Genomic DNA, 48,954 nt, shown 5'->3' with positions numbered 1-48,954 from the left:
AGCCCCCCCCCCCTCCCCCCCACCGCGCCCGCCGGGCCCCCGGCCTCCGCCCGGCGGGGTCGCTGGCGGGGTGCCCTGTCCCTCCCCATGGGGAGGGACAGGGCACCGCTCGCTACGGGTGGTACACGACCTCCGGGAAGGCCCTGGACGGGCCGTCGAGCAGGTCGCCGTGGTGGCGGCCCCGCAGGTGGAGGTCGAAGAAGGCGAGCGGGTAGGCCTGTTGGATGCGCGTGCCGCGGTCGGGGTCGAGGGTGCCGACCTGGGACTGGATCTGCTGCTCGGTCATGCCGAGCAGCCGGCCCGCCTGGGGGATCAGGGTCATGTTGTCGCCGTAGGAGGAGTGGACGGCGCCGGTGGCCTGGACGTCGAGGCGCCAGCCGCGCAGGTGGTTCCAGAAGGTCTCGGCGGCCGGGTTGGTGGCCCGGGCGAAGGCGGCGGTCATCATCATGAACGGCCGGTCGATGTCGGTGGTGATGGCGGGGTTCGACTGCATCGGCCCGTCCAAGGAGATCCCGGCGCGGATGCGGCGGTCGGCGACCATGGCGAGGGCGGTGCCGGTGCCGCCCTTGGACCAGCCGAAGGCGCCGATGTTCCGCGCGTCCAGGCCGCCGAGCAGGCCGGCGGGCAGGGGGCGGCCGTCGACGTCGGGGTTGCGGCCGTCGGCGAGGTCGACGACGCGGTCGAGCAGGAAGAGCAGGTCGGCGGCGTAGTCCCTCGGGTACAGGCCGGGGGCGGCGCCGTCCCGGGTGACGACGGTGCCGTCCGGGAACTCGGTGAAGCCGTCGTGGGTGTGGTCGACGGTGACGACGGCGAAGCCGTGGCTGGCCAACTCCTGGACCGCGATGGTGTGGTCGCCGCGGTGGCTGCCCGCGCCGTGCGAGTAGAGGACGACGGGCAGCGGTCGGCCGCCGCGGTGGACGGGCGCGCCCTGGTGGCCCGCGGTGAGCGGGGTGAGGGAGAGGGGGAGCGGGAAGCCGACGTCGTCGAGGAAGGCGCGCATCGCACCCTCGGTCATCCAGGGGGCGAGCGGGTACGAGGCGGCGTCCGCGGTCCGGGCCGGGTACCAGACGGTGGCCATCAGCTCGCGGTACCGCCCGGGCCGGGCGTTCGGGTCCGGTCGGGACTCGTCGCGCAGGTGCAGCGGAACCATGCCCACCGGGAACGGGCCGGTGGGCGCGGTCAGGGTCAGCCGGGCGGGGGCGTCCGTGGCGGCGCCGGCGGAGGCGGGGGGCGTGGAAGCGGGAGCGGCCGAGGCGGCGCCGGCGAGGCCCAGCGGCGCGGCGGCACCCATCGCGAGGGCGGCGCCCAGCAGGAGTCGGCGGGTCGGCCCGGCGCGGTGCGCGAGGGGCGCGGTGTCCATCGGCGTGGCGGTGTCCATCGGCGTGGTGTCCATGCGCCGAACGCTGTCACACGGTGCGGATCGAAGGCGTCAGCCCGTGGATTGATCCAACGTCAGCGGCCTGTGGCCCACGGGTGTACATCCCGGGGCCGATGCGGAGGCGGGGGCCGATGGGATTCACTCGCGAGGCCCCTTGGACAGGACCTAGGCTGGGGCGGTCCGGGAGGGGGCGCGATGGGCGAGGGGCAGGGGTACAGCGCGGACGAGGCGCTGCGGAGGTCGGGTCCGGTGGCCCGGGGCGGGCGGCTGCTGGGCGGTTTCCTGTTCGCGGCCTTCGCGCTGGTGGTGGGGGTGGTGGTGGTCGGCGCGGACGTGGTCATCGTCTGGTGGTCCTTCGAGACCGCCACCTGGCTCGGCCTGCTGGTGCTGGTCGGCTCGGCGGTGGCGGGCGTCTACGCCCGGGCGCGCGTGCTCGCCCCGGGGCCGCCCGGCACGGAGGCGCGACCGCCCAGGTAGCCCGCGGCGGAGGGCCTCAGGAGGAGGCCTTTCCCGGCAGTCGGATCACCGCCGAGCCGCGGGCCAGGTCCACCCCGGTGCGGTTGGGCGGGGCGCCGTCCTCGTCGTCGTCGCGCAGCATCAGTGACGACTGCCGCTCCTTGAGTTCGTGCTGCTTGCCCGCCGAGAAGGTGGCGTGCAGCTGCTCGAACCCGGTCGCGGAGACCTGCCCCTGCCGGGCGCCGGTCCGCCAGGGCAGCAGCCCGGCCCGGCCGGCCCGCAGCAGCACCTGGTCGACCACCGCCAGCGCGGTGAGCAGCAGCACGAGCCCCGGCAGTGTCAGGAAGACGAGGAACCCCATGCGGCCAGTATCGCCGCCCGGCGCGCCGTCGGAAAGGGGCGGCCCCGGGCCGGGTGTGCTCGGCGCGGCCGGTCGGTGACGGCCGGGTCGGTGTCGGTGGTGTGGAAGGCCGAGGTGGGGCGCGGGTCGGTCATGGCGCCCACCCTCGGTGAGGTCCGGCGCGTCGGCCGGACGGCGCGGGCGTGCCCCTCGGCGCTCCTGGGCCCGAGGGGCGGGACGCCCGCGCGCGTTCGTAACCGTTCGTGTCCTTGGGTCGGTTGGGGATTTCCGGTCGGGCGCCGGCGAGTCAGACGCCGACCGCGGTGCCGGCGTGGGCGGAAGCCGCCTGGTACTCGTCGTCGCCCTCGAACCGGGCTTCACACCCGGTGGCCAGGGTGCTGGCGACGATGACCGGGTCGAGGAGTTTGGAGCCGGAGTTCAGCTTGGCGATCCCGCTCTGGTCGGTGGTCGCCGAGCCGACCCGCTGGCCGCTGGCGGTGCTGTAGAAGGTGATCTGCCGCCCCACGATCGGCTTGCCGTTCGCGTCGGTCAGCGTGGCCTCGAAGTCGCCGCTGATCGGTGCGTTGAGGACCACGTGGCCGCTCACCGTGCGGGCTGTGAGATGGACGGGCTTCTTCTCGGAAGTCATGGCGTAACCTCCCGGATGCGCTGGGCTACTACTTCCACCGTAGGCACTCGCGCGGCGGTCCGCATCCGGGCGCGTGGCGGGGCGCTGGGCCGGGTGCGGGATCGCCCCAACTCGGCTGCAACTGTGCGCAATCGGCTCGGTGGCGGGGCCGGCGCACGGCTACGCTGCCGGGGCGGGAGCCGCACGGCGGCGCGCAGGCCACTCGACATTCCCCGGAAGGCGGACCATGCCCTCGACCACGTCGTTCAGCAGTGCGGAAGCGGTCCGCAGGGAAGTCGCCGTCCGTCTCCGGGAGATCTGCCGCGACGCCGGGTTCAACGGGCGCGAACTGGCGCTCCGGGCCGGCTGGCACCCCTCGAAGTCGTCCAGGATCATCAACGCGCTGACCGCCCCCTCCGACGAGGACATCCGCACCTGGTGCCGGCTGTGCGGGGCGGAGGAGCAGACGGCCGACCTCATCGCCGCCACCCGGTCCGCCGACTCGATGTACGTGGAGTGGCGGCGCCTCCAGCGCGGCGGGCTCACGCGGTTGCAGAACTCCTACCTGCCGCTGTTCGAACGCACCGAGGTGTTCCGGGTCTACAGCTCCTCCCTCGTCCCCGGCTTCCTGCAGAGCCGGGACTACGCCACGGCGCTGCTGTCCGCCATCACCCGCTTCCACGGCACGCCCGACGACGTCGAGCGGGCCGTCGAGGCCCGGCTGGCCCGCTCGCGCATCGTCCGGGAGGGCGGGCGGCGGTTCGCGCTGCTGATGGAGGAGTCGGTCCTGCGCCACCGGATCGGCGACGCCGACGCGATGCGCGGGCAGTTGGCCGAACTGTCGGCCGCGACCGAGCTGCCCGCGGTGGCGCTGGGGATCATTCCGGCCGGTGCGGCGCGGGAGGTGTGGCCGCTGGAGACCTTCAGCGTGTACGACGGCGAGCGGGTCGAGGTGGAGACCCTCACGGCGAGCCTGACCGTGACCCGGCCCCGCGAGATCGCCCACTACCTGGACGCCTTCGAGAAGTTGTCCGCCACGGCCGTGTACGGCGACCGCGCCCGGGCGCTGATCGCCTCGGCCCGCGACGCGCTCGGCTGACGGCGCGAGTAGCACGGGGCCGGTGATCGACACGGGGGGACGCCCATGGACCACCTATCCGAGCTAATCTGACGGTCAATCAGTTAGTGTCCGGTCGCTCCGGACCATGATGCGGTCAGTATCCGTAACGGAAAGGGCGGTTCGCATGGCCAGCATCAGTGGGCAACCGATCCCCGCGATCACCGAGGCGACGCTCGACGAGATCGCCGCAACCGGCCTCCGCGGCCCGGGCAACACCGTCAACCAGGCCGTCGTCGACCTCGGCAACGCCCTGGTGGCGGCCGTCCAGGGCGACGAGTCGGTCCAGCTCCCCCCGGAGCTGGCCGAGTTGGTGGCCAGGGTGCGGCAGATCTCCGACGTCGAGGTCACCAGGATCCCGGTGGAGGAGAACGGCGGGAGCATCGACCTGTCGGCGTTCACCATCAAGCTGAAGGGCGACGAGCGGCGCCCGGTCGTGATCCTGCCCGCCGGCTGGAACCCGCTCGGCTGGCTGCCCTTCGTCTACGCCTACTTCAAGCTGGCACTGCGCGGCTACCACGTGCTGACCTACACCCCGCGCGGCCTCGGCTTCCCGAACTGGATCTCCACCTCCGAGGGGCGTGTCGACGTCGCCGGGCCCAAGGACTGGGCCGACGGCTCGGAGGTGATCACCTACGCGAAGGCGCACTTCAACCCGAACAAGGTCGGCTTCCTCGGCCTGTCCTACGGCTCCGGGATCAGCCAGCTGGTCGCCGCGCACGACGAGGACAACCGGGTGGCCGCCGTGGTCGCACTGAGCACCTGGGGCAACCTGGCCACCAGCCTCTACGCCAACGACACCCGGCACCTGATGGCCGTCGACCTGCTGGTCGGCTTCACCGGCGGGGAGCGGGACGACAAGTTCGACGAGGAGGCGCTGGACATCCTCGACAAGTTCGCGGAGAACCGCGACCTCGACGACGTGATCGCCTGGGGCACCGAGCGCTCGCCGGAGACGTACCTGGACCGGACCAACGAGCGCCGCATCCCGACCTTCATCTCCAACACCTGGCACGAGACCCTCTTCCCGGTCGCCCCGGTGGTCGACGTCTTCGAGCGGCTCGACGTGCCGAAGCGCCTGAACATGTGGATCGGCGACCACGGCGCGCCCGAGGGCGCCGGCCTGTCCGGCCTGCCGGCCGGCCTGCCCTACCCCGGCCTGGGGGACCCGGTCCGGGAGGCCTATGAGTTCCTGGACCACCACCTGCTCGGCGCCCCGAACGACGTGCCGAACTGGAAGCCGGTGAAGAACCAGGTCATGTTCACCTACAAGACCAAGCCGTTGGTGGGCAACGTCCGCCGGATCACCCAGGCCGCCCGCCGGGAGGAGTACGGCTCCTGGGCGGATGTCACCACCGGTCACGAGCAGTGGTACCTCACGGGCACCAACGGCGACGGCGACGGCGCGCTGGCCGACAAGCAGAACGACGGCTGGTCGCGGAGCTTCACCGCCGGCCTGGAGACCAAGGCCACCGCGGTGGACGAGGTGATGGACACCGGCCAGAAGGAGTGGACGGGCAACCCCAGGAAGTACGTGCTGGGCGAGTTCGAGCGGGAGAACCTGCTGGTCTGGTCGACCGACCCGCTGACCGGCAGCGACGGGGTGGCCCGCCGCATCCGGGGCGCCGCCGACGTCCGGCTGACGGTGCGCAGCACCGAGGAGGCCGCCACCCTGGTGGCGTACCTGTTCGACGTCGCCCCGGACGGCAACGCGCGGATCATCACCCACGAGCCGTACACCGTGCTCGGCCTGACCCCGGGCGAGGACGTCACCGTCGGCTGGAAGCTCCAGCCCGCCGCGTACGACGTGGCGGAGGGCCACCGGCTGGCCCTGGTCGTCAACAGCCGTGACCAGCTGTACTCCTACGCCGCCACGAAGGGCACCGTCACCATCGGCTCGCCGAGCGGCGACGAGTCCCGGCTGGAGCTGCCGCTCGGCTGATCCCGAACGGGCGCCGGACGGCACCGAGCCGCCCGCCGCCTCGGGCCGGGCCCCAAGCGGAGGTCAAGGAGCCTTGACCTCCGCTTGGGCGCGTTCCGTGCTGACGTCGTGTCAGACTGTGCGCCCCGCAGGCCGATGAGGAGGATTCGGTGGATCTGGCGCGCCCCCTGATCGAGGACTTCCCCGCCCATCCGGACGGTGACCCGGCCGAGGTCCTGGCCCGCGCCGTCCGGGCCCGCCGCACCGCCCTCGGCCTCACCCTCCCGGACCTCGCCGCCCGCGCCGACCTGCCGGAGGCCGACGTCCGGTCCGTCGAGGCGGGGCTCGCGATGCCGACGCTGGCGCTGCTCACCCTGCTGTCGCGCGCCCTGCGCGAGGAGTAGCGCGAGAAGTGGCGCGAGGAGTGGCCGGCGGAGTGCGCGCGGCGGCGTTCAGGCCGGTTCGTACGTTCAGGCCGGTTCGTAGGAGGTCCGGCGGACCAGGGCCCGGGCCTGGAGGGAGTCCATCGGGCGGGCGAAGAGGTACCCCTGGCCGAGCGGACAGCCCATGGCGGCGAGCAGGTCGCGCTGGTCGGCGTGCTCGATGCCCTCGGCGATGACCTGGACGCCGAGGGTGTCGGCGATCCGGGTGATGCCCTCGACCAGGGCGTACTGCTGGGGCGAGTGGCCGAGGCCGTCGATGAAGGACTTGTCGATCTTGAGCAGGGTGATCGGGAACTCCCGCAGGTAGGACAGCGAGGAGTAGCCGGTGCCGAAGTCGTCGATGGCGATCCCGACGCCGAGGCCGGACAGGGTGGCCATGTCGGCGTGGACGCGGTCGTCGCGGCGCATCAGCACGGACTCGGTGAGCTCCAGGACGAGGGTGTGGGGGTCGATGCCGGAGCCGGACAGGGCACGGCGGACCACGTCCACGAAGCCGGCGTCGCGGAACTGCCGGGCCGAGACGTTGACGTTGACCCGCAGCGGGGGCCGGCCGGCCGCCGTGCGGGCCCGGGAGCTTGCGGCCTGCCAGGCGGCGACCTCCTGGGCGGCCCGCTCCAGCACCCAGGCGCCGAGCGGGACGATCTGGCCGCTCTCCTCGGCGAGGGCGATGAACTCGTCCGGCGGCACCATGCCGCGCCGGTCGTGCGGCCAGCGGACCAGGGCCTCGAAGGAGACCAGATCGCCCGAGCGCAGATCGACGATCGGCTGGTAGTACAGCTGGAAGGCCGATTCGGCGATCGCCGAGTCCAGGTGCTCGTTCAGCTCGTGCCGCTCCACCATCCCGGTCTGGAGGGCCGGCCGGTAGTGGCGCCACTGGCGGCGGCCGGCCGCCTTGGCGGAGTAGAGCGCGAGGTCGGCGTGGGCGAGCAGCTCGGTGGCGTCCACGCTGTCCTCGGTGGTGGCCACGCCGACGCTGGCCGTCACCCGGACCGCGCCCGAGGTGAGCGCGAACGGCTCGGCGAACACCGCCAGCACCCCGGCCGCGATGGTGTCCACGTCGGCGGGCCGCCTCGCGTCCTCCACCAGCACCGCGAACTCGTCGCCGCCGAGCCGGGCGGCGGTGTCCGAGGCGCGCAGCGCGGCGGAGATCCGCAGCGAGACGGCGACCAGCAGCTCGTCGCCGACCGCGTGGCCCCGGGTGTCGTTGACCACCTTGAAGTCGTCCAGGTCGATGAAGAGCACCCCGGTCACCGCCCCGCTGCGCCGACCCCGGGACAGCGCGTGCCCGACCCGGTCCAGGAACAGCACCCGGTTGGCCAGGCCGGTCAGCGCGTCGTGGAAGGCCCGGTGGGTCAGCTCGCGCTCCATCCGCCGCTGCTCGGTCACGTCGCGCAGGGTGAGCACCAGGGCGCCGACGGTCGGGTCGGCGCGCAGGTCGTCGGAGCGGACCTCGGCCTCGATCGTGGTGCCGTCCCGGCGCAGCAGCCGCCAGTGCTCGCGGGGCTGCTCGCCGCGCGGCGGGCCGCTCCCCCCGCGCATCCGGGCCAGCGCCCCGGCGACCTCCCCGCTCTCCTCGGGCGGGACGAGGTCGGTCAGCGGGGTGCCCGCGAGGTCCGGGTGGCCGAGCACCGCCTCGGCGGAGGGCGAGGCGTAGCGCACCCCGTCGTCCGGGTCGAGGATCAGGATGACGTCGCTGGCGTTCTGCACCAGGGTGCGGAAGTACAGCTCGCTGTTGCGGCGGGTGACCTCCCGGCTCAGCACCACCCGCTCGACGGCCAGGGCCGCCTGCGCGGCGAGGATCTCCAGCGAGCCCCAGAGGCTGGTCAGCTCCTGCTCGGTGCCGGTGACGACGAGCGCGCCGATCAGCGGGTCACCGGAGGGGCGCTCGGCGAGGGTCAGCGGGCAGACCAGGGCGAACGGCATGCGGCCGAACCGGGCGGGGAAGCCGGTGTCGGACGGGTCGGGGCCGCGCAGCCCGAGGGATCCCACGGGCAGCAGCAGGGTCCGGCGGGCGGCCGCGAGCGCGAGCACCCGGTCGGAGTCGGACCGCGTGGCCTCCCCGGGGGCGGGCCGGTCGGCGCCGCGCTCGGCGTGCCGGACGTGCAGCGTCCCGGCCTCGGCGACGGCGAGCAGGGCGACGTGCCCGGCCTCGGTCGGCATCAGGGTGGAGGCGGCGGACTGGACGGCGTCCGCGACCTGCTCCACGGTGACGGCGGCGGTCAGCCGGGCACCGGCCTCGCGCAGCGTCCGTTCGCGGGCGACGGCCTGCCGGCGGGCGGAGACCACCACCGCCAGCCGGGCCAGCACCAGCAGGTACAGCAGGGCGGAGAAGGCGCCGATCACGCCCGCGTTGCTGGTGTTGCCGGCCAGCGCCTCGATGATCAGGATCGCCGGGGCGATCAGCGAGGCGAGGGTGAGCAGCACCAGCCGGGAGGTGCTCAGGTCCGGCTGCTGGGTGGGCACCGGCCGGGTCAGCTCGACCATCGACGGGTGGAGCGCCGCCGCGCCCCAGGCGGTGTAGAAGGCGGCCCAGCCGAGTTCGACGGGCGTGCCGATGTGCCAGGTGCCGTGCAGCTGGATCAGCCCGTACAGGACGTCGGAGACCAGCAGGCCGAGCGCGCCGACGGCGAGCAGCCGCAGCGAGCGGGAGCTGCCGCCGCGCGAGGTCAGCAGCCGCAGCAGCAGGGCCAGGACGACGATGTCGCCGAGCGGGTAGGAGATCGACACGGCCTTCTGGAACCAGCCGAGGTCCGGGTTCCGCGCGTACGGGAGGATCAGGTAGATCCAGGAGAGCAGGGCCAGCCCGATGGTGGGGATGAGCGCGTCGAGCAGACCGGCGCGGTCCTGACGGGCCGTGCGCCAGCGGATGAAGCCCAGCAGGCCGACCGCGTACAGCACGTACTCGGCGAGGTAGAAGCCGTCCGCGGCGGAGGGGAACGGGTTGGGCAGGCGCAGGATGTCCAACTGGACGGCCTGCACCACCTCGCCCGCCGTGAAGCAGAGGTTGGCGAGCGCCAGTGCGTACCAGTACCGCGCGTGCGCGGGGCGGTTGAGGCGGACGCCGACCACGACGGCGGCGACGCCACCGAGGCCGACGCCCGTCCACCAGACGATCCGCTGGCCCGGGTTCGCGTAGTAGATGCCGGTGAACAGCACCATCCAGAGCAGGTAACAGGCCATCAGGCGTTGTCGCCGGCGAGTCAACGAGGCTACCTCCTCCGCGACACCACCCCGCCGGTCGGGCAGGGGAGTTCGGGCGAGGGCGGGACGGGCGAGGCCGGTGGGGCCGGCCCGGGTGGGGCGGGTGAACGCTTCCGCGCAGCGGCGAGGCGCCCGGTCGTCCCGCGACCGGACGTCCTCTCTGGGGCACGAGTGCGTATAGTCGGAAATGTCGCACTCCCCAGCATTCTGCCGCCACAGCACGAGGTCAAGCCGGTGGACGACGCAGCAGGCAGCGCACAGGGCGCACGAACGGATGCGGGTTCCGGCCGTCACGCCGTGGTCCGCAACGGCCACGGTCAGTACGCGATATGGCCGGGTGGCTTGACCGTCCCGACCGGCTGGCGGCAGGTGTACGGGCCGGCCGGGCGGGCCGACTGCCGGGCCTGGGTGGAGCGCGAGTGGCGCCCCGCCGGGCTGGGCATCACCGGCGGCACCCCCGTGCCGCGGGCGGCGGCCGGGTTCGCGGACACGGTGCACGGCCTGTTCCGCGCGCGGGCGGCGCACGACCCGCGGGCGCTCGCCGTCGTCGCCGCCGACGCCACCCTGGACTTCCACGAACTCGACCTGCGCAGCGACGGGTTGGCCGCCGAACTACGGGCCCGCGGCACCGGGCCGGAGCGCGTGGTGCCGGTCTGCCTGGAACGCGGGGCCGCTCTGGTGACCACCTGGCTGGCCGTGCTCAAGGCGGGCGGGGCCTTCCTGCCGCTGGACCCGGACCACCCGCCGCGACGGCTGGCCCGACTGGTCGAGGACTGCGGGGCGCGGGTGGTGGTCGCGGACGGCGAGCGGTTCCACGGGGCCCCGGGGGTGGAGGTGTTGAGGCCGGACGCCGCGTGGACGCCGGCACCGGACGTCCGGCCCGGCGGCTTCCGGCTCGACGACGGCGCCGCCCCCGACGACCTCGCGTACCTCATCTACACCTCCGGCACGACCGGCCGCCCCAAGGGCGTGCCGGTCACCCACCGCGCGCTGCTGTTCACCCTCGACCGGATCGTCCACGCCTACCGGCTGCGCCCGGGCGAACGCGTGCTGCAACTGGCCGCGCTGGGCTCCGACACCGCGCTGGAACAGGTCTTCGGCGCGCTGCTCGCCGGCGCGACCGTGGTGCTCGGCGGCGGCGGGAGCGCGGGCGGCACCTGGGCGCCCACCGAACTGGCCGGCCGGCTGCCCGGACTGGACCTGGCCGTCGCCGACCTCACCCCCGCCTACGCGCACCACCTGCTCGACCTGCTCCCGCCGGGCGGGCCCGGCCCGCGGGGGCTGCGGCTGGTGGTGGTCGGCGGGGACGCCGTGCACGCCGACGACTGCCGGCACTGCCTGGACCGGCTGCCCGGCGTGCTGCTGCTCAACGCGTACGGGGTCACCGAGGCGGCCGTCACCTCCACGCTCTGCGAGGTCACCGCAGACCTGCTCGGCGCGGGGCCGGGGGCTTCCGGTGCGGCGGGCGCCTCCGCCGCGCCCGGGGCTTCCGGTGCGGTGAGCGCCTCTGCCGCGCCGGTGCCGATCGGGCGGCCGCTGCCCGGGGTGCGGGTGCACGTGCTGGACGCGCGGCTGCGCCCCGTCCGGCCCGGGGAGAAGGGGCAGATCCACGTCGGTGGGCCCGGCCTCGCCCGGGGCTACTGGCGGCAGCCCGGCCTCACCGCCGAGTCCTTCCTGCCCGACCCGTACGCGACGCTGCCCGGCGAGCGGATGTACCGCACCGGCGACGCCGGGCGCTGGCGGGAGGACGGGCAGCTGGAGATCCTCGGCCGCTTCGACGACCAGGTGAAGGTGCGCGGCCACCGGGTGGACCCGGCCGAGGCCGAAGCCGTCCTGGCCGCGCACCCGGACGTCCGGCAGGCGCGGGTCTCGGCCGACGGGCGGGCGGCCGACGGCAGCCGGACGCTCACGGCGTACTACACGCTCGCCTCCGGGGCGGCCGGCGGGTCGGCGGGGATCCGGGCGTTCCTGGCCGAGCGGCTGCCGGAGTACCTGGTGCCGACCGAGTTCGTGCCGCTGGAGGCCATGCCGCTCACCGCGGCGGGGAAGATCGACCGGCGGCGGCTGCCGCACGCCCCGGTGCGGCCGGCGGCGCCGGTGCCGAGGAGCACCGGAGAGGGGGCGGTCGAGGCGCGGGCGGTCGGGGAGGAGGCGATCGGGGAGCAGGCGGCCGAGGCGCAGGCGGTCGAGGAGGCCGTCGGACAGCTGTGGGCCGAGCTGCTCGGGGTCGAACGGGTCGGCCCCGACGGCGACTTCTTCGCGCTCGGCGGCACCTCGCTGCTCGCGATGGAGATGCTCGCGCGGGCCCGGATCGTGTTCGGCGTCGACGTCGGACAGGTGCGGACGCTCACCCGCGCGCTGCTGCGCGACCCCGTGCTGCGGGCCTTCGCCCGGGCGCTGCGCGCCGCGCGCCCGGGGGCCGCCCCGGAGGCCCCCGGGGGCGGTGCGCGGGGCGGCGGGGACACCGCCGTCGACTGGCTCGCGGAGGCCCGGCTCACCGAGGACGTCCGGCAGTCCTGGAACCCGGCGCCCTCCCGCGCCGACCCCGCCGAGATCCTGCTCACCGGCGCCACCGGCTTCTGCGGCGCCCACCTGCTGCACGCGCTGCTCGCCACCACCCGGGCGCGGATCCACTGCCTGGTCCGCGCGCCGGACGAGGAACACGCGCTGGAACGGCTGCGGGCCGCGCAGCAGCGCTTCCTGCGGCACGACCTCGCCGACCCGCGGGTGGTGCCGCTGGTCGGCGACCTCACCCGGCCCCGACTCGGCATGACGGACCGTCAGTTCGACTGGATGGCGGGAAGGCTGGACGCGGTCTTCCACCTCGGTGGGCAGGTCAACTTCCTCTACCCGTACCACCAGCTGCGGGCGGCCAACGTCGGCGGCACCCGCGAGGTCGTCCGGCTCGCCGGGCACAGCCGGGGCATCCCGGTGCACTACCTCTCCACCCTCGCCGTACTGGCCGGATTCGGCGCGGCGGGCGTCCCGAAGGTCACCGAGCGGACCCCGCTCGCCCACCCGGAACGGCTCGGCGTCGGCTACGTCGAGAGCAAGTGGGTCGCCGAGCGGCTGCTGCGCGAAGCGGCCGCCGCCGGGCTGCCGGTCACCGTGCTGCGCACCAACGACGTCACCGGGGACCTGGCGGACGGGGTGATGAACACCGGCACCGAACTGTGCGCGCTGATCGCCTACCTGGCCGACAGCGGGACCAGCCCGGACGTCAGGCTGCCGCTGGACTTCGTCCCGGCCGACCGGTTCGCCCGCGCCCTCGCCCACATCGCCGCCCACGCGCCCGCCACCGGTGAGGCCTACCACCTCACCTCCCCGCGGCCGGGGGTGCTCGCCGACCTGGCCGGGAGGCTGCGGGCGCGCGGCCACCGGATCGCCGAACTGCCGTACCGGGACTGGGTGCGGGGGCTGGTCCGGTTCGCCGCCGGGCACCCGACGCACCCCGTCGCACCGTTCGTCCCGCTGTTCGTGGACCGGGCGCCGGGGTCGGAGCTGTCGATCAGCGAGATGTACTTCCGGCCGACGTTCCCGCTCTTCGACCGGGCGAACGCGGACGCGGCGCTGGCCGGAAGCGGCATCGAACTCCCCCCGGTGGGATCCGAGTTGATCGACCACTACCTGGCCGGGCTGGAGCGGGAGGGGTTCCTGCGGGCGGCGTCGCCGTGACCGCCCCCGACGCCGCCCCCGGTGCCGCCCTGGCCGCCGCCCTGGACGCGCTCGACCTCCGGCGCGCGCCCGCGGACGGTCCGGTGGCCTTCGGCGGGACCCTCGGGGCCGACGAACTGCTCGCGGCGTACCGGCGCGGACTGTTCCCCCTGCCCGCGGCGGACGTCTACGCGAGCGCGTACAACGAGGCCGTGTACGGCGGCGACGTCGAGGCGGGCGAGGTGGCCCTGCTGCCGGGCGGGGCGGACCCGTACGCGCTGGCCTGGTGGTCGCCCGACCCCAGGCCGGTGATCGCGCCCGGCGGCGTGCGGCTCGGGAGCCGGCCGGCGCGTCGGCTGCGCAACCGGGCCGGCTGGTGGACGAGCGCCGACCGGGCCTTCGGGCGGGTGCTGGCGGCCTGCGCGGAGGGCCGCCAACCCGTGTGGCTGACGCAGGAGTTGGCGGCGGCGCTGGTGCGACTGCACGACCTGGGGGCGGCGCACAGCGGGGAGGTGTGGGAGGGGGAGGAGCTGATCGGCGGGGTGTTCGGGGTCGCGGTCGGGCCGGTGCTGAGCCTGGACTCGATGTTCCACCGCCGCCCGGACGCCGCCCGGGTCGCCGTCGCCGACCTCGGGGCGCGGTTCGCCGCGGTGGGCGGGCGGCTGCTCGACGCGCAGTGGGACGGGCCGCACGTGCGGAGCCTCGGGGCGGTGCCGATGGCGCGCTCGCGCTACCTCGCGGAACTGTCCGACGGCGGCACGGCCGGCCCGCCGGACCGGGCGATGCTGCCGGCGGCGCGACTGGGCTGACCGGCCCCGGCGCCTGCCGCTCCGGTGCCGCACCGGAGGCCGCCACCGTCGCCGATCCGGCCGCGACCGCCGCCGGGGCCTACCCGGCCGTGCGCCGTCCCGGGCCCGGCGGGGCGCCGCGCCGGCCGCGGGCCGTGGCCGCGAGGGTCAGGGCGGTGGCCGCGGCGAGGGCGGCCCAGGCGACGGTGAAGCCGTGGGTGGCGTCGCGGAGCAGGCCGAGGGCGGGCGGCACGAGGATGACGGCCAGCTGGTTGACCGCCATGACCAGACCGAGGGCGAAGCCGGTCCGCCCCGGTGGGGCCGATTCCGCCAGGTGGGCCACCCAGGGGCCGTACCAGCCGATCCCGAAGAAGCCCAGCCAGGTGAACAGCAGGGCGGCCGCCACGGGTGACCGCCCCGCCGGGGTCGCCAGGGCGGCCAGCCCGGCCGTCACCGCGCCCAGGCTGACCAGGACGGGCAGGAAGCGCCCGGCGAGGCTCCGGTCGCTCCAGGCCGCCAGTCCGATCCGGCCGACCGCCCCCGCGACCTGGACGGCGACCAGGACGGCGGCGGTGGGGCCGGGGGCGAGGGCCGTCACGTCGTGGAGGTACAGCGCACCGAGCACCCCGATGCCGCTGTGCACGGAGACCAGGGCCAGGCCGGAGAACAGGATCCTCCGCATGGCCGGCTCGCGGAGCATCCGCAGCCGGGAACGGAGCGGGGACGCCGATGGCCGGTCCGGGGCGGCCGACGCCCGTTCCGGGGCCGCCGACAGCCGGTCCGGGGCGGCCTGTGACGCGCGGTCCGCGGCGGGGAGCGCGGCCGCGCCGGGAGGCCGCCGGTAGAGGGCCGTGAAGGCCCCGGCGCCCAGCAGCGCGACCAGCCCGCCGACCACCAGGGCCGACCGCCAGCCGTGCGCCACCGCGACCAGCGGCAGGACGGCGGCGGCGAGCGCCCCGCCCAGTGGCAGTCCGGCCTGGCGCACGCCCATGGCCAGCCCCCGCCGGGCGGGGTCGAACCAGGCCGCCACCGACTTGCTGCCGCCGGGCTGCACGGTGCTGTACCCGGCGCCGACCACCAGCAGGACGACCAGCAGGGACCCGTACCCCTGCGCCAGGCTGCCGAGCAGCAGCCCGGCCGCGACCACACCCGAGCCGAGGCCGACGACCCAGCGCTCGTTGTACCGGTCCAGCAGCTCACCGGCCACCAACAGGCCGATCAGCGGCACCAGTTGGGCAGCCGACAGGAGCAGGCCGAGCCGGCTCGTGCTGAGCTCCAACGCGCTCTGCAGGGGCACGGCCATCGCCCCGATGCCCTGCACGAAGAAGCCGGAGGCCGCCTGGGTGACGGTGGCGACGGCGAGGACCACCCAGCGGTACCGGGGGGCGTCCCCGAGGGCCGCGGGCGCGGTGAGCGTCCGGGCGTCAGTGTGCTGACTCATGTCCGACAGCCTGCTGTAATGGCCTTATGCACCTCAACCCTTACGGCGAGGGCGCCGTGCACCTCGCCGCCGACCTGGTCAACCACCGTCCGCAGAGCGCCGAGGAGCTGGCGGACCGGTGCCGCACGGCCGGGCTGGTGGTCGAGGGGCCGGTCGGAGCGGCCGACCTGGCACGCGTCCTGGCCCTGCTGGACGCCTGGGAGTCGGTGGTCGACGCGGCGGGCGAGCGCGAGCGGGCCGAGCGGCTCAACCGGATGCTGGCCGCCGACGCCGACCACCCCCGGCTGACCGACCACGCGGGCGGCTGGCACCTCCACTACCGCGATGACGACCGGTCCTTCGCCGCCGTGCTGTCCACCCTGATCGCCGTCGGCACCGCCTTCCACCTGGTGGGGCGCGGCATGCACCGGCTCGGCCGGTGCGCCGTCGCCGAGTGCGCCACGGTCTTCGCCGACACCACACGGACCGGCCGCCGCCGCTACTGCACCCAGCGCTGCGCCAACCGCGACGCCGTCCGCCGCCACCGGGCGGCGGGCCGGTAGCGCGGGTGACTGGATACGATCACCCGGGACCCCCTCCATCCGGCCGGCCGTCGGGCCGTGGGAGGGTCGAGGGGTGACTGTCCGTCCGTCCCCGGGGGAGAACGTGGCCGTGCCCGCCGCTCCGCTGCCGAGCCACCGCGAGATCGAGAACCTGATCGCGCGCTACGCCGAACTCGTGGACGACGGCGACTTCGCGGGGCTGGGCGCGCTGCTCGCCGACGCCGCCTTCGTCGGCAGCGGCACACCGGTGAGCGGCGCCGAGGCGATCGAGGCGATGTTCCGGGAGACGCTGGTCGTGTACGCCGACGGCACGCCGCGCACCCATCACGTCACGAGCAACGTGGCGGTCGAGGTCGACGAGCGGGCGGGGACGGCGGCGGCCCGCTCGTACGTCACCGTGTTCCAGGCGCTGCCCGAGCTGCCGCTGCGGGCCGTCGCGGCCGGCCGCTACCACGACCGCTTCGCACGCGGGGAGGACGGCCGGTGGCGGTTCGCGGAGCGGCGGGTGCGGATCACCCTGGTCGGTGATGTCAGCCGCCACCTGCGGCGGTAGCGTTCGCCGACCAGGGCGAGGAGAGGCGGGGCCGCGGTGCGGGAACGACTGGCGGGTGCGGCACGGGCCGCGCTGGGCGGTGGACGGCGGCTGGCGGCCGCCGAACGGCTGGCGGGCGGCAGCAAGAAGGGCGTGTACCGCCTGGTGATGGACGACGGGACGTCGGCGATCGCGTACCGGTGGGCCGCTGCCGAGAACTACTGGCCGGCGGCCGAGGGGGACGACGACCTCGCCGACCCGTTCTCGCCCGGGCTCGGGGCCGGCCTGTTCGAGGCCGCACACGCCCGGCTGGCGGCGCTCGGCGTCCCGGTCCCGGCGATCCGCTACATCGGGCGCGAGGTCGAGGGCGAGGTCGAGGGCGGGCACGGCGCCCCGGCCGACCTGGTGGTCGTCGAGGACGTGCCCGGCGAGAACCTGGAGGGGCTGCTCGCCCGTGACCCGCGCGCCGCCGCCCCGGTGCTGGCCCGGCTGGGGGAGGCGCTCGCGGCGATGCGGGGCCACCGGGCGCCCGGGTACGGGAAGGTGGCGGTGGTCGACGGCGGCGGGGCCTCGCACGGGACCTCCTGCGAGGGCGTCGTCCTGGACCGCGCGCTGCGCGACCTCGCGGAGGCGGCGGCGCGCGACGCCCGGATCGCGGACGCCCGGGAGCGGTTGGCGCGGCGGCTGCTGGACCTGGCGGCGGCGGTGCGCCCGCGCGCGGAGCACGCGCTGGTGCACGGTGAACTGGGGCCCGACCACGTGCTGGTGGACGCGGCCGGCCGCCCCGTGCTGATCGACCTCGAGGGCGCGATGTACTTCGACGTCGAGTGGGAGCACGTCTTCCTGCGGATCCGGCTGCGCGGGGCCGACTACCGGCCGCTGGCGGTGGACGGACTGGACGAGGACCGGCTCGCCCTCTACACCCTGGCGCAGCGGCTCTCGTTGACGGCCGGGCCGCTGCGGCTGCTGGACGGGGACTTCCCGGCGCGGGCGGCGATGGCGGGCATCGCCGAGTACAACCTGCGGCGGGCGCTGGAACTGGCCGCGGGCTGAGCACGGCCGGGCCCGGCGCGGCCGGGACCGGCGCGGCCGGGAACGACGCGGCCGGGGCGGTGTTCCGTACTTCCCGTACGGAACACCGCCCCGGCCTCGGCCCGTCAGGCCCGAACCGTCAGGCCCGGCCTGTCAGTGGTCAGTTCGACTCGTAGTAGGCCTGGAGGTCGACCAGGAGGTCGGCGTTCTGCCAGCCCTGGTTCCAGAAGTCGATGACGCTGCCCTTGCCGCTGGAGCTCTGCGTGAGGTTCGGGACGGTCTGGCCGGCCGTCCAGTTCAGCGTCGAGGAGACCGGACGGTCCGGGGTGACCGCCGTCCCGTTCAGGTAGGCGGACCAGAAGTTCGGGTCGGGGTTGACCGACAGGAAGCCCGGCCCGGCGGTGTTGGTGACGGTGGTGTTGAACACGTAGCCGTCGAACCTCGGGGTGGTCGTGTCGCCCTCCAGGCTGAGCGCGATGTAGTTGCGCGCCGTGATCGGGGTGGGCTTGCCGCTGCCGTCGGGCAGCCGGGTGTCGAGCAGCCGGAGCGGCTTGCCGATCGGCACCAGGGCGGAGCGGCTGGCGGGGGTGTAGTAGCCGACGATGTCGAGCACCACGTCGGTCGGCTTCCAGCTGCCGTTGCGGATGGTGATCTTGCCGTCCGCGCCGACCGGCACGATCGCCGCGTTGGCGACGGTCTGGCCGCCGGTGAAGTTCAGGTTGGAGGTGGTCGGCACCGCCTGCCCGGTCGGGTAGGCGATCAGGTGGCCGGCGTCCTGCGGGCCGGTGGCCGTCAGGTTGACCGCCACGGCGGTGACCCCGGCCGGGACGCCGTTGCGGCCGGTCATCTGGACGTCGAAGCTGCTCAGGCCGGGGACCTGGCCCAGCGGCGCCCCGATGGCCGAGCGGGTGTCGACGACGCGGGTCTGCGTCACGGACTTGTAGCCGCTGGCGGCCTTGGCGGCGAAGTAGCCGGTGACGTCGGCGAGCAGGTCGACCGACTGGAAGCTGGAGTTGAAGAGGTAGACGTAGCCGTCGTAGCCGACGGTGGCCACCACCAGGTTCGGGACGGTCTGGCCGGCGACGAAGTTCAGGTTCGACGTCTCGGCCGTCTCGGCCAGGGTCTTCGTGGGCTGCACGGAGACGTGGCCGTCCGCCGTGGCGTTGGTGACGGTGACGTTGAGCACCACCGCGTCGACCCCGGCGGGGATCTGGCCGGCGCCGTCGATCTTCAGGGCCACCGTGCCGCGGGCGGGGACCTTGGCCGCCGGGGCGCCGACGCCCCAGCGGGTGTCCAGCAGGCGGGCGGGGGCGACCGGGGTGAACTCGCTGCCGAGGGTCTCCAGCGAGAGGGTGTTCGTGGCCTCGACGGCGTTCGCGGTGTCCGTCGCCGTGACCTTGACGTCGTACCGGCCGGTCGAGGTGTACTTGTGCTTGGTGACGCGCTTGTCCAGCCCGCCGCCGGCGATGCCGGCGTTGAAGGTGTCCGACGTCCCGTCGCCCCAGGCGATGGTGACGGCGACGGTGCCGGTGGCGCTGGGGGTGAGCTGGGTCTCCAGGTCGACGCCGTGCGCGCTGGTGAGCGTGGCGCGCAGGCCGATCCCGATGGTCGCGGAGAGCGGCGCGGCGGCCGGCGCACCCTGGGCGGGCGCCGCGGCCCGGGCGCCGGGCTTCGCGGTGACGACCGTACGGTCGGCGGCGCTGTCGTAGGTCTTGGCGGGCAGCTGCTTGATCGCGTCCAGCCCGACCGCGTTGGCGGCGGGCGAGGCGGGCTTCGAGGACGGAGCGGCCGCCTGGGCCGTCCCGGACGTGGCGATACCGACACCGGCCGCCACGAAGGCGGCGAGGACCACAAGTCGGCGGTTGTGCACCGATTCCCCCACAGTTGTGTGAATAACTGAACACATTCGGCACAGTTCGAATGTGCTCAGAGAGTACAGCTCGCACGCACTTCGGGGGACCTGGTTTTTTCCGGACGACCGGCCCCCGGACGCTTTATGAATGGGCGTCGCATTTGCACGGTAAGGGGGCGAAGGTTCTGTTCGCGCGAGGGAATGGCGCCCTGGGGGCTTTTGCCACCCCTTGACCGCTCCCGCGGTGGTGCGGGCCCGGCCGGGCGGCGCCGGAAGGCGTTCGTGTCGTCCGCCGCAACGGCCGGGGTCCGGTCCCGCCCTCCCGTACCCTTCCCCCATGCTCTCCGTGGTGGTGGCCCCCTGGACGGGCGACTCGAAGCCGGTGTTCGCCCGCAACCCCGACGTACTGCACGACGCCGCGAGCACGATGAAGGTCGCGGTGCTCGCCGCGCTCTGCCGAAGCGGCGCCGACCTCGATGCCGAGGTGCCGGTGGTGAACCGCTTCGAGTCCGCCGTGGGCGGCGAGTTCGTCAACGACCCGGACTGGGACAGCGATCCGCTGCCCTGGGAACTGCTCGGCACCCACGTGCCGCTGCGCCTGCTCGCCGAGCGGATGATCACCCACTCGTCCAACCTCGCCACCAACCTCTGCCTGGCCCGCACCACCCGGCAGGCCGTCGCCGACGTGTGGCGCCGCGCGGGAGCCACCCGCAGCGCCACCCCGCGCGGGATCGAGGACCGGGCAGCGCGCGCCCGGGGCTTGCACAACCGGGTGAGCGCCCACGACCTGGTCCGGCTGCTGCGCTCGCTGGCCGGCGAGCCGGAACTGCTCGCCCTGCTCGAACAGAACGACTTCCGGGTGGACCTGGCCGCCGGCCTCCCGGCCGACACCCGGATCGCCTTCAAGAACGGCTGGGTCCCCGGCGCCCGGCACAGCGTCGGCCTGGTCCAGGCGGCGGACTGCCCGCCCTATCTGATCGCCGTCTGCTACACCGGCCCGCTCGCCGACGGCACGGACCGCACCGACCCGGCGGCCCGGCTGCTCGCCCGGATCTCCCGGGCGGTGTGGGACCGGCGCGACCAGATCACCGCGCGAGCGCCGGCGGCCCCGGCGGCGTCGCTGCGTCCGACGGGTTGAGCCGGACGGGACCCGGCGGGCCGGCGGGGCGCCACGACACCGCCCCGCCGGGCCCGTGTTCGAACCCGAAGGGCTCCCGGCGTCGTCAGTACGGCCGCACCAGGACGTGCGCGGCACCGGGGATGCCGACCTTCAGCAGCTCGTCCTCCTCCGGCGTGGTCGCCGCGCCCGTCTCCTGCTTGAGGATCGCCCGGGACAGGGCCTGGACCCACATCGCGCGCGGACGGCGGCGCTCCTCCCAGGCGGTGAGGGCGGCCGGGACGCTGTCGGCCGCGTCGAGGCTCCGGGCGAGCACCAGGGCGTCCTCGACGGCCATCGCGGCGCCCTGCGCCAGGTGCGGGGTGGAAGCGTGGGCGGCGTCGCCCGCGAGGACGATCCGGCCGACGTGCCAGGGCTCCTCGACGGTGACCTGGGAGATCCGCGAGTAGACCACCGCGGCCGGGTCGGTGACCTGGGCCAGCGCCTCGGCGATCGGGCCGCCGAAGCCGGCCAGCCGCTCGCGCAGCTGCTCGTGGGCGCGCTCCGGGTCCGGGCGGAAGTCCTCGGCCTCGGCGAAGACCGAGCCCAGGTACATCAGGTCCGCGCTGATCGGGGTGAGCAGCGCCTTCGCCCTGAGGTTGCCGGAGGACATCACCACGCCCCGCACCTCGGGCGAACGCGGCAGCGTGACGCGCCAGTTGGCGAAGCCGGTGTACTCGGGGGCGTACTTCTCGCCGTACAGCCGGCGGCGCAGCGGCGAGCCGATGCCGTCGAAGCCGACGACCAGGTCGTAGCGGCCGGTGTGTCCGTCGGTCAGGGCGGCCTCGACGCCGTCGGCGTCCTCACTCAGGGTGGCGATGGTGGTGCCGAACCGGACGGTGGCACCGGCCTTGACGGCGGCGTCGGCCAGGACCCGGGCGAGCGCCGGGCGCGGGATGCCGTTGTTGGAGGGGGCGTCGCCCATCCGGGGCTGGGGGATGGTGGCGAGGGTGGCGCCGGCCGGGTCGCAGATGGTCAGCACCTCCCACTCGAAGCCGACGGACAGGCAGTCGTCCAGGACGCCGATCTCGCGCATCACGTGCAGGGCGTTGGACGGCTGGATGATGCCGACACCGAGGGCCTCCAACTGCTCGCGCAGCTCGGCGACATCGACCTGGTGGCCGCGCTCGGCGAGGGCGGTGGCGAGGGTGAGGCCGCCGATGCCGCCGCCGTGGACGAGGACGCGCAGGGGACTGGTCATGTGGAGTGCTCCGGAAGGAAGTTCAGGCGGTTCGGGGTGAGCCGGGAGGGTTCAGACGACGGGAGCCGAGGCGAGGTCCATCAGGTGGTCGACCAGGGCGAGCAGCAGGTCCCGCCCGAAGGCGCGCTCGCGCACGTCCCCGAGCAGCATCGGCACCTGCGGGTCGAGGTCGAGCGCGGCCCGGATCTCCTCGGGGGTGCGGGTGTTGGTGTTGTGGAAGCAGTTGATCGCGACCACGAACGGGATGCCCCGGCTCTCGAAGAAGTCGATGGAGGCGAAACTGGTGTCCAGCCGCCTGGTATCGGCGATGACGATGCCGCCGAGGGCGCCGTTGACCAGGTCGTTCCACATGAACCAGAAGCGTTCCTGGCCGGGCGTGCCGAACAGGTAGACGACCAGCTCGGGGCTGATCGTGATCCGGCCGAAGTCGAGCGCGACGGTCGTCGTGGTCTTCTGGTCGACACCGGCCAGGTCGTCGACGCCGACGCTGGCCCGGGTCAGGTACTCCTCGGTGCGCAGCGGGGTGACCTCGCTGACCGAGCCGACCAGGGTGGTCTTGCCGACGCCGAAGCCGCCCGCGATCAGGATCTTGACGGCGGCCGGGGCGGCGGGGTCGTCGGTGGCGGAGTGGGGTGTTGCCATGTTCAGAGTCTCCGGAGTCCTTCGCGTACGGCCGTGAGCAGGCCGAGGTCCACGCCCCCGGCGGCCCGGGCCACCGACAGCGGCGCCCGGGCCTTCAGCAGGCCCTGGGCGACCAGGTCGCCCAGCAGGATCTTGGTGACCGAGACCGGGAGGTCCAGGCCCGCCGACACCTCGGCGACGGCTGCCGGGCGGCGGCAGTGTTCGAGGATCAGCCGGTGCTCGGGCTGGAGACCGCGCGCACCGGCGCGGCTGCCCCGCGCCAGGGCCGCGGCGGCCTTGTCCTCGTCCGTGGTGAGCACGGTGATGAGGGTGAGGTCGTCGCGCTCGGGCGCGGTCCGGCCGCGGGTGATCGTGTACGGGCGCACCATGGTGCCCGACTCGTCCTCCGCCTCCTCCTCCGCCAGGTCGCTCCAGTGCGGCACCGCGCCGCGCCGCCAGCGGTCGTCCCCGCCGGACTGCGGGCCGGACTGCGGGCCGGGCTGCGGGCCGTCGGCGGGGACGGGCCGCGGACCGGCCGGCCGGTCCCCCTCGGGGCCGTCCGCCCAGGCGTCGTTCCCGTACGGGTCCACCCGCGTCAGCCCCGGTTCCGGGCGGCGAAGGCGTCGAAGGACGCCGGGGCGGCGGGGGCGGCGGTGCCGTCGCCGCGTACCGGGGTGCTGAGCTTCTGGCCGACCTGCTGCACCAGGGTGTGCATCGCGACGGACATCACCTCGGCGTCCACCTCCTGGGAGGCGACGACGGCCAGGTGGGTGCCCTGGGCGGCGGCGATGATGAACAGCCAGCACTCGGCGAGCTCGACGATCACCTGGTGCACCGGGCCGCCGTCGAAGAGCTGCCCGACACCGCGGGCCAGGCTCTGCTGGCCGGTGGCGACGGCCGCCAGGCGCTCGGCGTCGGCCCGCTCGATGGTGCGGGAGTGGCTGACCACGAGGCCGTCGTCGGAGAGCAGGACGGCGTTCCTGGTCCCGGGCACCGAGTCGACGAGTCCGTCCAGCAGCCAGTCCAGGTCCTGGTGGGTGGCGATCGTGCGGTTCATGACTGCTCATCCGTTCGTGTGGTTCGGGAGTCCGCGGCCGGGAGGGCCCAGGGGGACGGGGCGGTGGCCGGGGGACCGGCGGGTACGGCGGAGGGGGCCGCCGGGGTGGCGGACGCGGGCAGCGGGTGCTCGCCGCTGTCCTGGGCCCGGGCGGCGCGGGACTGGCGCTGGAAGGCGCCGATCGCCGCGCCGGAGCGCCGGACCGGCCGCTCGGTGCGCTGGAACGGGCTCGTGGGCCCGGTGTCCACGGCGGGGCGCTCGACCCACTGCGGCTGGGCGGGCGGCACCCGCAGCTCGGCCGCCAGGCTCGCCTGCCGGACCCGCTGCGGCAGCGGGGGCTGGCCGCTCTCGGCCGGGCTGTACGGCACCGAGGTCGGGTACTCGCGGCGCCGCTCGGCCAGCCGGTAGTGGTCGGCCGGGCGGTACTGCTCGTCGGCGTACGGGGCCTCGGCGTCGGTGACCCGGGCGTAGGCGATGTCCGGGTAGGCCGGGGCGTCGTGGGTGGGCGCCGGGTCGGCCGGGGAGGTGTGCTCGATCGGCTGCTCCGGCTGGAGCGACGGCGGCTGCGGAACGGGCTGCTCGTGCTGGTACGGCTGCTCCGCCGGGTAGGGCTGCTCCTGCTGGTACGGCTGCTCGGGCTGCTGGGGTCGCTCCGCCGCGAACGGCGCGAACGGCGCGGGCGGCTCGACCGGCTCGACCGGCTCGACCGGTGCGAACGGCTCGACCGGTGTGAACGGCGACGGCGGCCGGTACGGCTGCTCCGACGGCACGGTCCCGTGGACGGCGGCCTCCGGCTCCGCCCCCGCCGCGGGCGCCGGCAGCGGCAGCGGAGCCGTCTGCGGCGCGAAGTCGCCGAGCGGGAAGGACTCCACCGGCGCGACCGGCGGTCCGGCCGACACCTGGGTGGGCGTCTCGTCGGAGGCCGAGCGCACCGCCCGGCGCGAGCGGCGCACCAGCGGGATCGGCTCGGCGGCGGTGCCGCCGGCGCCGTCCGGCAGCCCGGTGTCGCCCTCGATGACCAGCTCGTCCGGGACGAGCACGACCACCCGGGTGCCGCCGAAGGCGGACGGGCGGAACTCGATCCTCAGCCCGTGCAGCGAGGCCAGCCGGGCGATCACGTGGAAGCCGAGGCGGATGTCGTCGGCCCGGGCCAGCACGTCGGTGCGCGGCGGGCGGCTCATCAGCTCGTTGGCCTGGTCGTACTGCTCCGGGTCCATGCCCAGGCCCCGGTCCTCGATCTCGATCGCGAGCCCGCGGCCGACCATGGCGGCGCGCACCTCGACCGGCGTGGGCGGCTTGGAGAAGGTGGTGGCGTTCTCCATCAGCTCGGCGAGCACGTGCGCGACCGGGCCGACGGCCCGCTCGGAGAGCCACGGGTGGCCCTCGATGTCGATCGAGATCCGGCGGTAGTCCTGCACCTCGCCCTGCGCCGCGCGCAGCACGTCCAGCAGCGGGACGGGCTTGCGCCAGCGCCGCTGCGGCTGGCCGCCGGCCATGATGACGAGGTTCTCCTCGTAGCGGCGCAGCCGGGCGGTGAGGTGGTCGAGGTCGAACAGGCCCTCCAGGACCTCCGGGTCGTCGTGCCTGCGCTCCAGCTCGTCCAGCTTGCGCAGCTGGCGGCCGATCAGCAGCTGGGTGCGGCGGGCGATGCGCTGGAGCAGCCGCTCGAAGCCGCGGTGCTGCTCGGCCTGGCCGACGGCGGCCTCCAGGGCGGCGGAGCGGGCCAGGTTGAGCGCCTGGCCGAGGCGGGCGAGCTCGTCGGTGCGGTTGTCGGCCGGGCCGGCCTCGATGGAGTGGGTCTCGGCCTCGACGTCCACGTGCTCGCCGCGGCCGAGGCGCTCGACCACCTCGGGCAGGGTGCGGCGCATCTCCTCGGCCTGGGTGTGCAGGTCCTTGATGCGGCGGCGCAGCGAGCGGCTCAGGCGCCAGGAGGCGATGACGACGGCGACGACGGTGATCAGGCCGATGACGGTGGTCAGCACCACGCGGGTGAGCATGCCGAGGATGGCGCTCTTGGCGACCTCGATGATGCCGTTGGTACGGTCCTCGATCGCCTTGACCAGCGGCGGGTTGAGCCCGTCGAGGGCCTGGCGCCACTGGTCCTGGGTCGCGGGGAGCTTGACGGTGCCGTTGGCGTCGGGGGCGGTGGGCTTGAGCAGGGCCTGCTCGACGGCGGCCTTGCCCTGCCAGGACGGGCTGTTGACCAGGTCGCGCCAGGCCTGCGCCTCGGAGTCCGGGATGTACGGGATGACCTGGACGTTGAGCAGGTGGTCCTGGGCGCCGATCAGCTGCTGGACCTGCTGGTAGTCGGCGGTGGACAGCCGGCCGCCGGGCCAGCCGCGGGCCAGGATGGCGTCCTCGCGGGAGAGCATCTCCTTGGCCCAGAAGGAGTTGACCAGGGTCTTGGACAGCCAGGTGACCTCACCGGTGTCGACCCGGCTGAGCGCGGTGAACAGCCGCAGGTCGACGCTGATCAGGTCGGTGTAGTAGGCGTAGACGCTCTGCTGGTCGGTGGTGGCGCGGTCGACGGCGGAGCGCTGCTCGGCGAGCTTGCCCATGGCCTGGCGGGCTTCGGCGACGGCGGCGCGGACCTCGGCGGGGGCGCTGTCGGCGGTCTCCCCGGAGAGGGTCTGGAACTGCCGGACCGCGTCGTCGGTCAGCTGCCGCTGGTGGCGCAGCTGGTCGGTGTTGGAGGCGGGCCGGGCGAGCGCCTCGGCGCTGAGCCGGCGTTCCTCCTGGAGGTTGTAGTAGACGATGTTGGAGGGCTGGCCGGCCTTCTGGGCGATGGTGGCCTGGTCGGCCAGCCGCTGGAAGTCGGCGATGGTCTCACCGCTGGTCACGGCCCAGAGGGCGACCAGGGCGATGCTGGGGACGACGGCCAGGACGAGCAGTGCCGTCCGCAGGGACAGGCGTGGACGCCTGCGGGGGCCCTTCGGCGTCGGGGGCCGCCGATTCGCACGCGCGCGCAGAGCTGACTCCTTGAGGCTGGCGGCCGGCCGGTGAGGGGCGGGCCGTCCGGGGGCACGGGCTTTTTGACGAAGCGATACTAGTCATATCGTTTGATAGGAGTGAAAATCCGTTCACTACCTGAGCCGTGCTTGTGCACGCGGTGGTCACAATGTCATTCATTTGTTGACTGTACGTATGCGGAGCAGGCGGTCCCGGACCCGCGTGACACAGTGTCAATGAGGCGCGCGGCCGAAGGATGACCGGAGTGTGAAAAGTGTGTGACGCCCGGCCGGGAGTCGCTACGCGGACTGCCGGCCGGCCGTCAGTGCGCCAGCAGCCGGGACCGGGTGGCCTCCAGCTCCGCCGCGAGCACCCGCCCGGCCTCCTCCGGATCGCCGTCGCGCAGGGCCCGGACGAGGTCGGCGTGCGAGCCGTAGCCGTGGTTCGGGTCCTCCGCGCGCAGTCCGAACAGTCCGACCAGGGTGACCAGTTGCTCCCGAAGAACCGGGGCGAACTGGGCGAAGAGGTCATCCAGGACGGGATTGTGAGCCGCCGCCACCACGGCGGTGTGCAGGGCGATGTCGGCCTCCACGAAGGCGGCGTCGTCGGCCCCGCCCGCCGCCAGGCGCGCCGCCAGCGCGGCGTCGAGCGCGGCGAGGTCCGCCTCCGTGCGGCGGGTGGCCGCCAGCCGGGCCGCCTGCACCTCGACCACCGTGCGCACCTCGTAGACGTGCGCCAGTTCGGCGCGGCGCAGCCTGGCGGCCCAGTCCCCGGTGGGCCGGTCGGCGGTGACGAGCACCCCGGAGCCCTGGCGGCTCTGCACCATCCCGGCCGCCGCGAGGGTGCGCAGCGCCTCCCGGACGGTCGAGCGGCCGACGCCCAGCTCCTTGGCCAGCGCCACCTCGCCCGGCAGCTTCCCGCCCACCGGCCACTGGCCGGCCCGGATCTGCTCCTCCAGCCGCGCGGCGGCCTGTTCGGCGAGGGGGGAGGGGCGGAGCGCGGCCATCGGGTTCACCTGTCAGGTTGTCTGAGGACTTGGGTCGTGGTTACTCTACCCGGCATGCAGCCGTGGACGCCCACCCCGGGGGGCCTTCTTCTTGGTGGCCGCAGCGGGGCGTGACCTGACCGGCACCCCGCTGCGGGGCGCCGTCCTGCCGGTCCCCGGTACCTGCCCGAGGAAACCCGCCATGCGCTTCCCGACCCTGCACGCCCCCGCCGGACCCGTCCCGGCCGCCGCCCCCGCCTGGAACCCCCAGCGCGGCGGCGCCATGCCCTCCCACCGCTACCGCCCCGCCCACGAGCGGGTCCACGTGCCCGCCCTGCTGCGCCGCTGGCCCGGCCGGCGGACCGAGCGGGCCCCGCTGTGGGTCCCCGTCGACCTGCGCGACGGCAACCAGGCGCTGGCCGAACCGATGGACCCGGTGCGCAAGCAGCGGATGTTCGACCTGTTCCTCGCCATGGGCTTCAAGGAGATCGAGGTCGGCTACCCCTCCGCCAGCCGGACCGACTTCGACTTCGTCCGCCGGCTGGCCACCACCCCCGGCGCGGTGCCCGAGGACGTCACCGTGGTCGTCTTCACGGCGGCCCGCGAAGACCTGATCCGGCGCACCTTCGAATCCGTCGCCGGCCTGCCCCGGGTGGTCGTCCACCTGTACACCGCGACCGCGCCGCAGTGGCGCGAGGTCGTCCTCGGCAAGGAGCGGGCCGAGCTGCGGGCGCTGATCACCGGGGCCGCGACGCTGATGGCCAGGCTGGGGGAGGGCCGGGACGGCCTGCGGTTCCAGTTCTCGCCCGAGGTGTTCAACCTGACCGAGCCGGACTACGTCCTGGAGGTCTGCAACGGCCTGACCCGGCTCTGGGACGCCGCGCCGGAGCGGCCCGTCATCCACAACCTGCCGGCCACCGTCGAGATCGCCACCCCCAACGTGTACGCCGACCAGATCGAGTACATGGACCGCCACCTGGAATGGCGCGAGGCGGTGATCCTCTCCGTCCACCCCCACAACGACCGGGGCACCGGCGTCGCCTGCGCGGAACTGGCCGTCCTGGCCGGCGCCCAGCGGGTCGAGGGCTGCCTGTTCGGCAACGGCGAGCGGACCGGCAACGTCGACCTGGTGACCCTGGCGCTCAACCTGCACACCCAGGGCGTCGACCCGATGCTCGACCTCTCCGACATCGACGCGATCCGCCGCACCGTCGAGCACTGCAACCGGCTGCCCGTCCACGAGCGGCACCCGTACGCGGGCGACCTGGTGCACACCGCCTTCTCCGGCACCCATCAGGACGCCATCCGCAAGGGCTTCGCCCGGCACGCCGAGACGGCCGCCGCACTGGGTGTCCCGGAGCGGCAGGCGCCCTGGTCGGTGCCCTACCTGCCGATCGACCCGGCCGACCTGGGGCGGGACTACGAGGCGGTGATCCGGGTCAACAGCCAGTCGGGCAAGGGCGGGATCGCCCACCTGCTGCACACCGCGGAGGGGCTGGAACTGCCCCGGCGCCTGCAGATCGAGTTCGCCCGGGTGGTGCAGGAGGCCACCGACGACAGCGGGCGCGAGGTGACCGCGCGGGAGCTGTACGAGCTGTTCCGGGCCGAGTACCTGGACGCGGGGGCCGACCGGAAGTGGCGGGTCGGCGAGGACTGGGCGGAGGTCGACGGCCGCCGGGGCACCGGCGCCGGGCCACTGGACGCGGTGGCCGACGCGGTGGGCGCGGAGATCCTCTCCTTCGGCGAGCACGCGGTGGGCCCGGGGCGGGACGCGGTCGCGTACGTGGAGGCCCGGGTGGGCGGCCCGGGGGGTTCCGGAGGCTCCGGCGGGTCCGTCGGCTCGGCCGATCGGGTGGTGTGGGGGGTCGGTCGCGACGCCTCGGTGCTCACCGCGGGTGTCCGGGCGGTACTGAGCGCCGTCGGGCGCGCCTCCGTGGCCCGGGAGGCCTCCCCGGTGTCCCCGGTGTCCCCGGCGATCCAGGCTTCCCAGGCCTCTCCGGCCTCCCCGGCGCGGAAGGCATGATGGGCCGATGACACCCTCCCTCCCCGCCCGCAGCCAGGCCGTCGCCGAGGCCCTGGCGGCCGCCGGCGTCCCCGGCGAGATCCGCGTCCTGCCCGACTCCGCCCGCACCGCGGCCGAGGCCGCCGCCGCGCTCGGCTGCGAGGTCGGCGCCATCGCGAACAGCCTGGTGTTCCACTGCGACGGCGCCCCGCTGCTGGTCATGACCAGCGGCGCCCACCGGGTCGACACCGCTTACCTGGCGCGGCAGTTGGGCACCGGGCCGATCGAGCGCGCCACCGCCGCCCAGGTCCGCGAGGCCACCGGCCAGGCCATCGGCGGCGTCGCCCCGACCGGCCACCCGACCCGGTTGCGCACCGTCGTCGACACCGCGCTGGAGACGTACCAGGTGCTCTGGGCCGCCGCCGGACACCCGCACACCGTCGTGCCGATGACCTACCCGGAGTTGCTCACCGTCACGGGCGGCACTCCGGCCACCGTGGTGGCCCGGTAACCGCAAGGGTCGATCGCTCTCGGGCTGCGGAGACCGACGGTGGGCGGATACTGGAGGAGTGGAACGAACCGTTCCCGGTGTCGCCGATCCGGCGGCCGGAACGGTCGGGCCACGGGCAACGGCCTCCAGGTCCCCGCGACCGCGCCGTCAGCGCCGGTCTCGGGCGCACAGGAGTGCCGCCGAGACGAGAGAGAGAAGCCGTGATGAGTTACTTCGATCGTCGTGAAGGCAGGGATCGTCGCCGTCGTCGTCGCGACCGCCGTGGGCACCACCGTCGCCGCTTCGGCATGTGGTGACGGTGAGTTCGGCGGGGACTGCACACGGCAGTTCTGACTAGCACCATCACAAGGGGCCGGCGGCGCCACCGTCGGCCCCTCACCCTGGGAGCGACGCCGCCGCTGTCCCGACGACGGCGCGTCCCGCCACGAAGCCACGCTGCTTCCTAGAGCAACGGACCGTGTCCATGCGCAATGCGGCGCCTACGGGCGACCCGGGGGCGGACGAGACCGACGACCAGGGGGCCGACGACCAGAGGGCCGACGACCAGGGTCCGGTGACGGACTCACCCGTCATCCCGCTGCGGGAGCTGTTCCACCGGTTCTGGCCCTGGGTGCGCCCCGATGTGCGCTGGCTGCCGGTGAGCGGGGTCCTGCTCGTCCTCGGCGCCTTCGGCGAGGTCGTCTCCGTCTGGCTGTTCAAGGACCTGATCGACGACGTCCTCGTGCCCCGGCGCTTCGCCGACTTCTGGCTGCTCGCCGGCCTCATGCTCGGCGCGTCCGCCACCGCCGCGCTGTTCACCTACGCCGGCACCTACACCAGCACCCGGACGGCCGAGCGCGTCATGCTGCGGCTGCGCACCGACACCCTCGCCCACCTGCACACCCTGCCACCCGACACCCTGGAGACCCGCTGGCGGGGCGACCTGGTCGCGCGACTCACCACCGACATCGCCGCGATCGAGCAGATGGTGGCCACCGGGCTGGTCGAGGGCGCGGTGGCCTCCGTCAGCCTGGTGCTGTTCACCGGCGCCGCGTTCTACCTGAGCTGGCCGCTCACCGTGGCCGCGCTGCTGGCCGCCCCGCTGTTCGTCCTGACCACCAGCCTGTTCGGACGCCGCATCCGGCGCCGGGAACGGCAGGTCCAGCGCCGGGCGGGCGGGGTCACCGCACTGCTGGAGGAGAGCCTGCGCAACGCGGAGGTCACCCGGACCTGCGGCCAGGAGGAGCGCGAGGTCGAACGGGTCCACCGGGAGGGCCGGGCCCTGCTGGACGCCGAACTCGCCGCCGCCCGGGTCGCCGACCTCTACCAGCCGTTCGTCGGTGTGCTGCAACTGCTGGCCGGGCTCGCCGTGGTGGGCGTCGGTGCGCTGGAAGTCGTCCACGGCAACCTCAGCCTCGGCGGCCTGCTCGCCTTCGCCGCCTTCATGGCCCAGCTGTTCGAGCCCGTCGAGCAGCTCGCGGCCCTCGTCCCGCTCGCCGGCACGGCCTGCGCCTCCGGCGAACGCGTCCTGGAGCTGCACGACCTCACCAGCCCGGTGCGCGAGCGCCCCACCGCCCGGGACACCGGCCCCGTCCGGGGCCGGCTCACCCTCCGGGACGTGCGGGCCGGCTATCCGGGCGCCACCGGACTGCCCGGGCCGCCCGTCCTGACCGGCCTGGACTTCGACCTGGGCCCCGGCGAGAGCCTGGCCGTCGTCGGGCCCAGCGGCGGCGGCAAGTCCACCCTCGCCAAGCTCCTGGTCCGTTTCCTCGACCCGCAGGCCGGCACCGTCCGCCTCGACGGGCAGGACCTGCGCGACCTCACCCTGGTCTCACTGCGCCGGGCGGTCACGCTGCTGCCCCAGGAAGCCCCGCTGTTCCACGGGTCCATCGCCGACAACATCGCCTACGGCCGCCCCGACGCCCCGCCCGCCGACATCGAACGCGCCGCCCGCAGTGCCGGCGCCCACGACTTCGTCACCGCGCTCCCGGACGGCTACCGCACGGTGATCGGCGCCGACGGCTTCCAGCTCTCCGGCGGCCAGAGCCGGCGCGTCGCCATCGCCCGCGCCTTCCTGCGGGACACCCCCGTCCTGGTCCTGGACGAACCCACCAGCGGTCTCGACCCGCACACCGTCGAGCAGCTCGTCCCCGCGCTGCGCCGCCTGATGGCGGGGCGCACCACCGTGCTGATCACCCATGACCGGGCCCTCCTGCCGCTGGCTGACCAGGTCCTCACGCTGCGCCCGCCGGACCCCGCCGGGCCAGGGCCGGGCCCGGACGGCGCGCGGGCGGCCGCCCCGGGTGCGGCCGGTTCAGGTGCGGCCGGTTCGGGGCCGGGCCCGGGGACCGGATCGGGTGCGGGCCCGGCCGCCCGCCCGGTCACGGCGTTCCGGGCCCGGGAGCCGGGGAAGCCGTGAGCGCCCGCCTCCCGCGGCCGGCTACCCGCCGAGGTAGCGCAGGACGGCCAGGACCCGGCGGTTGTGGTCGGTGGTGCGGGGCAGCTCCAGCTTGTCGAAGACGGCGTTGAGGTTCTTCTCCACCGCGCTCAGCGAGATGTGCAGCCGCTGCGCGACGGCGGTGTTGGTCCAGCCCTCGGCGAGCGCCTCCAGGACGCTGCGCTCGCGCGGGGTCAGCCGGGCCAGCGGATCGGCGCGGGTGGTGCGGACCACCAGCTGCCGGACCACCTCCGGGTCGATCACCGCGCCGCCCGCCGCGACCCGCACCAGGGCGTCCAGGAACTCGTCCACCTCGGCCACCCGGTCCTTCAGCAGATAGCCGACCCGCTCCGCGCCCGTGTCCAACAGCCGGGCCGCGTAACCGCGTTCGACGTGCTGGGAGAGCACCAGGACCCCGACGTCCGGCCACCGCCCGCGGATCTCCACCGCCGCCCGGAGCCCCTCGTCGGTGTGGGTCGGCGGCATCCGGATGTCCACCACCACGACGTCCGGCGGCTGCCGCGCCACGGCCGCGAGCAGGGCCGTCGCGTCACCGACGGCGGCCAGCACCCGGTGCCCCTCCTCGGCGAGCAGGCGCACCAGCCCCTCCCGCAGCAGGGTCGAGTCCTCGGCGAGGGTCACGCGCATGGCAGCTCCGCGGTGATGACGGTCGGGCCCCCGGCGGGGCTGTGGACGTGGAGGGTGCCGTCCAGCGCGGCGACCCGCCCGCGCAGGCCGGTCAGACCGCTGCCCGCCGGGTCCGCGCCGCCGCGGCCGTCGTCCTCCACCCGGACGGTGAGCAGCGCGGCGGTCCCGACCACCCGGGCCGAGACCGCCCGGGCGCCGGAGTGCTTGGCGGCGTTGGTGACGCACTCCGACACCACGAAGTAGGCCGCGGTGCGGACCGGGCCGGGCAGCGGGCCGGCCACCTCGTAGTGGACCCGCAGCGGGACCGCGCAGCGCTCGGCGACCCCGCCCAGCGCCTCCTCCAGCCCCAGGGTGTCCAGCGCCGACGGGTACGCCCGCCAGGCCACCTCGCGCAGTTCGGTCAGCAGCCCCTGCGCCTCCCGGTGCGCCTGGCGCAGCAGTTCCGCCGTACGCTCCGGATCCTGACGGCGCTCCAGGCCGCGCCGCGACCGGCCGAGCAGCATCGCCAACGCCACCACCCGCTGCTGGACGCCGTCGTGCAGGTCCCGCTCGATCCGGCGCCGCTCGGTGTCCACCGCCCGCACCACCGCGGCCCGGCTGTCGGCGAGTTCGGCGATCCGGCGGCGCAGCAGCTCGGCCTCGGACGGGCCGAAGCACTCGCGGGCGAGCCGGGCGTCCAGCGCGGCCAGCGAGCACAGGCCCTGCACGGCCAGGAAGAGCAGCACCCCGCCGAGCAGTGTCTGGACCGCCATCTGCGCCCAGTCGAGCGAGCCGCGCAGCAGCCCGCCGGCCAGCAGCACGGCCAGGCCCGCGCCGAAGGCCAGCAGTGCCAGCACCGCCCCGGTGACCAGTCCGCTGCCGGCGCGCGCCACCAGGTAGCGCAGCAGCCCGGGGTCCTGCGCCCGGTAGTGGCGGGGGAAGCGGTCGCCGAAGAACGCGCGGCGCCGGGCCCGTTCCAGGGCGGCCAGCCGGCGCACCCCGGGCATCAACCTCCCGGTGGCGCGGGGGCGGTGGCGCGGCCGGAGCAGGAACGGGCCGAGGACGACGGCCGCGAGGAGCAGGTACAGGGCGGCGAGGACCGCGCTCGGGACGCCGAGCAGGAACCCCACGGCGCGGCGCGGCCACGGCGTCCGGTCTGCTGCGTCCCCCTGCATGGGGTCCGAGCTTACGGGGTCGGTGCGGGCGGGAGCGGCGCTGCCGGCGGCGCCCGGCCTCGCCCGGCATATTCGCTGGCCACGGCTCCGGGCGCCGGGTCAGGATGGTGCCATGGACGACGCTTTCACCCTGGGCTGGCAGTACTCCGCCGGTCTGGTCAGAGCTGAGGGCGGCTGCCCTCGACGTGGTGTCGGTGCCCGACCACGCGTCCACCGCCTCCTGGTACCGGGGCTGGCCGCCCCGTCGCGTGGCCGCCCCGTCGCGTGGCCGCCCCGTCGCGTGGCCGCCCCGCCCGGGGGCGGCCGGGCGGCTCAGCGGCCCAGTGCGGCCACCGTCTGCCGGGTCAGCTCCCGGGCGCGGGCGAGGGTGGCTTCGAGTTCCGCGGCGGTGCCGCCCGGGGCGGCCAGGACCGACCGGGCCGTCCGGCCGAAGTCCCTCGGGGTGTGCGGCAGTTGCTCCGCCACGGCCAGGGCGCCCTTCTCGTTGAGGCACCACCGGCGGTGATGGGCGTACAGGGCCTGGACCAGGATGCCGACGGCCCGGGACAGGCAGAGCGAGACGTGCAGGGCGTCCGCGCGGGCGGCGCTCTTCGTCGCGGTGTCCAGCAGGAACCCGGCCTCCCAGGTGGCGGCGGTCAAGGCGTCGCGCAGCGGCTCCGGGTAGTCCGCCGTCCGCCGCTTGAGCGTCGCCAACTCGCCGGTGGGGTCGGCCAGTAGCCGGCCGAGCGCGACCTCGCCCGGGTAGCAGGGCGACCAGAAGCCGAGCGGGTGCCCGGCCTGCGTCCCCACCTCGAAGCGGCCCTCGCGGCAGTCCGCCCACACCTGTTCGACCCGGTCGAGGTCCCGCAGGATCCAGTCCACCGCGACCCCGTCGATCCGCAGCCAGGCCCCGCCGTTCACCCAGGGACCCCAGCCGCCCGGGCCGGCCACCTCCGTCTCCGGCCCGGCGAGCGCGCGCAGCGCGTCCAGGCCGAGGGCTCCCCGGTAGTACACCCCGAGGTCCCAGTCCGACCCGGGCCGCTCCTCGCCGCGCGCCCGGCTCCCGCCGAGCATCACCCCCACCACGCCCGGTACCCGGGTGAGTTGCTCGGCCATGGACTCGATGATCGCGCGCATGGGGACAGTCTGGCAGCCGCGCGGCACACCGGACCTCCCGGGCCGGTGTGCCGCGCGGGGCCGAGGCGGGGCGGGCGCGGCTCAGGAGAGCGGCTCGGTGAGGTACTTGGCGTCGGAGTCCTGGAGCCGGTTGCCGTCCTTGTCGTAGAACTGCCAGGACTTCGCCCGCATCGTCCCCGGGCGGGCCACCGCCATCTCCCGGATGGGGGAGTCGGCCACCGTGACGACCTGCGGCTCGGTGGTGGTGCCGTCCTCCCAGGTCACCGCCACCCGGCCGACGTCCGGCCAGAGCTCGATCAGCACCAGGTCGACCGGGGGCACGATGCCGTCCTTGCCGGAACGGCCGATCAGGCCGCCGCCGAACTCGGTCCGGCGGAGCGGGTCGACCTTCCCGGGGGCCGGCCGGGTGCCCTCGTAGTCGTGGCCGATCCGCACCCCGTCCACCGTGAAGTAGACGTCGACGACATCGGAGTCGGGCTGCCAGTACTGCCGGACGTACTCCTCCGTCACCATGGCGACGTTCGCGTCGTAGCGGCTGCGCTCCGCCCGCACCGCCGTGGCCTGCTCGAACGCCCGCTCCTTGGGGGCCAGCGGCCACAGCGCGTGCCACAGCTGCCACTGCTTGCCGTCCGCCGTCACGCCCTGGTTCAGCAGCGTCCGGGTCGGGGTCAACGGGTCCCGTACGGCGGGGGTGGCGCTCGTCGCGGAGGCGGCCGTGGGCGAGGGCACGGCGCCGACCTGCGCCGGGCCGATCCGCTGGGTGGACGCCGGGCCCGGGCGCAGCTGCGCCACCGCCCCGCCGGCCAGGGCCACCACCGCGGCCAGCGCCGCCGCGCCGACCACCGAACGGCGCCGCCGCCGCAGCCGGCGGCCGCCCGCCACGATGTCCGCCACCGGCGCCGGGCCGATCCTCGCCCCGGCGGCCGCCTCGGACAGGCCGAGCCCCAGCCATTCCTCCCGGCCCTCGCCCGCGGGATTCCGGTTCGTGTCGCCGCTCATGCCGCCCCTCCGATGTGAGTCGTGTCCTTGAACTCCACCAACGCCGTGACCTGCCGCAGCCGCGCGATCCCCTTCGCCGCGTGGCTGCGCACCGCGCCCACCGAGCACCCCATGGCCGCCGCCGTCGAGCTGTCGCTCAGGTCCTCCCAGTGCCGCAGCACCACCGCCTCGCGCTGGCGCGGCGGCAGGGTGGCCAGCGCGGCCAGCAGGGCCCCGCGCTGGTCGGACCGGGCGAAGCCGTCCTCCACCCCTGCCGTGTCCGGCACCGCGTCCACCAGCAGCTCCGGCGCCCGGCGGCGCCAGCGGCGGGCGTGCTGGTTGACCAGGATCCGCCGCACGTAGGCGTACCGGTCGTCGGCCCGGCGCACCTTCGACCAGGCCGCGCAGGCCTTCTCCGCGGCGGACTGCACCAGGTCCTCCGCCGCGTACTGCTCGCCGGCCAGCAGGTACGCCGTGCGTACCAGGCGGGGCCAGACCGCGACGATGAACGTCTGGAACTCCTCGTCCCGACCGCTCTTCGCTTCCTTCATGAGCACCTCCTCCACCCGTCCAGAGCCCGGCGGTGGCCGGAAGCGCTTACCGCCGGCCGCGGTGGGCCGCGAAAGTGCCCGGCGGCGGCCGCGGCGGGCCGACAGCGCCTGGCGGCCGGTGGCGGCGCCACTACGCTCCGCCCGATGATCATTTCTCATGACGTCGCGGGCACTGGCGCGGCGGCTTCCCGTCCTCCTCGACGCGTCCGGCGGCCACGGGGACGTCGCCGGGCGGAGGATGCCGTCACAACGGGAAAACCCGGGACTCGAACGCGTGTTGGGAGCCATGATGGCGGAGTGCACTTCACCTCGGAATCCAGCTCGGGCGGCGTGACACAGCGCCGCTTCACCCTCGACGGCGTGCCCGGTGTGCTCTGGCAGCCGGAGGGGCTGCCGCTCGGTGGGCGGCCGTTGGTGCTGCTGGGGCACGGCGGCGGCGGGCACAAGCTGGGACCGGGGGTGGTGGAGCGGGCCGGGCGGTGCGTCCGGGGGCACGGTTTCGCGGCCGTGGCGCTCGACGCGCCGGGGCACGGCGAGCGCCCGCGCAGCGCGCAGGACGAGCGGTTCGCCACCGAGATCGGGGAGCTGATCGCGGCGGGCCGGCCGGTCAGCGCGTGGCTGGCGCGGCACACGGCGGCGCTCGCGGAGCGGGCGGTGCCGGAGTGGACGGCGGTGCTGGACGCGCTGGGCGAGGAGGCCGTCGGCGAGGAGGCGGTCGGTGAGGAGGCGTCGACCGGCGCGGGGGAGGGACTCGGGCCGGTCGGGTACTGGGGGCTGTCGCTGGGGAGCGCGATCGGCATCCCGCTGGCGGCGGCCGAACCGCGCATCGCCGCGGCGGTGTTCGGGCTGACGGGGCACGGATCGCAGACGGAGGCGGCGGAGCGGGTCGGCGTGCCGGTGGAGTTCCTGGTGCAGTGGGACGACCGGCTGGTGCCGCGCGAGGGGGCGCTCGCGCTGTTCGGCGCGCTGGGCTCGCGGCAGAAGACCCTGCACGCCAACCCCGGTGGCCATCTGGAGGTGCCGGATGCCGAACTGGATTCGTCCGAGCGGTTCCTGACGCGTTACCTGAGCGCCGGCTGAGTGAGCCCTGTGCGGTGAGTGCGGACTTCGGCTCCGCCGATGCCAACCGTCAGTAAAACTTCGCAAAGGATTTCTCCCTGCAACGAACTTGACCGACAGTCGGTTCAACAGATTGTTGCAGCTCAGCGGCCCATCGGTCACCCATCGTGGATTTGGCGTAACCCTCCGCACCCCCTGGACTTCGCATTTCGGAGGAGTACGGTTCCGGAGGAATCGCCGGGGCCGACTTTCGGCAGGCCGGCCGTACCGGAAAATTGGTGCGCAGCATGGGTCAGCAAATCGGTGGGGAGAGCGCCTCGGTGGCGGCTCGTCCGATATCCGGCAGGGTGGTCGCGGAAGTCCTCCGGGGCGTCGCGCAGGTGGATTTCATGCCGTCCGTCGTCTGCGGACTCTTCTTCGTGGCCGCACTGTTCGCCGCCGGCTGGCAGTACGGCCTCTACGGGCTGCTCGGCAGTGCCGTCTCCACCGCCGTCGCGTACGGGCTCGGGCTCGACCGGGAGGCCGTCGGGGCCGGGCTGCACGGGTACAACGGGTGCCTGGTGGCGCTGGGTTGTGCCGTCTTCCTGGGCGCCGGGCACCCGGCGACGGTCGCCGTGGCGGTCCTCGGGGCCGCCGTCGCGGTGGTGGTCACGGCGGGGGTCGGCGCACTGCTCGCCGGCCGGGGGCTACCCGCGCTGACCGTGCCGTTCTGCCTGGTCGCGACGGCCGTCACGGCCGCCGCCCCCGGCTTCCGGCGGCTGTGGCACGGCGCGCCCGCGCCCGCCGCCCTGCCCGTCCCGGCCGACGGCCCGACCGGTCTGAGCTGGGATCAGCTCTGGCACGGCTTCTTCGCGAACATCGGTCAGATCTTCTTCATGCCGCAGTGGTACGTCGGCCTGCTGTTCCTGGCCGGGCTGTTCGCGGCGAGCCGCCTGGCGGGCCTGATGGCCTGTGCGGGCAGTGCCGCCGGGCTGGTCACGGCCTGGGCGTTCGGAGCGCCCGGCGAGTCGGTCGGGCAGGGGCTGCTCGGCTACAGCGGGGTGCTGGTGGCGCTCGCCCTGTGCGGGGTGTTCCTGGCGCCCGACGGCTGGAGCGCGGCGTACGCCCTGGTCGGCGCGGCCGCCGCGACCGTGCTGACCCCGGCGCTCGGCGCGGTCTGCGCGCCCTTCGGCGGCCACGCCTTCACCTGGCCGTTCGTGCTGACCACGATGCTGTTCCTGGCGGCGGCGCCGGCCGTGCCGCGCCTGCGCCGAATCTGAATACCCTCCCAACTTCCTTGTGCGTCCAACACCTTGCGGACGTTTCGCATTTCTCGATCACCGGATTCTCGGAAAGGAAGAGTGATTCCCGTGAATCTCTCGCCGCGTGAGATGGACAAGCTGTACATCTACGTCGTGGCCGACCTGGCCCGCAAACGCCGCGACCGCGGCGTCAAACTGAACTACAGCGAAGCCTGCGCGCTGATCAGCGAGGCGATCATGGAGGGCGCCCGGGACGGCCGCACCGTCGCCGAGTGCATGGAGATCGGCAAGCAGGTCGTCAGCGGCGAGGACGTCATGCCGGGCGTGCGCGAGATGCTCCCGCTGCTCCAGGTCGAGGCGGCGTTCGTGGACGGGACCAAGCTGGTCTCCTGCCACGACCCGGTGGGTGCCTGAACGATGACCCAGCCTCAGGCCGCCACCGTGGTGCTGGCCGGCGGGCACGAGAGCGACGGCGGACGGGACCTGGCCGCCCTGGTCGCGCCCGGATCCACCGGATCCACCGGACCCGCCGGACCCGCCGGAGCCGTCGCGCACGCCGCCGCCCCCGCCGGCCGCCGACTCACCGAGGCCGTACGGTCGGCGCTCGCCGCGGCGGGCGACGGACCGGTGTGCGTGGTACCGATGACCCTCGGCCGTGACCCGAAACTGGTCGCCGACACCGCCCGCGCGCTGCGCTGGCTCGCCGCCGGCGAGGGCCGCGGACGGCTCGCCCTGACCGCGCCCTTCGGCACCGCCGACCACCTGATCGGCTGGCTGCGCGCCGCGGCCGGCACCGCCCCCGACGGCGCGGTGCTGGTCACCGCCCCGGCGGCCGGCCCCTTCGAGGACGCCGAACTGTTCCGGATCGCCCGCCTCGCCCGCCAGTACGGCCGGCACCGCTGGGTGGAGGTCGCCTTCGACGGCGGCGACCCCGACCCGGCCGAGGGCGCCGAACGCTGCCGGCTGCTCGGCGCCCGCGAGGTGACGGCCGTCCCGGCCTCCTTCGGACCGGCCCTGCGCGGCGCCCTGCCCGGTGTGCGGGACGGCGGTCCGCTGCTGCGGCCGTCCGCCGTCGCCGGGGTGGTCGCGGCCCGGACGGCCGCGGCGCTGCACCTGCTCGGGCACGGGGAGGACGGCATCCTGGCCGGCCTCGACGCCGAGCACGGGCACGGCTACGCGCACAGCCACGGGCCGGGCGAATCGCCGCACAGCCACGGCCACACTCCTCATGCGCACGCCCCCCACGTACACCACCCCACGCACACCCCCCACGCGCACCACCCCGCACACACCCCCCACTGATCCGGCAGAGAGGAAGGCCAGCCATGTCTGGTGGCGCCGCATACCTGTACGGCGACGACCCGGTGGAGATCAACGCCGGCCGCGCCAAGGCCACCGTCACGGTCAGCAACACCGGTGACCGCGCGATCCAGGTCGGTTCGCACTACCACTTCTTCGAGGCCAACCGCGCCCTCGACTTCGACCGCAACGCCGCCTTCGGCAAGCACCTGGACATCCCGGCCGGGACCGCCGTCCGGTTCGAGCCCGGTGACACCAAGGACGTCACGCTCGCCGAGTTCGGCGGCCACCGCCGCCTGGTCGGCTTCGCCAACCTCGTGGACGGCGGCATCACCGCGCCCGACACCCGCGCCCGCGCCATCGACCGGGCCATCGCCCGCGGCTTCAAGGGCACCAACCTCGACCACAAGGTCCAGCCGGGGAACGACCCGGCGGCCCACCAGGAAGGCGACCGCTGATGGCCATCCTCTCCCGCAAGCAGTACACCGACCTCTTCGGCCCCACCGTCGGCGACCGCTTCCACCTCGCCGACACCAACCTCGTGGTCGAGGTCGAACAGGACTTCAACCAGGGCCACTACGGTGACGAGGCCGTGTACGGCGGCGGCAAGGGCATCCGCGACGGCATGGCCCAGGACCCGGCCGCGACCAGCGTGCAGGGCGCGCTCGACCTGGTCATCACCAACGTGGTGGTGATGGACGCGGTGCTCGGCGTGGTCAAGGGCGACATCGGCGTCAAGGACGGCTTCATCGTCGCCGTCGGCAAGGCCGGCAACCCGCACACCCAGAGCGGCGTGCACCCGCTGCTGGTGATCGGTCCCGGCACCGAGGTGATCTCCGGCGAGCACCTGATCGCGACCGCCGGCGGCATCGACACCCACATCCACTTCATCGCCCCGCAGCAGGTGCCGGAGGCGCTGAGCAACGGCATCACCACCCTGATCGGCGGCGGCACCGGCCCGTCCGACGGCACCAACGGCACCACCTGCACCCCCGGCCCGTGGAACATCCACCGGATGTACCAGGCGGTCGAGGACCTGCCGGTGAACGTCGGCCTGCTGGGCAAGGGCAACGGCTCGCTGCCCGGCGCGCTGCGCGAGCAGGTCGAGGCGGGCGTCTGCGGGCTCAAGGTGCACGAGGACTGGGGCAGCACCCCGGCCGCGATCGACACCGCGCTGAGCGTCGCCGACGAGTACGACGTCCAGGTGGCCATCCACACCGACACCCTCAACGAGTCCGGCTACTTCGAGGACACCCTGTCCGCGATCGACGGCCGCACCATCCACACCTTCCACACCGAGGGCGCCGGCGGCGGCCACGCCCCCGACATCATGCGGATCGCCGGCGAGCCCAACGTGCTGCCGTCCTCCACCAACCCCACGCTGCCCTACACCGTCAACTCGGTGGACGAGCTGCTGGACATGGTGATGGTCTGCCACCACCTCAGCCACAACATCCCCGAGGACGTCTCCTTCGCCGACTCCCGGGTCCGCGCCGAGACCATCGCCGCCGAGACCGTGCTGCACGACGAGGGCGTCATCTCGATCTTCTCCTCCGACTCGCAGGCGATGGGCCGGATCGGCGAGTCCTTCGCCCGCGCCTTCCAGACCGCCCACCACTGCAAGGACCAGCGCGGCAAGCTGGCCGGCGACAGCGAGCGCAACGACAACGTCCGGGTCCTGCGCTACCTCGCCAAGCTCACCATCAACCCCGCCATCGCCTCCGGCACCGCCGACCACATCGGCTCGCTGGAGTCCGGCAAGCTCGCCGACATCGTGCTCTGGCCGATCAACTCCTTCGCCGCCAAGCCGAAGATGGTCATCAAGGGCGGGGTGATCAGCTGGGCGTTGATGGGCGACCCGAACGCCTCGCTGCCCACCCCGCAGCCGGTCTACTACCGCCCGATGTTCGGCCAGTACGGTCGGGCCAGGCAGGCCACCCGGGTGTCCTTCATGTCCCAGGCCGCGATCGACCTCGGCGTCCCGGCCCAACTCGGCCTGGAGAGCAGGGTGCTGCCCGTGCGGCGGTGCCGTTCGGTCGGCAAGCAGCACATGGTGCGCAACGACGCCCTGCCGAAGATCGCCGTCGACCCGGAGACGTACCGGGTCACCCTGGACGGCGAGCCCGCCACCATCGAGCCGGCCCGTGAGCTGCCGCTCAACCACCTGTTCTACCTCGCGTGAGCAGCGGTCGTGACGCCGCTCCCGACGGTGTCCCGGGCGGCTTCCCGGGCGGTGTTCCGGACGGCGCTTCCGGCGGCGGGCTGGACGCCCTGCTGGTCTGCCTCCAGCTGACCGACTCGGCCTTCCCCAGCGGCTTCTACACCCTCTCGCACGGCCTGGAGGGCTACGCCCAGGCCAAGGCCGTCACCCCGGACACCCTGCCCGGCCTGCTCGCCGACCTGCTGCGGCACAGCGTCGGACCGTCCGACGCCACCGCGCTGGTGCTGGCCCACCGGGCCTCCCTGGCCGGTGACGTGGACCTCCTGGCCGAGACCGACCAGCGGCTCAACGCCACCAAGCTCAACCGCGAGCTGCGCCTGGCCGCGACCCGGACCGGCCGCCAACTCCTGGACATTGCAAGGGAGTCGGTGGGCGGCGAGGAGCTGGAACGGTACGCCGCCCTGGTCGCCGACAAGCGGGCCCACGGCTGTCAGGCGGTGGTGGCCGGGGTGGCGTACGCCTCGGCCGGCGTCCCGGTCGAACAGGCCGTCACCAGCGACCTGTTCGCGTTCTGCGCCAGCTTCGTCGGCGCGGCCCTGCGGCTGCGGTTGACCGACCACCGCAAGGCGCAGGTGGTGCTGCGGGAGGCCGCCCCGGTGATCCGCGAGGTGGTGTCCGCCGCCCTGGAACGGGAGTTGGCCGACCTCGGCGGCTGCGTTCCGGTCGCGGACGCGATGTCCGGGCGGCACGAACGGGCCGAAGCCCGGCTGTTCATGAGCTGAACCCCCAGTTTTCTCGCACAACGAAAGACCAGAGGAGGAGAGTTGACCGAGAACGTGCTCCGCGTGGGCATCGGCGGGCCGGTGGGCTCCGGCAAGACGGCGCTGATCGAGGCGCTGGTCCCGGTGCTGATCGCCCGGGGTCACCGCCCGGCGGTGATCACCAACGACATCTACACCCAGGAGGACGCCCAGCACGTGCGCCGCACCCTGGCCGGGATGCTGGACCCGGAACGGGTGGTCGGCGTGGAGACCGGCGCCTGTCCGCACACCGCCGTCCGGGACGACCCGACGATGAACCTCGCGGCCGGCGCCGAGATGCTGGAACGCTTCCCGGACGTCGACACCCTGCTGTTCGAGTCCGGCGGCGACAACCTGACGCTGACCTTCAGCCCGGTGCTGGTGGACCTGTTCCTCTTCGTCCTCGACACCGCCGAGGGCGAGAAGATGCCCCGCAAGCGCGGCCCGGGCATCACCGAGTCGGACCTGCTGGTCATCAACAAGATCGACATCGCCCAGTACGTCCGCGCCGACCTCGGCGTGATGGAGTCCGACGCCCACCGGGTGCGCGAGGGCGGTCCGGTGGTGCTCACCAACTGCCTGACGGGGGAGGGCCTGGAGGAGATCGCCGCCTTCCTGGAGACCTTCCGGACGGTTCCGGCGTGACGGGTCTCTCCGGTGGGGCGGGTCCCGCCGTCGCGGCGGGCCCCCTCGGCCCGGCGGGCCCGTCCGCCGCGACGGTGCCCCGGCTCGACCCGCGGCACTACGAGCCGGCCCGCGTCCCGTACCAGGTCCGGCGGTACGCCGGGACGCCCGACACCCTCGCGGTCGGGCGCCCCGGCAAGGTCGGGCTGCTGGAGCTGGCCTTCGAGCAGGTCGGCGGGCGGACCGAACTCACCGGCCACTACCAGAAGTCGCCGCTCCAGATCATGCGCCCGCTGTACTTCGACCCGGCCCGCCCGGACCTCGCCGTCACCTTCCTGATGTCCACCGGCGGCGGCATCCTCCAGGCCGACCGGCTCCGCACCGACCTGCACTGCGGTGCCGACACGGCGGTCCACCTCACCACCCAGGCGGCCACCAAGGTCTACCGGATGGAGCACGACTACGCGACGCAGCTGGTCAACCTGACGGCCGGCCCCGGAGCCTACGTCGAGTACCTGCCCGAGCCGGTGATCCCCTTCGTCGACTCCCGCCTCTACCAGCGGACCGTCCTCACCGTGGACCCGGCCGCGACGGTGCTGGCCGGGGAGACCGTCCTGGCCGGCCGGCTCGCCCGGGGCGAGCGCAACGCCTACCGGGTGTTCGCCTCCGACCTCGAAGTGCGGCGCCCGGACGGTGAGTTGGTGGCGCTGGACACCGTACGCCTGGAGCCCCCGGCGGGCGGCGGTCGTGGCGTCACCGGGCCGGCGGTGCTGGCCGGACACGACGTGATGTCCAGCCTGTACGTCCTCAGCCCGCTCGCCCCGGCCACCCGGATCGCCGACGCCCTGCACGAGGCGCTGGCCGGCCCCGACGGCCCGTTCGCAGGCCTGCTGTACGGAGTGAGCGTGCTGCCGCAGGACGCCGGCGCCTGGCTGCGGCTGCTCGGCTCCGACACCCGGATCTGCGCGGCCGCCCTGCGCGCGGCCTGGGACGCGGTGCGGCGGCTGCTGATCGGGGCCCCGGCGCCGGACCTGCGCAAGACGTGACCTGACCTCCTCCCGGAACGGGGGCGGCCCCCGGAGGCGGGTCTCCGGACCGCTGTCCACCCCGCCTAGGCCGGCCGCTCCACGAACTTGCGCTGCCACGGCGTTTCGACGGCGTGCCGGTCGTAGTGCTCCCGCACGTACGCCACCGCCTCCGCCGCCGGGACGCCGTCCAGGACGGCGATGCAGGCGAGTGCGGTGCCCGTTCGGCCGTGTCCGCCGGCGCAGGCGAGTTCGACGCGTTCGGTGGCGGAGCGCTCCCAGGCCTCGCGGAAGGCGTCGGCGGCGTCCGCGCGGTCGGCGGGAAGGCGGAAGTCGGGCCAGCGCACCCAGCGGCTCGGCCAGTCGACGTGCGGTCGGCGGCCCAACAGGTAGAGGCCGAAGTCCGGCCGGGGGCCGGGCGGCAGCGGGCGGCGGATGCCACGGCCGCGCAGCAGGCGGCCGGAGGGCAGCCGCAGGATGCCGGGGGCGCTCGGGTCCCAGGTGGTGGGGTCGGTCATGTCGGCCTTTCTCGGGGGAGTTCGGTGCTCAGGACGCCGCGTGCAGCCCCACCGGGCCGCGCGGCAGGCCGGCGCGGTGGGCGAGGGCGGCGGCCTCGCCGCGTGAGGAGACGTCGAGTTTGGCGAGGATGTTGGCGACGTGGAACTTCACCGTGGACTCGCTGATGTGCAGCGCCGCCGCGATGTCCCGGTTGCGGCGTCCCCGCGCCAGCTGGTCGAGGACCTCCAGCTCGCGCGGGTGGAGGCCGTCCAACGGGTCGGTGGTGAGGGCGGGTTCGGGCAGGGCGAGGGGGAGGTCGACGGTCACCGTGGTGCCCCAGCCCGGGACGGCCTCGACGCGGTGGCGCCCGCCGAGGGTGGCGATGCGGTCGACGGTGCGGTGGACGGTGAGGGCGTCGGCGGTGAGCAGGCCGAGGCCGTCGCCGCGCACCACGGCGCGCAGCAGGCCGTCCGGGGTGAACTGCCAGCTCACGTGCAGCCGGGTCGGCTTCTCCTGCTCCAGCATCAGCAGTACCGTCACCCGGACGGCGTCGCGGGCGGCGTGCGCGGCGTCCGCCGGAACGGACCGGTCGGCCTCGGCCGGGGGCGCGGCGTCGAGATGGACCCGGGTGTGCCGCAGCAGCGGGCGCAGTTCGCGCACCAGCCGGGCGAAGGCGTCGGCGGCGGGACTCTCGCTGAGCGTGCGGTCCAGTTCGGCGCCCTGGCGCAGGTCGAGGAGGGCGGTGACGGCCAGCTCGGTGGCACTGCGGCGGGCGGTGGCGTCGTCCAGGTCGGCGGAGCGCAGCGGCGCCAGGATCGCGGTGAGCGCGGCGCTGTGGGTGCCGGTGAACTCGGCGATGGCGCGGGCGCGGGCGTTGGCGGAGGCTCGGGAGGCGGCCGCCTGGGCCGGGGCGGCGTCGGTGGCGCGGTGGTCGGAGTGGGCGGTCACCAGGTCCCACACCTGTTGCAGGACGGCGAGCGCCCCGGGCGCCACCGGCGCGCTGTCCGACCGGACGAGGACGAGGACGGCTCCGCTCCCGTTGCCCGGAGCGGTCGCGACGACGACCACCGGCCGGGGGCGTCCGGCGAGTTCGGCCTCGCCCTGCCAGGGCCGGCCGGTGGCGGTGGTGCCGGCGGTGGTGCCGGCGGTGTGCTCGGCCAGCCGGGACAGCTCCAGCGCGCTGATCGCGGCGGTGAGCTCGGGCGGGCCGTAGCCGTGCTTGGGGCTGAACGTGCAGACGCCGCTGAGCTGGGTGAGCGCGGTGTGCGGGACGAGGGTGGCGAGCACCTCCGACAGCCGCGGCAGGACGTCCGGCCGGGGAGCGCGCAGCACCTCGACGGCCCGGGCCAGCGCGTCCTCGGGGCGGCCCCAGTGCTGCCGCCAGGTCTCGTCCGCGCCGCTCGTGCCGTCCACCGTGCTGCCCACCACGGCGCCCACGACGCCCACTGTGCCGTCCACCGTGCCGCCCATGCCGTCCATACCCCCCGTGTCGTCCATGGCGCCCAGCCTAGTTCGGGTGCCGCCGGCCCCGCCTGGCCGTTCGGACAGGTCGAACCGTCCGAAGGACCGGCCGGACGCCCACCGCCCCGGCCCCAGGATGGAAGACGTCGGAGCAGTCAACTCCCCTGAGACCGAAGGACCTTCAATGACCAAGGCGATCGCATTCTCCGAGTTCGGCGGCGCGGACGTGCTGCACCCGGTCGACATCGAGCTGCCCGCCCCCGGGCCCGGCCAGGTGCGGGTCGCGGTCCGCGCGGTGGGCGTCAACCCGGTGGACCGCAGGCTGCGCACCGGAGAGCTGGCCGGACTGTTCCCCGTCGTCTTCCCCTACGTGCCGGGCGTGGAGCTGTCCGGCGTGGTCGAGAGCGTGGGCGCCGGAGTGAGCGGCTTCGCGCCCGGCGACGAGGTATTCGGCCACACGATGGGCGGCGCCTACGCCGAACACGCGCTGGTGAACGCGGCGGAGCTGGCCCACAAGCCCGCCGGGCTGAGCTGGGAGGAGGCCGCCGCGATCCCGGTGGCGGCCGAGACCTCCGAGCGGGTCCTCGACGTCCTGGGCGTGCGGCCGGGCGAGACGCTGCTGGTGCACGGCGCGGCCGGCGGGGTGGGCACCCTGCTGCTCCAGTTCGCCCGGGCGCGCGGGATCACGGTGGTCGGCACCGCGAGCGAGCCGAACCACGCCTACCTGCGGGAGCTCGGCGCGATCCCGGTGGCGTACGGCGAGGGCCTGGCCGAGCGGGTGCGGGCCGCCGCCCCGGGCGGGGTGGACCGGGCGCTGGACGCGGCCGGGCGGGGCGGGGTGCTGCCGCTGTCGATCGAGCTGACGGGCAGCGCGGACCGGGTGCTCACCATCGCCGACGTGGTCGGCGCGCAGGAGCACGGCGTCCGGTTCAACGGCGGTGTCGAGGGCGTGGAGCCGCACCACCGGCGCGCCTACGCGGCCGCGCTCGCCCTGCACGAGGCGGGCACCCTGCGGCTGCCGCTGCACCGGGTGCTCCCGCTGTCGGAGGCGGCCGCGGCGCAGCGGGTCAGCGAGGCCGGGCACCTGCGCGGGAAGCTCGTGCTGACGGTCCGATAGCCGCCCGCCGCCCGCCCTGCCCCATCTGCCCGTTTTGCCTACGTTTTGCATTGAGCTCGCCATTTTCGTACGGTTTCATCCGTTCGGAGTAATTCGGCAGGCGGACGCGCCGTAAACACGGCGCTAGGCCGTCCGGCCGACATGCGGTCCCCCGAACGGTCGACCAGGGTTGGCCGGACGTGGGCGGCACCGGACCGCCTGCCCTGACGGTCAGGAGGACCAGGCGTATGGGTGGAACGGACAGGCGGGCGGTGATCGGCGAGTTCCTCGGGACACTGCTGCTGGTTCTGCTGGCGGTGGGTGCCGCGGTGCTCGCGGGCGACCAGATCGGCCCGGTGGGCATCGCGCTGGCCTTCGGCTTCGTGCTGCTCGCGCTCGCTTACGCGCTCGGGCCGATCTCCGGCTGCCACGTGAACCCGGCGGTGACGCTCGGCTTCCTGCTGGCCCGCCGGATCGACGGGCGCACCGCGGTGTCGTACTGGATCGCCCAGGTGTTCGGCGGCATCGCCGGCGCGGCGCTCGTCCTGCTGCTGGCCAAGCAGATACCGGGGCTGGAGACCCACGGCAAGCTCGGCACCAACGGCTGGGGCGACCGCTCCCAGGTGCACATCAACGCCGGCGGCGCGTTCCTGACCGAGGTCCTCCTCACCTTCCTGCTGGTGTACGTCGTGCTGGCGGTCACCCACCGGCTGGCCGCGGTCGGCTTCGACGGCCTGCCGATCGGCATCGCCCTGGCGGTCATCCACCTGGTCGGCATCCCGCTCACCGGCACCTCGGTCAACCCGGCGCGCAGCCTCGGCCCGGCCCTGTTCGCGGGCGGCGACGCGCTCTCCCAGCTGTGGCTGTTCCTGCTCGCCCCGCTGGTCGGCGGCGCGCTGGCGGCGGGCGTCCACCTGCTGACCCACCCGCAGCCCAACCTCCCGGTGGCGCAGGCCCTGGCCACCGACGCGCGGGTGTAGTCCCGCCCGCACACAGGCCGAGCGGCGGCCGGGACCGTGG

At 74.6% G+C, this 48,954-nt stretch carries 43 protein-coding genes; 24 read left to right on the top strand and 19 right to left on the bottom strand.

Annotated features, from left to right (window positions below; genetic code table 11):
* Positions 1-112 precede the first annotated feature (112 nt).
* The gene (locus ACFRAR_RS24740; RefSeq protein WP_380700367.1) at positions 113-1,393 is read right to left on the bottom strand and encodes an alpha/beta hydrolase family protein; all 1,281 of its coding nucleotides are present in this window, start codon (positions 1,391-1,393) and stop codon (positions 113-115) included.
* A 180-nt stretch (positions 1,394-1,573) separates the two neighbouring features.
* Between ACFRAR_RS24740 and ACFRAR_RS24735 the strand changes: the two genes are divergently transcribed.
* Positions 1,574-1,855, top strand: a complete 282-nt coding sequence (locus ACFRAR_RS24735) for a hypothetical protein (RefSeq protein WP_380700366.1) — start codon at positions 1,574-1,576, stop codon at positions 1,853-1,855.
* 16 nt (positions 1,856-1,871) lie between these two features.
* Here the strand turns inward: ACFRAR_RS24735 and ACFRAR_RS24730 are convergent, their stop codons facing one another.
* Both ACFRAR_RS24730 and ACFRAR_RS24725 read right to left on the bottom strand, forming a co-directional pair.
* Positions 1,872-2,195: a DUF6191 domain-containing protein gene (locus tag ACFRAR_RS24730; RefSeq protein WP_380700365.1), complete on the bottom strand. Its 324-nt coding sequence runs from the start codon at positions 2,193-2,195 to the stop codon at positions 1,872-1,874.
* 286 nt (positions 2,196-2,481) lie between these two features.
* On the bottom strand, positions 2,482-2,823 hold the full coding sequence (locus ACFRAR_RS24725; RefSeq protein ID WP_380700364.1) for an Ig-like domain-containing protein: 342 nt from the start codon (positions 2,821-2,823) through the stop codon (positions 2,482-2,484).
* A 226-nt stretch (positions 2,824-3,049) separates the two neighbouring features.
* Between ACFRAR_RS24725 and ACFRAR_RS24720 the strand changes: the two genes are divergently transcribed.
* The 3 genes from ACFRAR_RS24720 to ACFRAR_RS24710 all read left to right on the top strand — a co-directional run bounded on the left by ACFRAR_RS24720 (position 3,050) and on the right by ACFRAR_RS24710 (position 6,244).
* A complete protein-coding gene (locus tag ACFRAR_RS24720) occupies positions 3,050-3,901 on the top strand; it encodes a helix-turn-helix domain-containing protein (protein WP_380700363.1) in 852 nt (283 codons plus the stop codon).
* A gap of 145 nt (positions 3,902-4,046) precedes the next feature.
* Positions 4,047-5,861: a CocE/NonD family hydrolase C-terminal non-catalytic domain-containing protein gene (locus ACFRAR_RS24715; protein WP_380700362.1), complete on the top strand. Its 1,815-nt coding sequence runs from the start codon at positions 4,047-4,049 to the stop codon at positions 5,859-5,861.
* Positions 5,862-6,010: 149 nt separating this feature from the next.
* Positions 6,011-6,244 carry a helix-turn-helix domain-containing protein gene (locus tag ACFRAR_RS24710; protein WP_380700361.1) on the top strand — a complete coding sequence of 78 codons (234 nt, stop codon included), beginning with the start codon at positions 6,011-6,013 and terminating at the stop codon, positions 6,242-6,244.
* 66 nt (positions 6,245-6,310) lie between these two features.
* Here the strand turns inward: ACFRAR_RS24710 and ACFRAR_RS24705 are convergent, their stop codons facing one another.
* Positions 6,311-9,487 carry a putative bifunctional diguanylate cyclase/phosphodiesterase gene (locus ACFRAR_RS24705; RefSeq protein ID WP_380700360.1) on the bottom strand — a complete coding sequence of 1,059 codons (3,177 nt, stop codon included), beginning with the start codon at positions 9,485-9,487 and terminating at the stop codon, positions 6,311-6,313.
* A 168-nt stretch (positions 9,488-9,655) separates the two neighbouring features.
* Between ACFRAR_RS24705 and ACFRAR_RS24700 the strand changes: the two genes are divergently transcribed.
* Together ACFRAR_RS24700 and ACFRAR_RS24695 are read left to right on the top strand one after the other, a co-directional pair.
* A complete protein-coding gene (locus ACFRAR_RS24700; protein ID WP_380700359.1) occupies positions 9,656-13,159 on the top strand; it encodes an amino acid adenylation domain-containing protein in 3,504 nt (1,167 codons plus the stop codon).
* Positions 13,156-13,947, top strand: coding sequence for a leucyl/phenylalanyl-tRNA--protein transferase (locus tag ACFRAR_RS24695; protein WP_380700358.1), 792 nt, complete (start codon positions 13,156-13,158; stop codon positions 13,945-13,947). Before ACFRAR_RS24700 ends, ACFRAR_RS24695 begins: the two co-directional genes overlap by 4 nt.
* A 79-nt stretch (positions 13,948-14,026) precedes the next feature.
* On the opposite strand, the gene ACFRAR_RS24690 is transcribed toward ACFRAR_RS24695, so the two are convergent.
* Positions 14,027-15,367, bottom strand: a complete 1,341-nt coding sequence (locus tag ACFRAR_RS24690; RefSeq protein ID WP_380700357.1) for an MFS transporter — start codon at positions 15,365-15,367, stop codon at positions 14,027-14,029.
* A 26-nt stretch (positions 15,368-15,393) separates the two neighbouring features.
* On the opposite strand from ACFRAR_RS24690, the gene ACFRAR_RS24685 reads away from it, so the two are divergent.
* The 3 genes from ACFRAR_RS24685 (at position 15,394) to ACFRAR_RS24675 (ending at position 17,494) form a co-directional block, all read left to right on the top strand.
* On the top strand, positions 15,394-15,909 hold the full coding sequence (locus ACFRAR_RS24685; protein ID WP_380700356.1) for a CGNR zinc finger domain-containing protein: 516 nt from the start codon (positions 15,394-15,396) through the stop codon (positions 15,907-15,909).
* Positions 15,910-15,982: 73 nt separating this feature from the next.
* On the top strand, positions 15,983-16,462 hold the full coding sequence (locus ACFRAR_RS24680) for a nuclear transport factor 2 family protein (protein ID WP_380700355.1): 480 nt from the start codon (positions 15,983-15,985) through the stop codon (positions 16,460-16,462).
* Between the two features lie 36 nt (positions 16,463-16,498).
* Entirely contained in the window at positions 16,499-17,494 is a 996-nt protein-coding gene (locus tag ACFRAR_RS24675; protein WP_380700353.1) for a phosphotransferase family protein, read from the top strand.
* A 139-nt stretch (positions 17,495-17,633) separates the two neighbouring features.
* On the opposite strand, the gene ACFRAR_RS24670 is transcribed toward ACFRAR_RS24675, so the two are convergent.
* Entirely contained in the window at positions 17,634-19,355 is a 1,722-nt protein-coding gene (locus ACFRAR_RS24670; RefSeq protein ID WP_380700352.1) for a PKD domain-containing protein, read from the bottom strand.
* A gap of 307 nt (positions 19,356-19,662) precedes the next feature.
* Here ACFRAR_RS24670 and ACFRAR_RS24665 point away from each other — a divergent pair, with 307 nt between their 5' ends.
* The gene (locus ACFRAR_RS24665; protein WP_380700350.1) at positions 19,663-20,463 is read left to right on the top strand and encodes a serine hydrolase; all 801 of its coding nucleotides are present in this window, start codon (positions 19,663-19,665) and stop codon (positions 20,461-20,463) included.
* A gap of 85 nt (positions 20,464-20,548) precedes the next feature.
* On the opposite strand, the gene ACFRAR_RS24660 is transcribed toward ACFRAR_RS24665, so the two are convergent.
* From ACFRAR_RS24660 to ACFRAR_RS24635, 6 genes are all read right to left on the bottom strand, one after another.
* Entirely contained in the window at positions 20,549-21,682 is a 1,134-nt protein-coding gene (locus ACFRAR_RS24660; protein ID WP_380700349.1) for an FAD-dependent monooxygenase, read from the bottom strand.
* Positions 21,683-21,733: 51 nt separating this feature from the next.
* A complete protein-coding gene (locus tag ACFRAR_RS24655; RefSeq protein ID WP_380700348.1) occupies positions 21,734-22,324 on the bottom strand; it encodes an ATP/GTP-binding protein in 591 nt (196 codons plus the stop codon).
* Positions 22,325-22,326: 2 nt separating this feature from the next.
* Entirely contained in the window at positions 22,327-22,893 is a 567-nt protein-coding gene (locus tag ACFRAR_RS24650; RefSeq protein ID WP_380700347.1) for a DUF742 domain-containing protein, read from the bottom strand.
* 5 nt (positions 22,894-22,898) lie between these two features.
* Positions 22,899-23,360 carry a roadblock/LC7 domain-containing protein gene (locus tag ACFRAR_RS24645; protein WP_380700346.1) on the bottom strand — a complete coding sequence of 154 codons (462 nt, stop codon included), beginning with the start codon at positions 23,358-23,360 and terminating at the stop codon, positions 22,899-22,901.
* Positions 23,357-26,200, bottom strand: a complete 2,844-nt coding sequence (locus ACFRAR_RS24640) for a nitrate- and nitrite sensing domain-containing protein (RefSeq protein WP_380700345.1) — start codon at positions 26,198-26,200, stop codon at positions 23,357-23,359. Before ACFRAR_RS24640 ends, ACFRAR_RS24645 begins: the two co-directional genes overlap by 4 nt.
* Before the next feature lie 431 nt (positions 26,201-26,631).
* Positions 26,632-27,315: a FadR/GntR family transcriptional regulator gene (locus ACFRAR_RS24635; protein WP_380700344.1), complete on the bottom strand. Its 684-nt coding sequence runs from the start codon at positions 27,313-27,315 to the stop codon at positions 26,632-26,634.
* A gap of 181 nt (positions 27,316-27,496) precedes the next feature.
* Between ACFRAR_RS24635 and ACFRAR_RS24630 the strand changes: the two genes are divergently transcribed.
* The 3 genes from ACFRAR_RS24630 (at position 27,497) to ACFRAR_RS24620 (ending at position 32,205) form a co-directional block, all read left to right on the top strand.
* Complete coding sequence (locus ACFRAR_RS24630; protein WP_380700343.1) at positions 27,497-29,317, top strand: 2-isopropylmalate synthase; 1,821 nt, start codon at positions 27,497-27,499, stop codon at positions 29,315-29,317.
* A gap of 7 nt (positions 29,318-29,324) precedes the next feature.
* Positions 29,325-29,807, top strand: coding sequence for a YbaK/EbsC family protein (locus ACFRAR_RS24625; RefSeq protein WP_380700342.1), 483 nt, complete (start codon positions 29,325-29,327; stop codon positions 29,805-29,807).
* Positions 29,808-30,270: 463 nt separating this feature from the next.
* Complete coding sequence (locus ACFRAR_RS24620; RefSeq protein ID WP_380700341.1) at positions 30,271-32,205, top strand: ABC transporter ATP-binding protein; 1,935 nt, start codon at positions 30,271-30,273, stop codon at positions 32,203-32,205.
* Positions 32,206-32,226: 21 nt separating this feature from the next.
* On the opposite strand, the gene ACFRAR_RS24615 is transcribed toward ACFRAR_RS24620, so the two are convergent.
* From ACFRAR_RS24615 to ACFRAR_RS24595, 5 genes are all read right to left on the bottom strand, one after another.
* Positions 32,227-32,871, bottom strand: a complete 645-nt coding sequence (locus tag ACFRAR_RS24615; RefSeq protein ID WP_380700340.1) for a response regulator — start codon at positions 32,869-32,871, stop codon at positions 32,227-32,229.
* Positions 32,862-34,025 (bottom strand): sensor histidine kinase, encoded by a 1,164-nt coding sequence (locus ACFRAR_RS24610; RefSeq protein ID WP_380700338.1) that lies wholly within the window; start codon positions 34,023-34,025, stop codon positions 32,862-32,864. The genes ACFRAR_RS24615 and ACFRAR_RS24610 overlap by 10 nt, the downstream gene beginning before the upstream one ends.
* 312 nt (positions 34,026-34,337) lie before the next feature.
* On the bottom strand, positions 34,338-35,141 hold the full coding sequence (locus ACFRAR_RS24605) for a nucleotidyltransferase family protein (RefSeq protein ID WP_380700337.1): 804 nt from the start codon (positions 35,139-35,141) through the stop codon (positions 34,338-34,340).
* A gap of 81 nt (positions 35,142-35,222) precedes the next feature.
* Positions 35,223-36,140, bottom strand: a complete 918-nt coding sequence (locus ACFRAR_RS24600) for a hypothetical protein (RefSeq protein ID WP_380700336.1) — start codon at positions 36,138-36,140, stop codon at positions 35,223-35,225.
* Complete coding sequence (locus ACFRAR_RS24595) at positions 36,137-36,670, bottom strand: SigE family RNA polymerase sigma factor (protein ID WP_380700335.1); 534 nt, start codon at positions 36,668-36,670, stop codon at positions 36,137-36,139. Before ACFRAR_RS24595 ends, ACFRAR_RS24600 begins: the two co-directional genes overlap by 4 nt.
* A 297-nt stretch (positions 36,671-36,967) precedes the next feature.
* Here ACFRAR_RS24595 and ACFRAR_RS24590 point away from each other — a divergent pair, with 297 nt between their 5' ends.
* The 9 genes from ACFRAR_RS24590 (at position 36,968) to ACFRAR_RS24550 (ending at position 44,900) form a co-directional block, all read left to right on the top strand.
* Positions 36,968-37,750: an alpha/beta hydrolase gene (locus ACFRAR_RS24590; protein WP_380700334.1), complete on the top strand. Its 783-nt coding sequence runs from the start codon at positions 36,968-36,970 to the stop codon at positions 37,748-37,750.
* A 266-nt stretch (positions 37,751-38,016) separates the two neighbouring features.
* A complete protein-coding gene (locus ACFRAR_RS24585; protein WP_380700333.1) occupies positions 38,017-38,988 on the top strand; it encodes an urea transporter in 972 nt (323 codons plus the stop codon).
* A 90-nt stretch (positions 38,989-39,078) separates the two neighbouring features.
* Positions 39,079-39,384 carry an urease subunit gamma gene (locus tag ACFRAR_RS24580; protein WP_380700332.1) on the top strand — a complete coding sequence of 102 codons (306 nt, stop codon included), beginning with the start codon at positions 39,079-39,081 and terminating at the stop codon, positions 39,382-39,384.
* Between the two features lie 3 nt (positions 39,385-39,387).
* Positions 39,388-40,272, top strand: coding sequence for a sirohydrochlorin chelatase (locus tag ACFRAR_RS24575; protein WP_380700331.1), 885 nt, complete (start codon positions 39,388-39,390; stop codon positions 40,270-40,272).
* A gap of 23 nt (positions 40,273-40,295) precedes the next feature.
* On the top strand, positions 40,296-40,727 hold the full coding sequence (locus ACFRAR_RS24570) for an urease subunit beta (protein ID WP_380700330.1): 432 nt from the start codon (positions 40,296-40,298) through the stop codon (positions 40,725-40,727).
* Positions 40,727-42,451 carry an urease subunit alpha gene (ureC, locus tag ACFRAR_RS24565; protein ID WP_380700329.1) on the top strand — a complete coding sequence of 575 codons (1,725 nt, stop codon included), beginning with the start codon at positions 40,727-40,729 and terminating at the stop codon, positions 42,449-42,451. Before ACFRAR_RS24570 ends, ureC begins: the two co-directional genes overlap by 1 nt.
* Positions 42,448-43,212 carry an urease accessory protein UreF gene (locus tag ACFRAR_RS24560; RefSeq protein ID WP_380700328.1) on the top strand — a complete coding sequence of 255 codons (765 nt, stop codon included), beginning with the start codon at positions 42,448-42,450 and terminating at the stop codon, positions 43,210-43,212. The genes ureC and ACFRAR_RS24560 overlap by 4 nt, the downstream gene beginning before the upstream one ends.
* 42 nt (positions 43,213-43,254) lie before the next feature.
* Complete coding sequence (gene ureG, locus ACFRAR_RS24555) at positions 43,255-43,875, top strand: urease accessory protein UreG (protein ID WP_380700326.1); 621 nt, start codon at positions 43,255-43,257, stop codon at positions 43,873-43,875.
* Entirely contained in the window at positions 43,872-44,900 is a 1,029-nt protein-coding gene (locus ACFRAR_RS24550) for an urease accessory protein UreD (protein ID WP_380700325.1), read from the top strand. Before ureG ends, ACFRAR_RS24550 begins: the two co-directional genes overlap by 4 nt.
* 65 nt (positions 44,901-44,965) lie before the next feature.
* Here ACFRAR_RS24550 and ACFRAR_RS24545 read toward each other — a convergent pair whose 3' ends face one another.
* A complete protein-coding gene (locus ACFRAR_RS24545) occupies positions 44,966-45,397 on the bottom strand; it encodes a protein phosphatase (protein ID WP_380700324.1) in 432 nt (143 codons plus the stop codon).
* 28 nt (positions 45,398-45,425) lie between these two features.
* Positions 45,426-46,874 (bottom strand): response regulator transcription factor, encoded by a 1,449-nt coding sequence (locus ACFRAR_RS24540; RefSeq protein WP_380700323.1) that lies wholly within the window; start codon positions 46,872-46,874, stop codon positions 45,426-45,428.
* A gap of 148 nt (positions 46,875-47,022) precedes the next feature.
* Here ACFRAR_RS24540 and ACFRAR_RS24535 point away from each other — a divergent pair, with 148 nt between their 5' ends.
* Both ACFRAR_RS24535 and ACFRAR_RS24530 read left to right on the top strand, forming a co-directional pair.
* On the top strand, positions 47,023-47,955 hold the full coding sequence (locus tag ACFRAR_RS24535) for an NADP-dependent oxidoreductase (RefSeq protein WP_380700322.1): 933 nt from the start codon (positions 47,023-47,025) through the stop codon (positions 47,953-47,955).
* A 227-nt stretch (positions 47,956-48,182) separates the two neighbouring features.
* Positions 48,183-48,914 (top strand): MIP family channel protein, encoded by a 732-nt coding sequence (locus ACFRAR_RS24530; RefSeq protein ID WP_380700321.1) that lies wholly within the window; start codon positions 48,183-48,185, stop codon positions 48,912-48,914.
* Positions 48,915-48,954: the final 40 nt, after the last annotated feature.

The sequence above is a fragment of the Kitasatospora sp. NPDC056651 genome, assembly GCF_042792155.1.
In the GTDB taxonomy this organism is placed as follows: Bacteria; Actinomycetota; Actinomycetes; order Streptomycetales; family Streptomycetaceae; genus Kitasatospora.
Note: the sequence above shows the minus strand (reverse complement) of the source record. Positions and strands in the feature narration are given on the sequence as shown.

Bases quoted from the DNA above. Each gene is read 5' to 3' on its own strand.
- ACFRAR_RS24530 (WP_380700321.1), top strand. From the start codon at position 48,183: ATGGGTGGAACGGACAGGCGGGCGGTGATCGGCGAGTTCCTCGGGACA.
- ACFRAR_RS24540 (WP_380700323.1), bottom strand. From the start codon at position 46,874: ATGGACGACACGGGGGGTATGGACGGCATGGGCGGCACGGTGGACGGC.
- ACFRAR_RS24585 (WP_380700333.1), top strand. From the start codon at position 38,017: ATGGGTCAGCAAATCGGTGGGGAGAGCGCCTCGGTGGCGGCTCGTCCG.
- ACFRAR_RS24635 (WP_380700344.1), bottom strand. From the start codon at position 27,315: ATGGCCGCGCTCCGCCCCTCCCCCCTCGCCGAACAGGCCGCCGCGCGG.
- ACFRAR_RS24545 (WP_380700324.1), bottom strand. From the start codon at position 45,397: ATGACCGACCCCACCACCTGGGACCCGAGCGCCCCCGGCATCCTGCGG.
- ureC (WP_380700329.1), top strand. From the start codon at position 40,727: ATGGCCATCCTCTCCCGCAAGCAGTACACCGACCTCTTCGGCCCCACC.
- ACFRAR_RS24740 (WP_380700367.1), bottom strand. From the start codon at position 1,393: ATGGACACCACGCCGATGGACACCGCCACGCCGATGGACACCGCGCCC.
- ACFRAR_RS24625 (WP_380700342.1), top strand. From the start codon at position 29,325: ATGACACCCTCCCTCCCCGCCCGCAGCCAGGCCGTCGCCGAGGCCCTG.
- ACFRAR_RS24615 (WP_380700340.1), bottom strand. From the start codon at position 32,871: ATGCGCGTGACCCTCGCCGAGGACTCGACCCTGCTGCGGGAGGGGCTG.
- ACFRAR_RS24595 (WP_380700335.1), bottom strand. From the start codon at position 36,670: ATGAAGGAAGCGAAGAGCGGTCGGGACGAGGAGTTCCAGACGTTCATC.
- ACFRAR_RS24685 (WP_380700356.1), top strand. From the start codon at position 15,394: ATGCACCTCAACCCTTACGGCGAGGGCGCCGTGCACCTCGCCGCCGAC.
- ACFRAR_RS24535 (WP_380700322.1), top strand. From the start codon at position 47,023: ATGACCAAGGCGATCGCATTCTCCGAGTTCGGCGGCGCGGACGTGCTG.
- ACFRAR_RS24630 (WP_380700343.1), top strand. From the start codon at position 27,497: ATGCGCTTCCCGACCCTGCACGCCCCCGCCGGACCCGTCCCGGCCGCC.
- ACFRAR_RS24690 (WP_380700357.1), bottom strand. From the start codon at position 15,367: ATGAGTCAGCACACTGACGCCCGGACGCTCACCGCGCCCGCGGCCCTC.
- ACFRAR_RS24605 (WP_380700337.1), bottom strand. From the start codon at position 35,141: ATGCGCGCGATCATCGAGTCCATGGCCGAGCAACTCACCCGGGTACCG.
- ACFRAR_RS24715 (WP_380700362.1), top strand. From the start codon at position 4,047: ATGGCCAGCATCAGTGGGCAACCGATCCCCGCGATCACCGAGGCGACG.
- ACFRAR_RS24725 (WP_380700364.1), bottom strand. From the start codon at position 2,823: ATGACTTCCGAGAAGAAGCCCGTCCATCTCACAGCCCGCACGGTGAGC.
- ACFRAR_RS24655 (WP_380700348.1), bottom strand. From the start codon at position 22,324: ATGGCAACACCCCACTCCGCCACCGACGACCCCGCCGCCCCGGCCGCC.
- ACFRAR_RS24735 (WP_380700366.1), top strand. From the start codon at position 1,574: ATGGGCGAGGGGCAGGGGTACAGCGCGGACGAGGCGCTGCGGAGGTCG.
- ACFRAR_RS24720 (WP_380700363.1), top strand. From the start codon at position 3,050: ATGCCCTCGACCACGTCGTTCAGCAGTGCGGAAGCGGTCCGCAGGGAA.
- ACFRAR_RS24665 (WP_380700350.1), top strand. From the start codon at position 19,663: ATGCTCTCCGTGGTGGTGGCCCCCTGGACGGGCGACTCGAAGCCGGTG.
- ACFRAR_RS24645 (WP_380700346.1), bottom strand. From the start codon at position 23,360: ATGAACCGCACGATCGCCACCCACCAGGACCTGGACTGGCTGCTGGAC.
- ACFRAR_RS24660 (WP_380700349.1), bottom strand. From the start codon at position 21,682: ATGACCAGTCCCCTGCGCGTCCTCGTCCACGGCGGCGGCATCGGCGGC.
- ACFRAR_RS24620 (WP_380700341.1), top strand. From the start codon at position 30,271: ATGCGCAATGCGGCGCCTACGGGCGACCCGGGGGCGGACGAGACCGAC.
- ACFRAR_RS24600 (WP_380700336.1), bottom strand. From the start codon at position 36,140: ATGAGCGGCGACACGAACCGGAATCCCGCGGGCGAGGGCCGGGAGGAA.
- ACFRAR_RS24730 (WP_380700365.1), bottom strand. From the start codon at position 2,195: ATGGGGTTCCTCGTCTTCCTGACACTGCCGGGGCTCGTGCTGCTGCTC.
- ACFRAR_RS24610 (WP_380700338.1), bottom strand. From the start codon at position 34,025: ATGCAGGGGGACGCAGCAGACCGGACGCCGTGGCCGCGCCGCGCCGTG.
- ACFRAR_RS24575 (WP_380700331.1), top strand. From the start codon at position 39,388: ATGACCCAGCCTCAGGCCGCCACCGTGGTGCTGGCCGGCGGGCACGAG.
- ACFRAR_RS24570 (WP_380700330.1), top strand. From the start codon at position 40,296: ATGTCTGGTGGCGCCGCATACCTGTACGGCGACGACCCGGTGGAGATC.